We start from the raw sequence: 54,964 nt of genomic DNA on the forward strand, positions 1-54,964 counted from the left end.
GGCGGGTGGTGCGCGGGCAGACGGTCGCGCCGGCCTACCTGTCCCAGCACGTCACCGAGCTGCCCGGCCGGCTGCGCGTGCTCGAGGCGGTGCAGGAGATCGCGCGGATCGCCCGGATCGGGAACCAGGAGATCTCCGCGTCGTCCCTGGCCGAGCGGTTCGGCTTCCCGGCGTCCCGTCAGTGGACGCCGGTCGGCGACCTCTCCGGCGGCGAACGGCGCCGGCTGCAGCTGCTGCGGCTGCTGATGGCCGAGCCCAACGTGCTGCTGCTCGACGAGCCGACCAACGACCTCGACATCGACACCCTCACCGCGCTGGAGGACCTGCTCGACGGCTTCCCGGGCACCGTTCTGGTGGTCAGCCACGACCGGTACTTCGTCGACCGGGTGTGCGACTCGGTGGTCGCGCTCATGGGCGACGGGTCGCTGGCCGCCCTGCCCGGCGGCGTCGAGGAGTACCTGGCCCGCCGCGCGGCGGGAGAGGCAGCACTGCCCTCGGCCGCCGTGGCCGCCCCGGCGCCGTCGGCTCCCGCGGCCCCGGCCCGCTCGGCCGGTGAGGTGCGCACCGCCCGCAAGGAGGCCGCGCGGCTGGAGCGGCGGCTGGAGAAGCTCACCGCCGAGGAGGAGCGGCTGCACGGCGAGCTCGCCGCGGCGGCGACCGACCACGCGCGGGTGCTGGAGCTCGACGAGCGGCTGCGCGCCGTGCTCGCCGAGAAGGACCAGGTGGAGACCGACTGGCTGACCGCCGCCGAGGTCGCGGAGGGCTGAGAGAGGACCTCCTGCCCCCACCGCTCGCAGGCTCGCGGCGGGACCCCGCAGGAGGCCGCCCGTCCTCCTCGGGGGCAGGTGCTCCTGTCCGCGGGTCGGGTCCGGTCTGCGCGGGTAGAGGAGCACCGGGCCAGCCCGGCCCGTCCGCCGCCGCGGCGGCTGGATCGGCGCGCCGGTAGGCTGGGGACACCGCCGGCCGTCGTCGACCGACGTACCTGGTGTCCCCGAGCCGCCCAACGACTCCCGGAGACACGTGCTCGTCCTGCTGCTCCTCCACCTCATCGCCGGCGTGCTGGCGCCCGTCCTCGTGCGGTGGTGGGGTCGGCAGGCCTTCCTCGCCCTGGCGCTCGTGCCCGCCGCCGGCTTCGTCTGGGTGCTGTCGCGCCTGGGGCCCGTGCTCGCCGGCGACGAGCAGCGCGAGACGGTGCCGTGGATCCCCGCGCTCGACCTCGACGTCGCCCTGCGGCTGGACGCCCTGGCGCTCACCTTCGCCGCACTGGTCACCGGCGTGGGGGCGCTGGTGCTCGTCTACTGCGCCCGGTACTTCGCCCCGGACGAGGAGGGCACCGGCCGCTTCGCCGGCTGCCTCACCGCCTTCGCCGGCTCCATGCTCGGCCTCGTCCTCGCCGACGACCTCTTCCTGCTCTACGTGTTCTGGGAGCTCACCACCGTCTTCTCCTTCCTGCTCATCGGCGGGTCGGGACGCCGGCTGGCCGCGCGGCGCGCGGCGTCGCAGGCGCTGATCCTGACCACCGCCGGCGGGCTGGCCATGCTGGTCGGGCTGATCCTCGTGGGCCAGGCCAGCGGCTCATTCCTGCTCTCGGAGGTCGTCGCCGACCCGGGCAGCGGCACCGCCATGGTCGCCGGGACGGCGCTGGTGCTCGCCGGGGCGGTCACCAAGTCGGCGATGGTCCCCTTCCACTTCTGGCTCCCGGCCGCGATGGAGGCGCCGACGCCGGTCAGCGCCTACCTGCACGCCGCGGCGATGGTGAAGGCCGGCATCTACCTCGTCGCCCGGCTGGCGCCCGGCTTCGCCGACGTCCCGGGGTGGCGGCCGGTCGTGCTGGGGCTCGGCCTCGCCACGATGCTCGTCGGCGGGTACCGCGCGCTGCGCCAGAAGGACCTCAAGCTGCTGCTGGCCTTCGGCACGGTCAGCCAGCTGGGGTTCCTCCTCGTGCTGGTGGGTGGGGGCAGCCGCGAGCTGGCCGCCGCGGGGCTGGCGATGACCGTCGCGCACGCGCTGTTCAAGTCCGCGCTGTTCCTGACCGTCGGGGTCGTCGACCACTCGACCGGCACCCGAGACCTCCGGAAGCTGTCCGGGCTGGGCCGGCGGCTGCCCGTGCTCGCCGGCGTCGGGCTGCTCGCCGGGGCGTCCATGGCCGGCGTGCCGCCGATGTTCGGCTTCGTCGGCAAGGAGGCGGCCTTCACCGCGCTGTGGGAGGGCGGGCTGCCCTCGCGGGCCGCCGCCGCGTTCGAGCTGACCGGCCTGGTCCTCGGCTCGGTCCTCACCGTCGCCTACACCCTCCGCTTCCTGTGGGGCGCCTTCGCCCGCAAGCCCGGGGTCGCCGACACCGAGCTCGCACACCCGCCCGGCGCGCTGTTCCTCGCGGCACCCGCCGTCCTGGCGCTCACCGGGCTGGTCGCCGGGCCGGCCAGCCCGCTGCTCGCGCCGCTGGTCACGGCATACGCCGACACGCTGCCGCTGCTGGCCCCCGAGTACGAGAAGCTGGCGCTGTGGCACGGGCTGCAGCCGGCGCTCGCGCTCTCCGCGGTCACCCTGTCGGGCGGGGCCGCGCTGTTCGCCGCCCGCGCGCCGATCCAGCGCCTGCAGCGCCGGGTGGCGGTGGGGGCCTCGGCCGACGAGGGCTACTGGAACGTCGTCCAGGCGGTCGACCGGCTCTCGGTGCTGGTCACCGGGACCACCCAGCGCGGCTCGCTGCCGGCCTACCTCGGCACCATCCTGGTCGCCGTGCTCGCCCTGCCCGGGACGCTGCTGCTCACCCGCGCCCCGTGGCCGGGTGAGTGGCGGGCCTGGGACACCCCGGTGCAGGCGGTGGTCGGCGTCGTGGTCGTGACCGCCGCCGCGCTGACCCTGCGGATCCGCCAGCGGCTCTCGGCCGTGCTCGTCGTCGGCGTCACCGGCTACGGCATCGCCGTCCTCTTCGCCCTGCAGGGCGCCCCCGACCTGGCGCTCACCCAGTTCCTCGTCGAGACGCTCACCCTCGTCGTCTTCGTCCTGGTGCTGCGCAAGCTGCCCAAGGACATCTCCGAGCGGCACCGGCCGCGCGAGCGCGCCGTCCGAGGCGTCATCGCCGTCGCCGTGGGCGCCTTCATGGCCGCCGTGGGCGCGGTGGCGCTGTCGGCCCGCACCGCGACGCCGGTGTCGGCGGCCTGGGCGGGGCCGGCGTACGACTTCGGCGGCGGCAAGAACGTCGTCAACGTGACGCTGGTCGACATCCGCGCCTGGGACACCCTCGGCGAGATCTCGCTGCTGGTGGTCGCCGCCACCGGCGTGGCCAGCCTCGTCTTCCTCCGGGGACGCACCGGCGGCGTCGACCGGGTGACCCGGGCGGACCTGACGCAGCGCCGCGAGCGCGGCCGGCGGGCTCCCCGGGACCGCTGGCTGGCCGCCACCGCGACGCTCGACCCGGCCCGGCGCTCGGTCGTGCTCGAGGTCATCACCCGGCTGCTGTTCCACACGATCATGGTCTTCTCGCTGTACCTGCTGTTCAGCGGGCACAACGAGCCCGGTGGCGGGTTCGCCGGCGGCCTGGTCGCCGGCCTGGCGCTGGTGCTGCGCTACCTGGCCGGCGGGCGCTACGAGCTGGGCGAGGCCGCACCGGTCGCGCCGGGCCTGATGCTGGGCGGCGGGCTGCTCTTCGCCGGCGGCACAGGCGTGGCCGGCCTGCTGCTGGGCGCCGGGGTGCTGCAGACGGCGATCCTGCAGACGACGCTGCCGCTGCTCGGCGACGTCAAGCTCGTGACCTCGCTGTTCTTCGACTGCGGCGTCTACCTGATCGTCGTCGGACTGGTGCTGGACGTGCTGCGCAGCCTGGGTGCGGAGCTCGACCGCCAGGAGGACCAGGAGGACCCGATCGAGCTGTCCCCCGGGGAGGTGGTGCTGCGATGACCCCCACGATCGTGCTTCCGGTGGTGATCGGCGGGCTCTACGCGGCGGGGGTGTACCTGCTGCTGGACCGCAGCCTGACCCGCGTGCTGCTGGGTTTCCTGCTGCTGGGCAACGCCACCAACGTGCTGGTGCTGTCGACCGGCGGCCCCGCGGGGCTGGCGCCGATCCTCGGCTACTCCGACCCGGAGGCGTTCAACGACCCGCTGCCGCAGGCGCTGATCCTGACCGCGATCGTGATCACCTTCGGTGTCGCCGCGTTCCTGCTGGCGATCATCCACCGCTCCTGGCGGCTGGCCCGCAACGAGGCGGTCGGCACCGACGAGGAGGACCGCCGGGTCGCCGCCCGCAGAGCGCTCGACGCCGACGAGCTGGACCCCGACGAGCTGGCCCCCGAGGACCGCGCCGCAGGCCACGCCGACAGCCTCGCCGAGGACCTCGAGGAACTGGCGGACGACGTCGACCTGCCTGCGGGGAGCGGCACCCGGTGATCGAGGTCCTCGCCCCGCTGCCGGTGCTGCTCCCGCTGCTGGGAGCGGCCGGCGCGCTGCTGGTCTCCGGGCACCCGACCTACCAGCGCACCCTCAGCACGACCGTGCTCGCCGCGGTGCTCGCCGTCTCGGTGGTGCTGCTCCTCCTGGCCGACGCCGAGGGAGCGAGCTCGGTCTCCGTCGGGGGCTGGCCGGTGCCGCTGGGCATCGTGCTCGTCGTCGACCGGCTGTCGGCGCTCATGCTGGTGGTCGCCTCGACCGTGGCACTCGGCGTCCTCGTCTTCGCCGTCGGTCAGGGCGCGGCCGACGGGTCGGAGGAGACGCCGCTGTCGATCTTCCACCCGACGTTCCTGGTGCTCGTGGCGGGCGTGGGCAACGCCTTCCTCGCCGGCGACCTGTTCAACCTCTACGTCGGCTTCGAGATCCTGCTGATGGCCTCGTACGTGCTGCTCACCCTGGGCGGGACGGCGGCGCGCATCCGCGGCGGCATCACCTACATCGTGGTCAGCCTGACCAGCTCGCTGGTGTTCCTGGCCGCGATCGGGCTGGTCTACGCCGCGACCGGCACGGTGAACATGGCGCAGCTGGCGGTGCGGCTCGGCGAGCTGCCCGAGGGCACCCAGGTGCTGCTGCAGTCGATGCTGCTCATCGCCTTCGGCATCAAGGCCGCCGTCTTCCCGCTCTCGGCGTGGCTGCCCGACAGCTACCCGACCGCCCCCGCCCCGGTCACCGCGGTCTTCGCCGGCCTGCTGACCAAGGTCGGCGTCTACGCGATCATCCGCACCCAGACGCTGCTGTTCCCCGGCGGCGCGCTCGACGACCTGCTCCTGTGGGCGGCGCTGGCCACCATGCTGGTGGGCATCCTCGGCGCGGTCGCCCAGAGCGACCTGCGCCGGATGCTGTCGTTCACCCTCGTCAGCCACATCGGCTACATGGTGTTCGGCATCGCCCTGGGGACGGCGGCCGGGCTGGCCGGGGCGGTCTTCTACGTGGCGCACCACATCGCCATCCAGACGACGCTGTTCCTCGTCGCCGGGCTCGTCGAGCGCCAGGGCGGGACCACCTCGGTCGACAAGCTCGGCGGGCTGGCCCGGCGCTCGCCCCTGCTGGCCGTGCTGTTCTTCGTGCCGGCGATGAACCTGGCCGGGATCCCGCCGCTGTCGGGGTTCATCGGCAAGCTCGGCCTGCTGCAGGCCGGGGTCGCCGAGGGCAGCGCCGCGGCGTTGACGCTGGTCGCCGGCGGGGTGGTCACCAGCCTGCTCACCCTGCTCGCGGTCGCCCGCGTCTGGACCCGCGCCTTCTGGCGGTCCCCGAGCCAGTCGCCCGCCGAGGAGACCGCCGCGGCCGCAGCCGCTGCCGCCGTGGAGCGACACCGGCCGGCGTCGGCCGACGGTGCGGGGTCGCCGGACGGGACGGCGTCCCCCGACGGCCCCGCGCGGACCGCGCTGCAGGACGCCTGGCGCCGGCACACGGCGGTGGCGACGGCGTCCGAGGCGGACCTCCCGCCGGCCGCGGGCGCGGTCCGGGCGCTGCGCCCGCTGCCCCGCACGATGATGGGGGCCACGGCGGCCCTGGTCGCGCTCACCGTGGCCCTCACCGGGCTGGCCGGACCGCTGTACGGCCTGGCCGACCGGGCCGCGACGGACCTGATCGACCGGACGCCCTACGTCTCGTCGGTGTTCGGGGAGGGTGAGGTCCCGTGAGCGTCGAGCCCGCGGCGACCCGGCTGCGCCACCAGGTGCCGCTGATGGCGTGGCTGGTGCTGGTCTGGATGCTGCTGTGGGGCACCTGGTCCTGGGCGAACCTGCTCTCCGGTCTGCTCGTCGCGCTCACCGTGCTGACGCTGCTGCCGCTGCCACACGTGGTGGGCGGCAACCGGGTGCGCCCGGTGCCCCTGCTGGTCTTCCTCGGCCACTTCGTCGTCGACCTGTTCGTGTCCGGAGCCGAGGTCGCCTGGCAGGCCCTGCGTCCGGGCGGCCTGCGGCAGACGGCGATCGTGCAGGTGCAGCTGCACGCCGACTCCGACCTGCTCCTGACGATGGTCGCCGAGGCCACCTCGCTCGTCCCCGGCTCGCTGGTGCTCGACCTGGACCGGGAGCACCGGGTCATGACCCTGCACGTGCTGCCCGCGCGCGACCTCGAGGACCTGGAGCGGAAGAAGGCCCACGTGCTGGTGGTGGAGCGGCGCCTGGTCCAGGCGTTCGGGTCGCCCGCGGACGTCGCCGCCCTCGACGGGCACCGGAGCGAGGCGGTGTCGCCGTCGTGACGATCGTGGAGTTCGCGCTGTACGCGCTGATCGGCGGCGGGGCCCTGCTGTCCCTGGTCCGGCTCGCACGCGGCCCCTCGCTGCTGGACCGGGTGGTCGCCACCGACACGCTCCTGGTGATCATCGCGGCCGGCCTGGCCGTCCAGGCCGCGCTCGTGCAGGACCCGACGCTCGTGCCGGTGCTGGTCGTCGTGGCGCTGCTGGCCTTCGTCGGCTCGGTGTCGGTCGCCCGCTACGTCGGCGGGATGCTGCTGCGCTCGGCCACCGGGGACGGCCGGGACCTCGGCCTGCCGGTGGCCGCGGAGGAGCGGGAGGCCGGGTCGTGACCGCGTTGTCCGACGTCGTGGCGTTCGCCTGCCTGCTGGCCGGCGCCGCGCTCTGCCTGACCGCCGGGCTGGGCCTGGTGCGGTTCCCCGACGTGCTGTCCCGGATGCACGCCGGCACCAAGCCGCAGGTCCTCGGCGTGCTGCTGGTCATGGTCGGGGCGGCCATCCGGCTCGACGGCTGGGCCAACGCCTGGATGCTGCTGCTCGTGGCGGCCTTCCAGCTGCTCACCGCGCCGGTGAGCGCGCACATGATCAGCCGGGTCGCCTACCGCCGCCGGCACGTCCGCCGCGACATGCTGCTGGTCGACGAGTTCGGCAGCACCGGTCACCAGGACGTGCGCTACCGGGGCGACGAGCCCGGCGACGCCCCACCGGAGGGCCTTGCGCCGTGAAGGACCATCCTGCCGCCCAGCGGCAGGATGGCCGGGACGGGTCCTTCCTCAGCCCAGCTGAGCCAGCCAGAACGGCAGCCCCTGGTCGTCGCGGCACTCCGCCGTCCGGCCGTAGGACTGCTCCTCGACCTCGCCGGACTGCCCGCCGGCCGTCCGGACCGCGGCGACGGCGACCTCGATGTCGTCGACGGCGTACACGGGCACGGTGCCGACCTCACCGTCCCCACCGCCGATGCCGACCATCGGCACCGCGCCGTCCACCTGCCACCCGTCGGGGACCCGCCCCGGTACCGACGTCCAGCCGAGCACCGACTCGTAGAAGTCACGGGCGCGGGCCCCGTCGGGGACCCGCAGCGTCAGGTACACCGCGTCACCGGGGCGCACGGGCGGGCGCGGCTCCGCGGCGGCGGACGCCGGGGTCTGCAGCATCCAGCGGTGGCCGAAGGGGTCGACGACGACCCCGGTGCGCCCTCCCGGCCCGTCGGACGGCGGCCGCTCCACGGTGGCACCGGCCGCGGCGGCCCGGTCGACCGCGGCGTCGGCGTCGGGCACCGCGAGGTGCAGCGTCACGCTGACCCGGCCCGGGTCCGGCGCGGCCAGCCCGAGCTCGGGGTACTCGTCGGCGAGGTAGAGCGTCGCCCCGCCGACGTCGAGCTCGGCGTGGCCGATGCGGTCGTCGTCCATGACGTACGGCTCGCCGACGAGGTGGGCGCCCAGGGCCTCGGCGTACCAGGCAGTCGCCGCACGGGCGTCGCGCACGGTGAGGTAGGGCGTCAGCTGGGCCATCTCCCGATGGTGCCGTGATCGGAGGCGGGGCGGGGAGTCGTCGGACGCCCCGCCCCGCCGGTCCTCAGCGCTGGGCCCGGTTGACCGCCGACACGACGGCGCGCAGCGAAGCGGTGACGATGTTGGGGTCGATGCCCACGCCCCACAGCACGCGGTCGCCGACGGCGCACTCGACGTAGGCCGCCGCGCGGGCGTCGCCGCCGGCGGACATGGCGTGCTCGGCGTAGTCGAGGACCCGGACGTCGACGTCCACCGAGCGCAGGGCGTCGACGAACGCGGCGATCGGCCCGTTGCCACGGCCCGCGATCGTCATGGGCACGCCGTCGTCCACGAGCTCGACCACCATCTCGTCGAGCTGCTCGTCGCCGTGGGCCTGGTGCCGGTGGCCGGCCAGCGAGAAGCGGCCCCACGGGGCGTCGGGGTCGGGCAGGTACTCGTTGGTGAACGCCGCCCACATCTGCTGGGCGGTCACCTCGCCACCCTGGTCGTCGGTGTGCCGCTGGACGACCGCGCTGAACTCGATCTGCAGCCGGCGCGGCAGGTCCAGCTGGTTCTCGGTCTTCATGATGTAGGCGACGCCACCCTTGCCGGACTGGCTGTTCACCCTGATCACGGCCTCGTAGGTGCGGCCGACGTCCTTGGGGTCGATGGGCAGGTACGGCACCGCCCAGGGCATCTCCGCGACCGGCTTGCCGGCGGCCTGCGCGTCGGCCTCGAGCGCCTTGAGGCCCTTGTTGATCGCGTCCTGGTGCGAGCCGGAGAAGGCGGTGTACACCAGGTCGCCGCCGTAGGGGTGCCGCTCGTGCACGCCCAGCTGGTTGCAGTACTCGACGGTGCGGCGGATCTCGTCGATGTCGGAGAAGTCGATCTGCGGGTCGATGCCCTGGCTGAAGAGGTTCAGCCCCAGGGTCACCAGGTCGACGTTGCCGGTGCGCTCCCCGTTGCCGAACAGGCACCCCTCGATGCGGTCGGCGCCGGCGCGGTGGCCCAGCTCGGCGGCGGCGACGGCAGTGCCGCGGTCGTTGTGCGGGTGCAGCGACAGGACGACGGCGTCGCGCCGGGCCAGGTTGCGGTGCATCCACTCGATCTGGTCGGCGTAGACCGTCGGCTCGGCCATCTCGACCGTCGCCGGCAGGTTGATGATCGTCGGCCGGTCGGGCGTGGGCTCCCACACGTCCGTGACCGCGTTGCAGACCTCGGCGGCGAAGTCGAGCTCGGTGCCGGTGAAGGACTCGGGGGAGTACTCGAAGAAGACATCGGTGCCGGACAGCTGCTCGGCCAGCTTGCGCACCACCTGCGCGCCGTGGACGGCGATGTCGACGATGCCGGCGCGGTCGGAGTCGAACACGACCCGCCGCTGCAGCGTGGAGGTCGAGTTGTAGAGGTGGACGATCGCCTGCCTCGCGCCGCGCAGGGACTCGAAGGTGCGCTCGATCAGCTCGTCGCGGGCCTGGGTCAGCACCTGGATGGTGACGTCGTCGGGTACCAGGTCGTCGTCGATGAGCTGGCGGACGAAGTCGAAGTCGGTCTGGCTGGCCGCCGGGAAGCCGACCTCGATCTCCTTGTAGCCCATGCGCACGAGCAGCTCGAACATCCGCCGCTTGCGGTCGGGCGTCATCGGGTCGATCAGCGCCTGGTTGCCGTCCCGCAGGTCGACGGCGCACCAGCGCGGGGCCTCGGTGGTGACCTTCTCCGGCCACGTGCGGTCGGGCAGCACGATCGGCGTGAAGGGGGCGTAGCGGGAGATCGGCATCCGCGACGGCTGCTGGGGGTGCCGGACGTGCGGGTGGTTCTGGCTCAGGTTCCTGCTCACGGGTTCTCGCTCCTCTGGGCGCGGGCTGGACGCAGCTCCGGTGGGGCGGTCAGCGGGGCGCCGGGGACGCTCTCGGTCACGGCGAGTCTCCGCGGCGAGGGGGCCGACCTAGGAGAGGGCCTCGCCGCGGCGGGTAAGCAGGAGGCTGCCGCGCACACCGCCACGGTAGCAGCGCCTCAGCCGAGGTCGCAGCCACACGCACAGGCCCCGGCGTGCCTCGGCGGGCCGCAGCCGTCGTCGACCTCGTCGCACTCCGGCGGGCACGTGCAGGTCGGGCCCTCGTCGGCCGGCCGGCCGACGATCGCCCGTCGGCGCTCCCGTTCGTCCGCGGCACGCCGCCGCGCCGTCTCCTGCCGCCGGGCGCGCCGCTCGGCCCGCGAGTCACCCGCTACGGGGACGTCGTGGTCCTCCGGCGTCCCGACCCGCGCTCGCTGGCGGTCCCGCGCGGCTCGGTCGAGGCCGAAGGTGAACCACGGCTGCTGGCGGTCCGGGCGGTGCGCCCACCGGTCGGCGACCTCGTCGGTGTGCTGGGTGTCCAGGTGCGCGGGCAGCCGGCGGCCGGTCGCGTCCCGGGCGCCGTCGGGATCCATGCCGGCCACCTCGCGCCCGTCCGCATCGAGCAGCGCCAGGCGCAACCCGGCGAGTTCGGCCGCTCTGGCCAGGGCGCGTGACGGCAGGTCCCGGGTTCCTGCCTCGGCGTGTGCCACGGCCGACACGCTCAGCCCGGCTGCTGAGGCGAGGCCGCGCTGGGACAGGTCGGCGGTGCGCCGGATGCGGCGGAGCACGCCGCAGAGGTCGAAGCCGTCCGCCACCCGGCCATGGTGCGGTGGGAGACGCACGTGCGGGCCGGGCCGACCGCATCTGTGGACGAGTCCTGGTCGGCTCGAGCCAGGCGCGGAGGGTGTTCCCCCCGACAACCTCAGGCGTTGCTCACCCAGGGAAGCAGGAGCCGACATCTTTCGGGCCCTGCTCACAGGACGAAGCAGGGGTCGAGATCCTCGGGCCCTGCTCACACAGCGAAGCAGGGGTCGAGGTCGCGGGAGGACAGGGTCCGTGCGGGCCGGCCTGCTCCCCGCCGGTCAGAAGGCCTTGCGCAGCCGCATGCTCAACGGGCGGCCGTCGGGGTCGTCGACCAGGCGGTAGACCGGCGTGGCCCAGACCCGCGTGGGCAGGGACAGCCGCGGGGGTCGGTGCTCGCGCAGCCGGCCGCGCGGGCGCGGGCCGCGGCGGCCGCCGGCGTGCCAGGCGTCGAGCTCGGCGGCCGAGGCCTCCAGTGCCGCCACGAACGCCTCGGGGTCCAGCAGGTCGTCGTCCTCGCTGCCGTCGGCCGCCCGGTCCAGGTGCTCGCGGGCCAGTTCCAGGCGCAGGTCGCGGGCGAAGGTGCGGGCGCCGTCGCCGGTGCCGGCCGGGTCGCGGGGCTCGCGTGGATCCCGGGTCGTGTCCAGGACGGCCGAGGAGAGCTCGCTGTCGTGGGTCCAGGAACGCCGGTTGAAGTTGTCGCTGCCGACGCTGGCCCACACGTCGTCCACCACGCAGACCTTGGAGTGCACGTAGACCGGCGTCCCCTCGTGGTTCTCCACGTCGAAGACGTGCACCCGGTTGCGCCCGGCCCGCCGGCACATCTCCAGCGCCTGCCAGCGGCCCACGTACTGGGAGCGCGCCGCGACGGCGCCGTCCTGGTCGGGCACGCGCGGCACCACGACGACCAGGTGCAGCCGGGGGTTGCCGGCCAGCGCCTGGGCGAACAGCCGGGCGACGTCGGCCGACCACATGTACTGGTCCTCCAGGTACACCAGCCGGCGGGCCTCCTCGATGGCCTTCGAGTACCCGCGGGCCACCGACCGCTCGCCGCGCGGCGCGAAGTCGTACGGCGGCCGGATCGCCGGGTAGGTGCGCAGGTTCTGCACCACGTGGGGGCCGCACGGCGGCGGGGGCGGCAGCTGCGGCGGCAGCGGGTCGGGCTCCAGCCGCGCCCCCCGCAGCCGGTCGAGCACCCAGGCGATCGGGTTGCCCGAGTCGGCGTTGGTCGGGTCGTCCCAGCGCTCGCGGAACACGGTGTCGAGGACGCCGACCGTGGGCCCCCGCAGCATCAGCTGGACGTCGTGCCAGGGCGGCCGCTCCCCGTAGGCCGCCGACATCGCCAGCGGCTGCGGATCGCCGGCGTGCTCGGCGTCGTCACGGCGGCCGTGGCACAGGTCGATCCCGCCGACGAAGGCGACGTCCTGGGTCGGGTCCTGGTCGTGCCGCAGGACGACGAGCTTCTGGTGGTGGCTGCCGCCGCGGCGCACCCGCTGGTCGAGGATCACCTCTCCGCCGCCGTGCTCGACCTCGTCGTCCAGCGCCCGGTTCTCGGCCGCGCTGAACGACAGCCAGTCCACGTGCGAGCGCCACACCAGCCCCCGCACGCAGACGCCGCGGCGCACCGCGTCGGTGAACAGCTGGGCGACGGTGGGGCCGCCCGGGCGCAGCTGCTCGTCGGGGTCGCCCCGCCAGTCGGTGAAGAACAGGTGGTCGCCGGCGTCCAGGCGCTCGACGCACTCGACCAGCCGGTCGAAGTAGGCGGCGCCGTGCACGAGCGGCTCGGCGAGGTTGCCCTCGGTGTACGCGGGCAGCGACGTCGCCGGGTTGCCGCGCTCCTCGGCGGTCAGCAACCAGCGCTCCACGTCGTCCACGGAGTGATCACAGCGTCCTGCCCAGGGGGACGCAACCACGGTCGTCGCCGGGTACCTCGGTAGCCTGTCGACCCGTGGCCCTCGTCGTCCAGAAGTACGGCGGCTCGTCCGTCGCCTCCGCAGCGCACATCAAGCGCGTCGCCGAGCGGATCGTGGCGGCCAAGGAGGCGGGCGACGACGTCGTCGTCGTGGTCTCCGCGATGGGCGACACGACCGACGAGCTGCTCGACCAGGCCGCGCAGATCACCGACGACCCGGCCGGTCGCGAGCTGGACATGCTGCTCACCGCGGGCGAGCGCATCTCCATGGCCCTGCTGGCCATCGCGATCAACACCCACGGCTACGAGGCCCGGTCGTTCACCGGTTCGCAGGCCGGGGTGATCACGACCTCGAGCCACGGCAAGGCGCGGATCATCGACGTCACGCCCGGCCGGCTGCGGGACGCCCTCGACGAGGGCTCGATCGTCATCGTCGCCGGCTTCCAGGGCGTCAGCCAGGACACCAAGGACGTCACCACGCTCGGCCGCGGCGGCTCCGACACGACCGCCGTGGCCGTGGCCGCGGCGCTCGAGGCCGACGTCTGCGAGATCTACACCGACGTGGACGGCGTCTTCACCGCCGACCCGCGGATCGTGCCCAACGCCCGGCGGCTAGACACGGTGACGTACGAGGAGATGCTCGAGCTCGCCGCCTCCGGGGCGAAGGTGCTCATGCTCCGCTGCGTCGAGTACGCCCGCCGCTACGGCATCCCGGTGCACGTCCGCAGCTCCTACTCCCAGCTCCCCGGCACCACGGTGACCGGCTCGATGGAGGACCTCACGGTGGAACAGGCCATCATCACCGGCGTCGCGCACGACCGCTCCGAGGGCAAGATCACCGTCTTCGGGGTGCCCGACCGGCCGGGCGAGGCCGCGCAGCTGTTCCGCGTGCTCGCCGAGGCCGAGGTCAACGTCGACATGATCGTGCAGAACGTGTCGACGGCGGCCAGCAAGCTCGCCGACATCTCCTTCACGCTGCCCAAGAGCGACGGGCCGGCGGCCCTCGCCGCGCTGGAGAAGGTCAAGCACACCATCGGCTACACCGACGTCACCTTCGACCAGCACGTCGGCAAGGTGTCGCTGGTCGGAGCGGGCATGCGCTCCCACCCGGGCGTGTCCGCGCGCTTCTTCGGTGCGCTGGCCGACGCCGGTGTCAACCTGGAGCTGATCAGCACCTCGGAGATCCGCATCTCCGTGGTGTGCCGGGACACCGACGTGGACGTCGCCGTCCGCGCGGTGCACGACGCCTTCGACCTCGGCACCGACGAGGCGCAGGCGGTCGTCTACGGAGGGACGGGACGATGAGCACGCTGTCGAGCGGGCATGGCTCCAGCGACGGGTTGCGCGTCGGCGTCGTCGGCGCCACGGGCCAGGTCGGCGGCGTGGTCCGGCAGATCCTCGCCGAGCGCCGCTTCCCGCTCAGCGAGCTGCGCTTCTTCGCCTCCGCGCGCTCCGCGGGCAGCACCCTGCCCTGGGGGGACGGCGAGATCACCGTCGAGGACGCCGCGACCGCCGACCCCACCGGGCTCGACATCGCGATCTTCTCGGCCGGCGCGTCGACCTCGCGGGTGCAGGCGCCGCGGTTCGCCGAGGCCGGCGTGACCGTCATCGACAACAGCTCGGCCTGGCGCCGCGACCCCGACGTCCCGCTGGTCGTCGCCGAGGTCAACCCGCACGCCCTCGCCGAGGTGCGCACCGGGATCATCGCCAACCCGAACTGCACCACGATGGCCGCGATGCCGGTGCTCAAGCCCCTGCACGACGAGGCGCAGCTGGTCCGCATCGTGGCCAGCACCTACCAGGCGGTCTCCGGCAGCGGCCTGGCCGGTGTGGAGGAGCTCGACACGCAGGTCAAGGCGGTCGTCGACAAGGCCGCGGAGCTCACCCACGACGGGTCGGCGGTCGCCTTCCCGGAGCCGGCCAAGTACGTGAGGCCGATCGCGTTCAACGTGCTGCCGATGGCAGGGTCGCTGGTCGACGACGGGACGTTCGAGACCGACGAGGAGCAGAAGCTCCGCAACGAGAGCCGCAAGATCCTCGGCATCCCGGACCTGCGGGTCTCGGGCACCTGCGTGCGCGTGCCCGTTTTCACCGGGCACTCGCTGTCGCTCAACGTCGAGTTCGCCCGCCCGCTGACGGTCGAGCGCGCCACCGAGCTGCTGTCGACCGCGCCCGGCGTGGAGCTGACTGCCGTCCCCACGCCGCTGCAGGCGGCCGGCCGGGACCCCAGTTACGTCGGCCGCGTCCGTCAGGACCCCGGTGTCGACGGCGACCGCGGTCTGGCGCTGTTCGTCAGCAACGACAACCTGCGCAAGGGCGCCGCGCTCAACACCGTCCAGATCGCCGAGTTGATCCTGGCCAACCGGACGGCCTGAGAGCCGACCACCCACGGGTACGGACCAGCAGAGCCGGGTCCGGCCGGGCGGGGCGTCACAGCGGTGGTCCGCTCAGGGCTGCACGTGGCGCAGCGCGAAGTCGAGGGCGACCTCGACCTGGCGGATGGTCTCCTCGATGACCAGCGAGCCGTGGCCGGCGTCGAAGCGGTACACCTCGTGCGGCTTGCCCAGTTCCTCCAGGCGCGCCAGGTAGTTGTCGATCTGCCGGATCGGGCAGCGCGGGTCGTTGGCGCCGGCGACGACGAGCACCGGCGCGGCCACCGCCTCGGCGTAGGTGATCGGCGAGGAGCGCACGTAGACGTCGCGCACCTCGTCCGGTGACCCGCCGAACAGCGCCCGGTCGTAGGCCCGCAGGCCCTCCATCTCGTCCTCGTACGCGGCCAGGTAGTCGGCCACCGGCACCTCGGCGATCCCGGCGGCCCAGCGCTCGGGCTGGGTGCCCAGACCCAGCAGGGTGAGGAACCCGCCCCAGGAGCCGCCCGAGATGAGCGCCCGCGACGGGTCGAGGAAGTCCTCCTCGACCAGCGCGTCGTAGACGGCGGCGACGTCCTCGAGCTCGGTGAGCCCGGGGCGGCCGGTGAGCGCATCCCGCCAGGCGCTGCCGTAGCCGGTGGACCCGCGGTAGTTCACGTGCACCACGGCGTACCCGGCGTCGACGTAGGCCGCGCGGCGGGCGCGGTAGGAGTCGTCGTCGGCCGCCTCCGGGCCGCCGTGCACCAGGAACGCCGTCGCGTACGGTGCCGGTCCGGCCGGGCGCACCACCAGGGCGTGGACGTCCCCGCCCGGGCCGGGCACCCAGCGGTCCTCGACCGGGTAGGCCGCCGGCGGCTCCTCACCGGGTGCGGCCAGCACGACCGGGCCGTCGGCTCGCCGGATGACCGGCGGCCGCTCGGAGTTCGACCAGGCCAGCTCCACCGCGCCGTCCGGACGGGCGGTGGCCCCGCGGACGACGCCGCGCGGGGTGTCCAGCCGCTCCAGCGCGCCGCTGGCCAGGTCGTAGCGGTACAGCTCGCTGCGCGCGGCGTGGTCGTGGCCGACCAGCAGCGCCGAGCCGTCGGGGTACCAGCCGGCGGTCACGTCGCCGGGCAGGTCGAGCACGATCTCGGTCTCGGTGTCGCTGCCGACGTCCCAGACGAGCAGCTCCTCGCGGCCGCGCCGCTCGTGGCCGACCAGCAGCCGGCGGTCGCCGTCCAGCGGGGCGAACTCCAGGGCGTGCAGGCCGCGCCCCTCGCCGTCCCACTTCTCGGCGACGACCGAGGGCGCGTCCTCGGTGGAGGTGTCGGTGCGCAGCACGCGCAGCGCCGGGTAGCGCGGGTCGCCGTGCTCGGAGTGCGAGATGACCAGCAGGTCCTCGTCGTGGGTGAGCGCGTCGACCGACGCCGGGTCCTCGTGCCGGTAGACGACCCGCGGCGTGCCGCCGGAGGGCGCCAGCCACAACTCCGAACCGTCGTCGGTGGAGCGGCCGATGGCGACCACGGAGCGGCCGACCTCCAGGCCCGCCGGGTAGGCCGGCCCGACCTCGGGGACGGCGACGCGGTCGTCCCCGCCGGCGAAGGGCTGGGTCATCCAGACGCCGAACTCGTCACCGTCGGTGTCGGCGAACCACCAGATCGTCCCGCCGTCCGGGCTCAGGGTGCCGATCAGCGTGCCGTTGGCCCGGTCGGTCGCCTGCCGGTGGGCGTCGGTGGTGCGGTCCCACGCGTACTGCTCGACGACGCCGCTGACGTCGGAGGCGTACAGGCTGCGGTGCGGGGCCTCCAGCGCCCAGTCGGGCAGGCTCACCCGGGGCGCGCGGAAGCGGGCCTGCCAGCGGGCGGTGACCTCGGGGGGGAGGGGGGAGGAGGTCGGCTCGTCGATCACCGGCTCATCTTCCCCCGGCGCCGGCACCGGCCTCCGCGCCGCCCCGGGCCGGCTCCTCGAGCCGGCGGTAGGTCTCCGCGGCCGCGTCGCGGATGTCGCCGATGAGCCGCTCGAGCACGTCCTCCAGCGCGACCACGCCGACGGTGCGCTCGCCGTCGAGCACCCGGCCCAGGTGCGCACCGGCGTCCCGCATCGCCGTCAGCACGTCGGGCAGGGCCGCGCCGGGCTGCAGCGGGATGAGGCCGATGACGTGCTCGTCGGCGATCGGCCGGTCGCGGGCCGCGGCGTCCACCCCGAGCACGTCCTTGACGTGCACGTAGCCGAGCAGCGCGCCGTCGTCGTCCCGCACCGGGTAGCGGCTGAAGCCGTGCTCGGCGACGACCGCCTCCAGCTGCCGGGGCGTCGTCGAGCGCGGCACGGTCACCAGCCGGTCGAGGGGGAGGAGCACCGAGTCCAGCTCGTCCCGGTCGAAGGTCAGCGCTCCCGCGGCCAGCTCACCGACCTCGCTGCCCAGGCGCCCCTCCCGGCGCGACTGGTTGATCATCGAGCGGATCTCGGCCTCGTCGAAGCTGGCGGCCACCTCGTCGGTGGGCTGCACGCCGGCCAGCCGGACCAGCCCGTTCGCCGCGGCGTTGAACAGCCGGATCACCGGCCCCAGCACCCGGACGAACGCCGCCAGCGGCGGGCCGAGCACCAGCGCGGCGCGGTCGGGCCCGGCGATGGTGATGTTCTTGGGCACCATCTCGCCGAGCACCATGTGCAGCACGGTCACGATGGACAGCGCGATGACCAGCGCGATCGGGTGCAGCAGCCCCTCGGGGACGCCGAGGGCGGCCATCGGCGCCTCGATGAGGTGCGCCACGGCGGGCTCGCCGACCGCACCGAGGCCCAGCGAGCACAGCGTGATGCCCAGCTGGGCGCCGGCCATCATGGCCGACACGTTGCGCATCGCGCGGATGGTCGTGCGGGCCCGCGCCGAGCCGGCCGCCGCCCGCGGCTCCAGCTGGTCGGGCCGAGCGGTGACCAGCGCGAACTCCGCGGCCACGAAGAAGGCGTTGCCGAGCAGCAGCGCCACCAGCACGAGCAGGCTGAGGACGTCGCTCACGCGGCGGGCTCCTTCTCGGTCTCGGTCTCGACGAGCCGGACGGCGGTCGCCCCCGACGCGTAGCCCTCGCGCATCCGGGCCCGTATGCGGGCCACCCGCCGTCCCTCGATCGTCTCCACGGTCAGCTCCCCGCCCTCGAGGGGCACCGTGTCCCCGATGTCGGGCAGCCGCTGCAGCTGCTCGGCGAGGTAGCCGCCGAGCGTCTCGTAGCGGCCCTCGGGCACCGGGACGCCGGTGCGCTCGCGGACCTCGTCGGGGCGCAGCAGGCCCGACAGCAGCCAGGTCTGCTCGTCGACGCGGCGCAGCAGCCGCAGCGGTCGGTCGGTCTCGTCGGCGATCTCGCCGACGACCTCCTCCACGATGTCCTCCAGCGTCACGACGCCGTGCGTGGCGCCCCACTCGTCGACGACCAGGGCCATCTGCAGGCCCTCCTCGCGCAGCAGGTCCAGCAGCCGCTCGACCCGCAGCAGCGAGGGGACGGTGAGGATCGGCACGGCCAGCTCCTCGGCCATGACGGCGTCCCGCCGGTCCTCGGGGACGGCGACGGCGTGCTTGACGTGCACCAGCCCGGTGACCTCGTCGAGCCCGGCGCCGTAGAGCGGGAAGCGGGAGCTGCCCGAGGCGACCGCGGCGGTGATCACGTCGGCCGCGGTGGCATCGGCGTGCAGCGCCCACATCTGCGTGCGCGGGGTCATCACGTCGGCGGCGACCTTGTCCCGCAGCGCCAGCGAGCGCTCCAGCAGCCGGGCCGCACGCGGCGAGAGATCACCCTCCTCGGCCGACCGGCGGGCCACCGCGGCCAGCTCGTCGGCGCCGCGCGCGGAGTCCAGCTCCTCGCGGGGCTCGAAGCCCAGCCGCCGGACGATCGCGTTGGCCAGGGCCTGCAGCGCGTGCACGACGACACCGGCGACCCGGGTGAACGCGCGCATGCCGGGCGCCACCGCGGCGGCGACCGGCAGCGGGCGGGCGATCGCCAGGTTCTTGGGGCCCAGCTCGCCCAGCAGCATCTGCAGCGTGGTGGCCAGCGCCAGCGCCAGGCCGTAGGAGACGCCGGTGACCCACCCGGCGGGCAGGCCGGCCGCCTCCAGCGGGCCGCGGAGCAGCTGGCCCAGCGCGGGCTCGGCGAGGTAGCCGACGACCAGCGTGGTGATCGTGATGCCCAGCTGGGCGGCCGAGAGCTGGGTGGACAGCGTGCGCAGCGCCGCGACCACGCCACGGGCCCCGCGGTCCCCGGACGCCGCGGCCTGCTCGGCCCGCCCGCGGTCGACGGTCGTCAGCGAGAACTCGGCGGCCACGAAGAAGCCGGTCAGTGCCGTGAGCACGACGGCGGCGAGGAGGAGCAACCACTCGGTCATCGGGGGGCCCGGTGCCCGGAAGTCGGGCGCGCCAACCCACAGCGCGAGCCGGACGACCCCGGGAACGACTCAGGGGCCGCCTTCCGGCGGCCCCTGAGCAGGGTCGGGGTGACAGGATTTGAACCTGCGACCTCGTCGTCCCGAACGACGCGCGCTACCAAGCTGCGCCACACCCCGAGGTGCCGGACGAGTCTAACTCCCCGGTCCGGGCGGGTCGGCGGCGGGGCACGGGAGGGACGAGCAGGAGGGGGGTACTCCTTCAGCCCTGGCGGGCGGTGAGGGTGAGCAGGGTCGCCTCGGGCGGGCAGGCGAACCGGGCGGGCGCGTAGGGGCTGGTGCCCAGGCCGGCGGAGACGTGCAGCCAGGTGCCGTTCGGATGGGCCGCCGACGGCTCCGCCCAGCGGTGCAGCCAGCGGACCCGGGCCCGGTCGATGCCGCAGTTGGTCACCAGCGCGCCGTAGAAGGGCACCCGCAGCTGCCCACCGTGGGTGTGGCCGCACAGCAGCAGGTCGTGGCCGTCGGCGGCGAAGCGGTCGAGCACCCGCGGCTCGGGTGAGTGCGCCAACCCGACGCGCAGGTCCGCGGTGGGGTCGGCGGGCCCGGCAACCAGGTCGTAGCGGTCGCGGCGGAGGTGGGAGTCGTCCACGCCGGCGAAGGCGATCCGCCGTCCGCCGACCACGAGCTCGCCGCGGGCGTTGGTGAGGTCGATCCAGCCCCGGGCGGTGAGCCCGTCGCGCAGGTCCCGCCAGGGCAACTCGTCGCCGTGCACGCGTTTGTGATCGCGCTTGAAGTACTTGAGCGGGTTCTTCGGCCGGGGCGCGTAGTAGTCGTTGCTGGCCATCACGAAGGCGCCGGGCAGGTCCAGCAGCGGCTCGAGCGCCCGCAGCGTCCCGGGGACCGCGTCGTGCCCCGCCAGGTTGTCCCCGGTGTCGACCACCAGGTCCGGCTGCAGTTCCGCCAGCGAGGCCACCCACTCCTGCTTGGACCGCTGCCCGGCGGTCATGTGCAGGTCGGACAGGTGCAGCAGCCGCAGGGGCGCCGAGCCGGGCGCGAGCACCGGCACGTCGAAGCGGCGCAGCGTCCAGCGGTTGCGCTCGTAGAGGGAGGCGTAGGCGATCCCCGCGGTCGCGGACCCGAGGACGGCGGCCGGGAGGGCTGTGGTCGCGCGCACGACAGCCCAGATTACGGGCGCGTCGCGCGAGTGCGCCGTGCGAGGCTGCCACCCGTGTCCGACCTCAAGGAACAGCTGCGCTCCGACCTGACCACGGCGATGAAGTCCCGCGACGAGCTGCGCACCGCCACGCTGCGGATGGTGCTGGCCGCGGTCAGCGCGGAGGAGGTGGCCGGCAAGGAGGCCCGCGAGCTCAGCGACGACGAGGTGCAGGCGGTGCTGCGCCGCGAGGCCAAGAAGCGCCGGGAGGCCGCCGACGCCTTCGCCGGCGCCGGCCGCACCGAGCAGGCCGACCGGGAGCGGGCCGAGGGCGACGTGGTCGCCGCCTACCTGCCCGCGCAGCTGGAGGACGCCGACCTCGCCGCGCTGGTCGCCGACGTCGTGACCCGCACCGGCGCCAGCGGGATGAAGGACATGGGCCGGGTCATGGGTGCGGTGCAGAAGGAGGTCGCGGGCCGGGCCGAGGGCGGCCGGGTGGCCGCCGAGGTCCGCCGCCAGCTGGCCTGAAGACGGACCCCGTCCTCCTCACCCCTCGCGAGCTCGGGGGGAGCCTCTGGACAGGGCCGGGGGAGCAGGGGCCGAACCGGCCGGCGGAACCGGGTCACGGGCCCGCCGGCCGGGGTCCTCGGGAGTCGCCCCTGCTCGGCGTGCGGTCCCGGCGCCTCTCGCGGGGACCGCTTCGGGTGGTGCACCGGTGAAGACGTCGCCATCCGGTGCGGCTGACGAGGACCGCTGGACCGCTCCTCCTGCGTCCGGCGCGGTGTCACCCCTGGTGGGACCGCGGGCCGCTGCCCCGGCGCGCCGGCAGGACCGGCCGACGCGACCCCGCTGTCGTCGTCATGCAGGGACGCCGAGAGCGTCCGGGCAGCGGGGCGGTCCGCCGGGGCGCCGGAGGAGACTGCCGGGCGTACCGTCTCGCGGATGGCGGCCGTCGAGCCGGTGGGGAGCCCGGGAGGCGACTGCGGGTCTGCGGACGTCGCAGCGCTGATCCCGCTGGTGCGCCGGATCGTGGCGTCCCGCGTCCCCGACCGGGCGACCGCCGACGACCTGGTCCAGGAGACCCTGACCCGGGTCCTCGCCGCCGCCGGCCGGGTGGAGCCGGGGATGCTGGAGCCCTACGCGATCGTGACGGCGCGCAACGTCGTCGCCTCGATGTGGCGGGACCAGGACCGGCAGCGACGGCACCAGCACCGCGTCGTCGACCTGCGGCCCCCCGAGGCGCCCGACGAGGACGTCCTCGCGCGCGAGGACCGCGCCGCCGTCGCCGAGGCCCTGACCCGGCTGTCCGACCGCGAGCGGGCGACGCTGCTGGCCCACGAGGTCTCCGGCCAGGACACCCGGTCGCTGGCGGTCGAGCTCGGGTCCACCGCCGGTGCGGTGGCCGCCCAGCTCAACCGCACCCGCGCCCGGTTGCGGGTCGAGTACCTGCTGGTGTCCGAGCGGGTGGAGCCGCCGACGGAGCGCTGCCGCCCGGTTCTGCTGGCCATCTCGGGCGGTGATCGCCGTCGCCAGCGCGAGGTCGACGCCGCCCGCCACCTGCTGGAGTGCGACCTGTGCGCGCGGCTCTCCGAGCCCCTGGTGGGACGCGGGCGGTCCCGGGACGACGCCGTGCGGGTCGCCGTGCGTGCCGACGCCGACGTCGTCGCTGCCCGGCAGGCCGCCCGGGAGGTGGCCACCCGGCTCGGGTTCCCCTCCACCGAGGTCACGCTCATCGCCACGGCGGTCTCGGAGATCGCCCGCAACATCGTGCGCTTCGCGGACTCCGGCGAGGTCGTCGTGGCGGAGGTGCAGGAGCCGAGGGCGGGGATCTCCATCGTCGCCCGCGACGCCGGCCCGGGGATCCCCGACGTCGACCAGGCGCTGCAGGACGGCTACAGCACCTACCAGGGGCTCGGGCTGGGGCTGCCGGGCGCACGGCGGCTGATGGACGAGTTCGCGGTGGTCTCCGAGACCGGCCGCGGCACGACGGTGACGATGACGAAGTGGCGGGGAGAGGCATGACCAGGTACGAGGACCCGAGCGTGACCGTGGCCCCGACGGACGCCACGGGCGACCTCGACGGGGAGACCCTCCTGCCGCAGCTGGTGGCGCACCTGCGCGAGCACCGCACCCGGCTCCGTCAGGAGTGGGTCGGCCGCATCCAGGAGGCCCACCTCCTGCAGGCGATGACCGGCCAGGAGATGTCCGCCGAGACCACGCTGGTCTACGACAACTACGTCGAGGTCCTGGAGACCGGCAGCGTGGAGGCCCTGCAGCACTACGCTCGCGACCTGTCCGAGCGGATCATCCCGCGCGGCGTGGAGACCCACGAGGTCGTCGGCATCGTGCTCCTGCTCCGCGACGTCCTGGCCAGGTCGCTGTTCGAGAAGTACCAGCGGGACTTCGGGTTGCTCAACCGGGTGCTCGACGCCTACGAGCCGGCGGCCAACCGGATCGCCAACACCGTGGCCGTCAGCTTCGTCGAGGAGCGCGAGCGGGTCATCCGGCAGCAGCAGGACGCCATCCGCGAGCTCTCGACGCCGGTCCTGCCGGTCCGCGAGCGGCTGCTGATCCTGCCGATCATCGGCGTGCTGGACCGGGAACGGGCGCGGCAGCTGACCGTGCAGCTGCTCGGTGGCATCCGCACGCACCGGGCCAAGGTGGTCGTCGTCGACATCACCGGCGTCGCGGACGTCGACGAGTCCGTCGCCAACCACCTGGTGCGGACGGTCGACGCCTCGCGGCTGATGGGTGCCAGCGTGATCATCACGGGGCTGTCCCCGGAGATCGCCCAGACGCTGGTCACCATAGGCGTCGACCTGTCGAAGATGAACACCATCGGGGACCTGCAGGGTGGCCTCGAGGAGGCCGAGCGGCTCCTGGGGTACGCGGTGTCCCGCGAGGACGGGAACGGTGGTCCGTGAACGGCGGCCCCCGGCTCTTCTCGATCCTGCGGCAGGGCCCGTACCTGATCGCCTCGATCCACACCGCGCTGGACGACTCGCAGCTGGTGCGGTTCCAGCAGGACCTGGTGGAACGGATCGGCGCCGACCGTGCGCGGGGGGTCGTCATCGACGTGGCCGCACTCGACGTCCTGGACTCCTTCGCGTCCCGGACGCTGCGCGACATCGCCGAGATGGCCCGGCTGCGCGGGGCGGCGACCGTGGTCGTCGGGATCCAGCCGGACGTCGCGTTCGCCATGGTGCAGCTCGGCATGGACACCGGCCGGGTGGTCACCGCACTCGACCTGGAGGAGGGCCTGGCCGAGCTGGACCGGTACGTCGGGGTGCCGCCGGCGCCGCGGACATGACGGTCCGCGAGCCCCTGCTGCGCGACTACCGGGCCGCCTTCCTGCGGTACCTGTCGCGGCACGAGGAGTCCGCGCTCGACACCGGCTACCAGCTGGGGCGCGGTGCCCTGGCCGGCGGCCGGAGCCTGCTCGAGGTCGTCCAGGTCCATCACGACGTGCTGACCGAGGTGCTCCGGGACAGCCCGGTCGACGAGGTCGCCCTCATCGCCCGGTCGGCGTCGGACTTCCTCGTCGAGGTGCTGGCCAGCTACGACATGGCGCGGCGCGGCCCGGACTCCTGAGCCACCCAGCCCGCGTCATCCCCGCACCCCGGGCGCGTCCTCCTCTGCGACAGGTCACCGTCGATCACGAGGAGGTGGCGACCGTGACCGTGCGCGGCGCCGTCGACAGAACTGCAGCCGGGGCCTCCGGACCCCCCGATGGGGGCTCGGCGCCGCCCCGGCCGTCGTTCGAGAACCGCCGGGAGATGCTCGACCTGCTGCGCCGGTTCGCCATCCACGTGGAGACCGCCAACGTGCTGGACGACCGGGCCGGCCGGTGCACCAACCCCCACCTCGCCGCGGTGCTGCGGGAACGCGCCTACGCCCGCAGGCGGATGGCGGAGCGTGTGTGGGCCGAGCTGGTCCGGCAGGGCGTCCCCCTGGTCCGGCGCCGTCCTCCGGGCACGGGGGGAGAGGGTGGCGGGGACCGCCCCGTCGACCGAGGCCTGCGCCGCTGATCCTCGGCGACCGCCGCGGCGGCTCAGCCGTTCGGGTCGCCGTCGCGGTCGCGGTCGCCCACGTCGCCGCGGTCGCCGTTGCCGACCGGGCCGGTGGGCGCCGCGGCCCGCGGAGCCGCCGCCGGGTCGCCCGGAGCGCGCACGGCCGGCGACTGGGCGGCCGGGGCGGCCGGCTCCGGCTGGTCGGCGGCTGCCGGGGCCCGCGTCGAGGCGGCCGGCTCCTGCTGGGAGGCCGCCGGAGCCGCGGTGACGGGTGCCGGCGCGGTGAAGGGCACCGCCGGCTGCCCGGCGAGGACCGGCGCCATCGCGTTGCGCCAGATCGTCGCCGGCATGCCGCCACCGAAGCCCCGGACCTGCTCGCGCTCCTTGGGGTTGTAGATCATGACGCTGGCCGTGTACTGCGGGGTGTAGCCCACGAACGCCACGGAGAGGTTGTCCTGGCTGGTGCCCGTCTTGCCGGCGATCCGGTGGCCGCGGACGGCGGCGTTGCGGCCGGTGCCGAAGGGCGACTCGGTGTCCCCGACCAGCACCTGGTTGAGGGTCGTGGCCACCTCGGTCGGGACCGCGTCGGGCGTGCACCCGTCGTCGCGGACGACCGGCCGGCCCTCGTCGTCGGTGAGCGGCTCGCCGTTGCGGTCGAGGACGGCGGTCACGGGCGTCGGGTCGCACTGGGTGCCGTTGGCCGCCAGCGTCGAGTAGGCGCTGGCCAGGGCCAGCGGGCTGGTCGACTCGGGACCGAAGGTGAACGACCCCCGGTTCTCGTCGATGATCTGCTGCGGCAGGCCCGGGTCGTTGAACTGGAACAGCCCCATCCGCTCCGCCATGCGCACCGGACCCTCCACGCTGCCCAGCTGGTCCTCCAGGGCCAGGAAGTACGTGTTGGACGAGCGCACCAGGGCCTCGGACATCGACAACGTCCGCGGGTAGCTGTTCCCGACGTTCTCGACGTCGTAGCGCCCGGCGCCGTCCCGGTACACGCGGGAGACGTACGGTTCGCTCGCGGTGATCACGTGCGAGACGGGGAAGCCCTCCGCGAGCGCGGCGGCCGCGGTGAAGACCTTGTAGGTGGACCCGGAGCCCTGGCCGGGGACGACGTTGAGGTTCACCGACTCGCACTCGGGGCCGTCGCAGCCGAAGCGGCGGTTGGCGCTCATCGCCAGGATGTGGCCGGTGCCCGGCTCCACGGCGGTGAACGTCCCGGCCAGCGAGTCGCCCATCGCCAGCGAGCCCAGGACCGCCTGGTCACCGGAGCGCTGCAGGTCCGGCCGCAGGGGCGTCTGGATGGTCAGGCCGCCGTTGTCGATGAGCTCCTGGCTCAGCCCGAGCGTGCCGGTGAGGTAGTCGGCCAGGTAGGCGCAGAAGAAGCCGCCGATCGTGGCGTCGATGCAGCCGTTGGGTGGGGCGGCGCCCTGCGCGACCTGCACCGGCTGCGCCGACACCTCGTCGAACTGCGCCCGGTCGATCTGGCCGAGGTCCAGCATCCGCTGCAGCACCTGGTTGCGGCGGTTGACCGCGTTCTCCGGGTTGGTGACCGGGTCGTCGTTCGACGGGCTCTGCACCAGGCCGGCCAGCATGGCCGCCTGCGGCAGGGTCAGGTCGGCGGCGTCGACGCTGAAGTAGCGCTGCGCCGCGGCCTGCACCCCGTAGGCGCCCTGCCCAAAGTACACGAGGTTGAGGTAGCGGGTGAGGATCTCGTCCTTGGAGTACTCCTCCTCCAGGGCGAGGGCGATCCGCGCCTCACGCAGTTTGCGGCCCACGCTCTCCTCGGTGGCCGCCTGCCGCTCCTCGGGGGTGTCGGCGGTCTGCGCGAGGGTCTGCTTGACCAGCTGCTGGGTCAGCGTCGAGCCACCCTCCCGGACCGAGCCGGCCGCCACGTTGGTCGCCAGTGCCCGCAGCGTGCCCTGCACGTCCAGGCCGTTGTGCACCTCGAAGCGGGAGTCCTCGATCGCCACCAGCGCCTGCTTCATGACGGGGGCGATCCGGTCGGAGGCCACCGGCGTCCGGTTGTCCCGGTAGAACATGGTGATCAGCGAGCCGTCGGCCGCCAGCACGCGGGTGTTGCCCGCCGGCGTCTCGTCGGTGAGCTCGACCGGCAGGGCGTCGAGCAGCGAGGCGGAGTTGCGCGCGGCGAGGCCGGTGCCGCCCACGAAGGGCAACAGCATGCCGGCGACCAGGGCACCGGCGAGGACGATCGTCGCGGCGAGCTTCGCGAGGACCCGGGCGCGATCGGGGGCGACGGGAGACATCGGGCGCCAATGTACGTGGCGGTCGGCTCCGGGGCGTCCGCGCTCAGCGACGGCGCGCGGGGAGGATCCGTCGCCGCGGCACACCCGTCGGCGTGTCGCCGTCCGGACCGGTCAGCGCGTCGGCCATACCGCGCAGCCCGTCGAGGTCGTGCACGTCGCCGGCGGCGGCCGGCACGGTCCGGACGGCGACCTCCGGGTGGGCGCTGGTGAACCGGTCGGCCAGGTGCTGCTCGCGGGAGGCCAGCGTCATCCGCTCGGCGTGCACCCGCAGCGCCCCGGCGGCGAGCTCGGCGCCCTCCCCGCCGGCCTCGAGGACCTCCTCGGCGGCCCCGTCGGCGCGCGTCGCCGACAGCGCCGTCGTCGTCGGCGGGTGGGTGCGGTTGAGCACCAGACCGGCCAGCGGCATCTGCTCGGCCGACAGCCGGTCGACGAAGTAGGAGGCCTCCCGCAGCGCGTCGGGCTCCGGCGTCGCGACGACGAGGAACCAGGTGCCCGGCCGGCGCAGCAGCTCGTAGGTCGCGGTCGCGCGCTCCCGGAAGCCGCCGAACATGGTGTCCAGCGCGGCGACGAAGGAGGAGATGTCGCGGAGCAGCTGCCCGCCGAGGATCTTGGAGATGATCCGGCTGAAGAACATGAAGCTCGCGCTCGCGATCCTGAAGCCGGTCCGGCTCGGCGCGGTGAGCAGCCGGATCATCGTGCCGTCGAGGAAGCGGCTCATCCGGTTCGGGGCGTCGAGGAAGTCCAGCGCCGACCGCGAGGGCGGGGTGTCGACGACGATGAGGTCCCACCGGTCGCCGGCACGCAGCTGGCCCAGCTTCTCCATCGCCATGTACTCCTGCGTCCCGGCGAAGGACGAGGACAGCGTCTGGTAGAAGGGGTTCTCGAGGATCTGCTGCGCCCGCTCGGGCGTCGAGTGCGCCACGACGATGTCGTCGAAGGTGCGCTTCATGTCCAGCATCATCGCGTGCAGCTCGCCCTTGACCCCGGGGACGTCGACCCGCCGCGGCTCGTTGTCCAGCTCCACCAGGCCGAGGGACTGGGCCAGCCGTCGAGCCGGGTCGATGGTGAGGACGACGACCGTGCGGCCGGCCTCGGCGGCGGCCAGTGCCAGGGCCGCCGACGTCGTCGTCTTGCCCACGCCGCCGGCGCCGCAGCAGACCACGATCCGGGTGTCGGGGTCGGTGACCAGCTCGGCGAGCTCGAGCGGGAGGGCCTCCGGCGCGGGCGGTGCGGGCGGGCGCGGGTGCCGGCGGGTGCGCTCGGTCGTCTGGGTCATGCCGCCACCTCGGTCCGCAGGTGCTCCTCGAGCCGGCCGGCGAGCTGGAACAGCGCGCCGAGGTCCATCGGGCCGGGCAGCAGCGGCAGCTCGACGGTCGGGCGGCCGAGCGCCTCGACCTCGTCGCGCAATTCGTCCTGGGCCGCCCAGCGCCGGGCGTGCTCGGTGGCCTCGGCAGCCAGCGCGTCGGCCAGCCCCGGGACGTCCCGCAGCCCCGCCGCGGCCAGGGCCGGCGCCAGGTCGGCTCCGCTCAGCCCCGACCCGGCGGCGCGGGCGAGCGCCGGCTCGGGCAGCGCCGGCTCGGCGGCCATGTTGACCACGACCGAGCCGACGGGCAGCCCGACCGCGGTGAGCTCGGCGATGGCGTCGGCGGTCTCCTGGACCGGCATGTCCTCGAGCAGCGTCACCAGGTGCACCGCCGTCTGCGGTGACTTGAGCACGGCCATGACGCCGTCGCTCTGCGTCTTGATCGGGCCGGAGCGGGTCAGCCCGGCCATCTCGCCGGTGACGTTGAGGAAGCGGGTGATGCGGCCGGTCGGCGGGGCGTCCACCACGACGGCGTCGTAGACCGGACGGCCGTCGTGGCGGCGGGTCACCGCTTCCTTGACCTTGCCGGTGAGCAGCACGTCGCGCAGGCCCGGGGCGATCGTCGTGGCGAAGTCGACGGCGCCGACCCGGCGCAGCGCCCGCCCGGCCCGGCGCAGGTTGTAGAACATCTCCAGGTACTCGAGGAGGGCCTCCTCGACGTCGATCGCCAGGGCCTTGACCTCGCCGCCGCCGCGGGCGACGGCCACCCGCCGCTCCTCGTAGGGCAGCGGTGGGGTGTCGAACAGCTGGGCGATGCCCTGGCGGCCCTCGGTCTCGACGAGCAGCACCTGGCGGCCGTCGGCGGCCAGGGCCAGGGCGAGGGCGGCGGCGACCGTGGTCTTCCCGGTCCCGCCCTTCCCGGTGACGACGTGGCAGCGCACGGAAGAGGGGGCCGGACTCACGGACACGAGCCTAAGAGCCGAAGGACCCTCCTGCTCCCCACCGTTCGTCGAAGGACCCCGTCCCTCCCACCCCTCGCAGGCTCGGGCGAGCCTCCGGACGGGGCCGGGACGAGGCCGGAGGGCTGCGCTAGCGTCGCGCCCATGAGCGAACCGGCCCGCGTGAGGTGGGAGTACGCCACCATCCCGCTGCTGATCCACAACACCAAGGCGATCCTCGACTCGTGGGGCGTCGACGGGTGGGAGCTGGTCACCGTGCTGCCCGGCCCGGGCGGGGCCGACCAGCCCGTCGCCTACCTCAAGCGCCCCGCCGGCTGACCGGGTCATGACCAGCCCGCAGACCTCCAGCTGGCACGCCCGGCTGGCCGAGCTCGGCATCCGGCTGCCCGCGGTCGCCGCACCGGTCGCCGCCTACGTCCCGGCGGTGCGCAGCGGCCAGCTGGTCCACACCTCCGGTCAGCTGCCCTTCGTCGACGGCGGCCTGCGCCGCACCGGCAAGGTCGGCGGCTCGGTCGACCCCGAGGACGCCGCGCACGACGCCAAGCTGTGCGCCCTCAACGCCCTGGCCGCGGTCGACGACCTGGTGGGGCTCGACGAGGTGGCCCGCGTCATCCGGGTCGTCGGCTACGTGGCCAGCGCGGAGGGCTTCACCGGCCAGCCGCGGGTGGTGAACGGCGCCAGCGAGCTGCTCGGCCGGATCTTCGGGGAGGCCGGCCGGCACGCGCGCAGCGCCATCGGTGTGGCCGAGCTGCCGCTGGGCGCCCCCGTCGAGGTGGAACTCACGGTCGAGCTGAGGTGAGCGCGGAGCCGAAGCAGGCGGCCACCGTGCTGCTGCTGCGGGACGGCACCCCCGGCCTGGAGGTCTACCTGCTCCGGCGCACCCGCGGGATGCCCTTCGCGGGCGGGATGACCGCCTATCCGGGCGGGGGCGTCGACCCGCGGGACGGCGACGTCGAGACCGCGTGGGCCGGACCGTCGCCCGCCGAGTGGGCGCACGCCTTCGGTTGCGACGAGCGGACCGCACGGGAGCTGGTCTGCGCGGCGGTCCGCGAGACGTTCGAGGAGGCCGGCGTCCTGCTCGCCGGCGCGGCCGACGGCGGCGACGTGGTACCTGACGTGTCAGGGGAGGACTGGGAGACGCAGCGCCAGGCCCTGCTGGCCCGGGAGCTGTCGCTCGCGGAGCTGCTCGCCGACCGTGGGCTGGCGCTGCGGTCGGACCTGCTGCGGCCCTTCGCGCACTGGATCACCCCGCCGGCCGAGCCGCGGCGCTACGACACCAAGTTCTTCGCGGCGGCGCTGCCGGTCGGGCAGGAGGCCCGGCACGTCACCGGTGAGGCCGACGAGGTGACCTGGCTGACCCCGTCCGCGGCGCTGGCCGAGATGAGCGCCGGCACGCGGCCCATGCTGCCGCCGACGATCCACACCCTCGGACAGCTGGAGACCTTCGCCGGCGTGGCCGCGGCCCTCGCCGGGTCGCCGCCGGAGCCGCTGCACCCGATCTGCCCGTCCTTCGCCGACGAGCCCGACGGTCGCTGGGCCGTGCTCCCCGACGGCACCCGCATCCGGATGGTCGTGCCGCTCCCTTCGTGACCCTCCGGGGTCACACCGCGGGCAGTCGAAGGGCCCCGTCCCCTCACCCCTCGCAGGCTCGGGACGGGGCCCACTCGGCACGACGGCCCTGGCCGGATGCGGTGTCAGCGCGCGCGTCGGCGCAGGCGCTCCTCGTCGAGGACGACGACCGACTTCCCCTGCAGCTGGATCCAGCCGCGGTGCACGAAGTCGGCCAGCGCCTTGTTCACGGTCTCGCGCGAGGCGCCGACCAGCTGGGCCAGCTCCTCCTGCGTCAGGTCGTGCTTGACGCGCAGGCCCTCGCCCTCGCGGCTGCCGAACCGGTCGGCCATCTGCAGTAGCGCCTTGGCGACCCGGCCCGGGACGTCGGTGAAGATCAGGTCCGCCACCGAGTCGTTGGTGCGGCGCAGCCGGCGGGCCAGTACGTGCAGCAGCCGCTCACCGACCTCGGGGTGCGCCTCGATCCACGGGCGCAGCACCGACTGCGGCATGCGGGCCAGCTTGACGTCGGTGACCGCGGTGGCGGTCGCGGTGCGCGGGCCGGGGTCGAAGACCGACAGCTCCCCGAACTGGTCGGAGGGCCCCATCACGGCCAGCACGTTCTCGCGGCCGTCGGGCGACCGGCGGGAGAGCTTGATCTTGCCGGAGATGACGATGTAGAGGCTGTCCCCCGGCTCGCCCTCGTTGAAGATCACGCGGCCGCGGGGGAGCGTCACGGTCTCCAGGCGGCTCGCGACCGGGTCCACCGCCTGTTCCGGCAGCCCCTGGAAGAGCCCCGACTGGGCCAGCACCTCGTCCACTACGCGTCCTCTCGCACACACACCTGGGCACACCGGCACGCAGCCGGCCCGGTCTGCGAGCCGCTCCGTCGCGGCGCCGCCGGAGTGAGTCTAGGGGTCTGTGCGGATCGTCACCCGATCGGTGCGTCCTGCCGCCACCCCGAGGGGTGAGGAAGAGCAGGTCAGACGCCCTCCCGGCTCGATCCCGCGGTCGGTACCCGATCGGCGGGGCTGGGAGTCCTCTCTCACACGACGGGCGGCTCGGCCCCGCGACGCACCCGTGACGCGCGACGGCGGCGCCACCGGGACATGGCCCGGCGGATCCCGGAGTTGGCCAGCGTGTCGACCTCGCCGGCGCTCGCGGTGGAGAGGAACTCGGCCACCTCACGGGGGCCGGCCGGCCGGCGCAGCGGCTCCTCGACGCGCTCCATCACCAGCAGGAAGGCGATGACCAGGGGCGGGAACAGGATGACGCTGAGGGCGACCACCGGCTCCTCCTCTCTCCTCGTCGGGGACGCGGACCGGACCTGCCGGTTCGCGCGTGCACTCCTGTGTACCCCGGGGCGCCGCGCGGGACGCCCCGACCACGGCGGTCGCGATGATGACACGGGCCGTGTCAGCCGATCCGCCTACTCTCGATCGCGTGTCCTCGCCCGCCTACGCCCGGCCCGTCCCGCCGCGTGCCCGCCGCGCCGCTGCACGGGGCGGCTCCCCGTTCGACCCGCAGGAGACGCCGCTGGCGCGCACCCGCCGGGCCCGGCGGATGGCCCGCGAGCTGGCGCTGATCCACCCCGACGCGCACTGCGAGCTCGACTTCACCAACGCCTTCGAGCTGCTGGTGGCCACCGTGCTGTCGGCGCAGACGACCGACAGGACGGTCAACCGGGTCACCCCGGCGCTGTTCGCGAAGTACCCCGACGCCCAGGCCCTGGCCGGCGCCGACCGCGCGGAGCTCGAGGAGATCCTCAAGCCCACCGGCTTCTTCCGCGCCAAGGCCAACTCGGTGCTCGGCCTCGCGCAGGCGCTGCTCGAGCGGTTCGACGGCGAGGTCCCGGGCCGGATGGCGGACCTGGTCACCCTGCCCGGTGTGGGCCGCAAGACCGCCAACGTCGTCCTGGGCAACGCCTTCGACGTCCCGGGGCTGACCGTGGACACGCACTTCGGCCGGCTGGTCCGGCGGTTCGGCTGGACGGCGGAGGAGGACCCGGTCAAGGTCGAGTCGGTCGTCGCGGAGCTGCTGCCCAAGCGCGAGTGGACCATGTTCAGCCACCGCGTGATCTTCCACGGCCGGCGGGTCTGCCACGCCAAGAAGGCCGCGTGCGGCGCGTGCGGCCTCGCCCAGTGGTGCCCCTCGTACGGCATCGGCCCGACGGACCCGGAGGTCGCCACGAAGCTGGTCAGGACCCCGGCCGCCTCGGACACCGAATGAGCGCACGCACCACCACGGCGGCCGGCGTGCTGGCGCTCGGGCTCGCGCTCGCCGGGTGCACCCCGGGTGCCGCGGAGGAGCCCGGCGGGACGGCGGCGTCCCCGGCGCCCGATCCGCTGGCGGCGCTGGCGCCGTGCCCGGAGCCGCCCGACCGCGCGGCGGAGGGGGCGCAGACGCTGCCGGCCCTCGACCTCACCTGCCCGGGTGGCGGCTCGCTCGACCTCGGCCGCGCCCCGGGCGTCCCCACCGTGGTGAACCTCTGGGCCAGCTGGTGCGGTCCCTGCCGCGAGGAGCTGCCGCTGGTGCAGCAGCTGGCCGACGCCGGCGGCGACCGGCTGTCCGTGGTCGGCGTCATCAGCAGGGACGGCGCTCCGCAGGCGGGGTCCTTCGCCGCGGACGCCGGCGCCACCTTCCCCAGCGCCTTCGACGGCGAGGGCGAGCTCATGGCCGAGCTGGGCCTGGGCGCGCTGCCCTACACCTACCTCCTCGACGCCGACGGCGGGATCGCCCACGTCCAGGTCGGGCCGGTCGCCGACCTCGCCGAGCTCGAGGGCCTGGTCGCCGAGCACCTCGGGGTGACGCTGTGACCGACGCGCACACCACCGACGCGTCGCTGCCGGAGTACCTGCGCCGGCTGCTCGCCGCGGGCGACCTGCCGCTGCGCCACCGGATGCCCCGGCCGACCTCGACCGCCCGGCGCTCGGCGGTGCTCATCCTCTTCGGCGAGGGCCCGCGCGGCGCCGACGTGCTGCTGATCGAGAAGTCCGCGCACCTGCGCACCCACGCCGGGCAGCCCGCCTTCCCCGGCGGCGGCGCCGACCCCGGCGACGACTACCCGGTGGGCACCGCGCTGCGGGAGGCCGAGGAGGAGGCCGGCATCGACCCCGACGGCGTGCGCGTGCTGGCCACGCTGCCGGAGCTGTTCCTCGGCCCCTCGGACAACCTCGTGGTGCCGGTCGTCGGCTGGTGGGACGACCCGCGCGAGGTCACCGTCGGCGACCCGCGGGAGGTGGCCCGGGTGGCGCGGGTGCCGTTGGCGGAGCTCGCCGACCCGGCCAACCGCTTCCGCATCCGGCACCCGTCGGGCTACGTCGGCCCGGCGTTCGGCGTCGCCGGCATGGTCGTCTGGGGCTTCACCGGCGGCCTGCTCGACGCCATCCTCGAGGCCGCCGGGCTGGCCCGGCCGTGGGACGCGACCGACGTGCGGTCGCTGCCGGCGCTCGGCGCCCGGCGCCCGCAGCTGCCCGGCACCCTCGACCCCGTGGACGACGAGGACGCCGCCGCGCCGACGGTCGCCGACCCCGCGCCCGACGGCCCTCCGGCAAGTACCGTTCCCCCGCGATGAAGGGTAGAAGGGGAAGGACCCCGTCCTCCTCACCGGTGAAGGACCCTCCTGCCCCCCACCGTTCGCAGGCTCACGGCGGGGCCCTGCAGGAGGGCCGGCGGCGAGCCCCTGGACGGGGTGGGGGTCCCTGCAGGCAGGTCGCTGTGGTCGCCGCCGCAGTGGTCCTGCTCGTCGGGTGCGGCGACGGGGGGACGTCGGGTGGGCAGGCGGCGCCGTCGTCCGGTCCGGCGCCGGGCGCGGTGACGACTGCGCCCGACGGCGTCCAGGAGGTCACGCTGCAGACGCAGGACGACTACGTCTTCACCCCGAGCACGTTCACCGTCGCGCCGGGCGAGGTGCGGCTGACCGTGGTCAACGTCGCCGAGCAGCTGACCCACAACTTCCGCTTCACCCCGGACGACGGCCCCGCGCCGATCGAGCCGGAGATCCCGCTGCTGACGCCGGGGGAGACCCGCACCATCGAGTTCACCGTGACCACGCCTGGTGAGTACGGCTTCGAGTGCAGCTTCCACACCCAGTTGCAGCAGGTCGGCACCATGACGGTCAGCGGCTGAGCACCGGCATGTCGATCGTCGACCTGGTCCTCATCGGCCTGGCCCTGGTCTTCGCCTTCTCGGGCTTCCGGCAGGGCGTGATCGTCTCGGCCGCCTCCTTCTTCGGTTTCTTCGGCGGCGCGGTCCTCGGCGCGCAGCTGTCCCGGCCGGTGGCCGACCGGCTCGACGGGACGGCGACCACGCGGGTGTTCGCGGCGCTGGTCGTCGTCCTCGCCGCCGCGCTGCTCGGGCAGGTGCTCGCCGGCGCGGTCGGCCGGGCGGTGCGCCGTCGCGTGACGTGGCAGCCGGCCGAGCTCGTCGACTCGGTGGCCGGGGCGGTGCTGTCGGCGGTCGCGGTGCTGCTGGTCGCCTGGATGGTGGCCACCCCGCTGGCCAACGCGCCGTTCCCCCAGGTCTCCCTCCAGGTGAAGCAGTCGGCGCTGGTGCAGGCGGTCGACCGCACCGTCCCGGCCGGGATCCGCGGGGTCTACGACTCGCTGCGGGAGGCGATCGACCGCAACGGGCTGCCCGACGTGCTCGACCCGCTGACCCCCACCCAGGTCCCGGACGTCGCGGCGCCGGACGAGACGCTGCGGACCAGCCCGGTCGTGCAGTCCGTGGCGGGGTCGGTGGTGCAGATCAGCGGGGTCGCGTCGTCGTGCTCCCGGCAGATCGACGGCTCCGGCTTCGTCTACGCGCGGGAGCGCGTGATGACCAACGCGCACGTGCTCGCCGGTGTCAGCGACCCGGTCGTGACCGCGGAGGGCGCGGAGTACGACGCCGTCCCTGTGTACGTCGACGAGGAGACCGACGTCGCGGTGCTCGCCGTCCCCGGACTCCCGCAGGTCCCGCTGGGGTTCTCGGCAGGGCCGGCCGACTCGGGCGACAGCGCGATCATCATGGGCTACCCCGGCGGCGGCGGGCTGTTCGTCGGGCCGGCGCGGGTGCGCGACCGCACCGACATCAGCGGCCCGGACTTCCGCAACGAGCAGACCGTGGTCCGCGACGTCTACGCCCTCTACGGCGAGGTGCGCGCCGGCAACTCCGGCGGCCCGCTGTTCGACCCGGAGGGCCAGGTGCTCGGCGTCGTCTTCGCCTCGGCCATCGACGACCCGCTCACCGGCTACGCGCTCACCTACGAGCAGGTCGAGGACGCCGCCGTGACCGGCCAGGCCTCCTCCGCCCCGGTGCCGACGGGCGCCTGCGAGTAGGAGGAGGACCCCCTGCCCCCCACCGCTCGCAGGCTCACGGCGGGATCCCGCGGGGGGCCGGACGCCCGGCTTCAGCCGGCGGCCCAGGCGGCCAGCGCCGCGTTGACCTCCTCGGGCACCTCCTCGTGCGGGAAGTGTCCGACGCCGGGCAGCTCCCGCCACTCGTAGGCCCCGGCGACGTAGCGGCCCGACCCGCGGGCGGAGGACGGCAGCACGCAGGGGTCGAGGACGCCGTGCAGCTGCAGGGTCGGCGCGGTGACCGGCGCGGCCATCCGGCGGGCGTAGCGCAGCCCGTCGGGGCGCAGCTGGGAGCGGCCGGCCCAGCGGAAGTACTCCATCGAGCCGTAGGCCGCCTGCGGGATGCGGGCGGCCGAGCGGTAGCGCGACACCGCCTCGGCGAACCCGGGGGTGGCGGTCCAGCCCGGTCCGGCCCAGCGGCGCATGAGCTCGGCCACCGGGTCGTCGTCGGCCCGGGTCAGCCGGCGCTCGGGCAGCCGGGGCAGCTGGAAGCCCAGGATGTGGCGCAGCGCGCGCCGCTGGGCCCGGTCGGTCAGCGCCGCCCGCAGCTGTCGCGGGTGCGCCATGGAGACCACGGCCAGCCGGCGGACGCTGCGCGGGTGCAGCGCGGCCATCGTCCAGGCCACCAGCCCGCCCCAGTCGTGCCCGACGACGGCGGCGTCCTGCTCGCCCAGCGCGCGGACCAGCGCGGCGACGTCGGCGGCGGCGGTCGGCAGGTCGTAGCCGCGCGGCGGCTTGTCGCTGCCGCCGTAGCCGCGCAGGTCGGGCGCGACGGCGCGGAAGCCGGCCGCGGCCAGTGCCGGCAGCTGCGACCGCCAGGCCCACCAGAACTCGGGGAAGCCGTGCAGCAGCAGCACCAGGGGGCCCTCGCCGGCCTCGGCGACGTGCAGCCGGACGCCGTTCGCCGACAGGTCGCGGTGCGCCCACGGGCCCGGCAGCAGGACGCTGGTGGCGTCCGGCCGCTGCTCGTCGGGGCTGCTCACCGGTGCGGGCGCGGGGCGCGCCCGCTCAGACGGTGTAGTTCTCGCTGCCGCGCAGCTGCACGCGGCCGTCGGTCACGGTCGGCACCTCGCGCCGACGCTGGCCGGGGGCCTCGCGGTGCATGACCTCGGGCAGGTCGCGCAGCGTCTCGATGGTGCGCTCGGGCTTCTCGATCTTCTTCAGGGCCCGGCGGCCGATGAGGGCGGCGATGCCGGCCAGCAGCACCAGCAGCACCCAGACGATCAGGTAGGAGACCCAGCGCGGCAGGCCCAGCCAGGTGAGCAGCTCGGCGATCGTGACGAACAGGAAGATGCCGGAGAAGGCGAGCAGCACGCCGGCCGCCGCGAGCGCTCCGGCGCCGATGCCGGCCTTCTTCGCCGACCTGCCGACCTCGGCCTTGGCCAGCTCGATCTCGCTGCGGATCAGGGTCGAGACGTCGGCCATGGCGCTCTGCACCAGGGCGCCGACGGAGGGCTCCTCCGTGCGGGTGGTGGTCCGTGCCCCGGACGGGCTCGACGGTGCGCTGTGGGCCACGAGGGGCACCTCCTGGGGACGACGGGCGGCTACCGGGCCGCCCGACGCGAGCGGACCCACCTGGGGGAATGGTGCCCCATGACCACCGGTCGCGCGCCCCGGCCTCCCGCGGTCGTGCGCGCCAGGCTCGCGGCGGCCCCCCGCAGGGCCCCGCCGCGAGCCTGGCGACGTACTGGGACGGCCGCCCTCCAGCGTCCCGCCGGCCCCGACCGGGTCCCGCCCCGAGCCTGCGAGGGGTGGGCAGGACCAGGTCCTCCAACGGGGCGCGGGGGGAGGTCGGTCCTCCCTCAGTCCTCAGACGAGCTGGCCGGCAGCTTGTCCTTGATCAGGTTCATCACCGACGAGTCGGTGAGCGTCGTGACGTCACCGAGCTCGCGGTTCTCGGCGATGTCCCGCAGCAGCCGGCGCATGATCTTGCCCGAGCGGGTCTTGGGTAGCTCCTGCACGACCATGATCTGGCGCGGCTTGGCGATCGGGCCGATGTCCTTGGCCACGTGGGAGCGCAGCTGCTGGACCAGCTCGTCGCCCGAGTCCTCGGCGTCCCCGCGGAGGATGACGAAGGCGACGATGCCCTGCCCGGTGGTGGGGTCGCTGGCGCCGACGACCGCGGCCTCGGCCACCGTCGGGTGCGCGACCAGGGAGGACTCCACCTCGGTGGTCGAGATCCGGTGGCCGGACACGTTCATGACGTCGTCCACCCGGCCGAGCAGCCAGATGTCGCCGTCGGCGTCCTTCTTCGCACCGTCCCCGGCGAAGTAGACGTTCTTGCCGAACCGCGACCAGTAGGTGTCGACGTAGCGGTCGTCGTCCCCCCAGATGGTGCGCAGCATCGACGGCCAGGGTTCGGTGAGCACCAGCAGGCCGGTGGTGTCGTCGCCGAGCTCGTTGCCCTCGTCGTCGACGACCTTGGCCGAGATCCCGGGGAACGGGGTCTGCGCCGAGCCGGGCTTGAGGGACGTCACCCCGGGCAGCGGGTTGATCATGTGCGCACCGGTCTCCGTCTGCCACCAGGTGTCCACGATCGGGCAGCGGCCGCCGCCGATGTTCCGGTGGTACCAGAGCCAGGCCTCGGGGTTGATCGGTTCACCGACCGAGCCGAGGACGCGCAGGCTGGACAGGTCGAACTTCGCCGGGATGTCCTCCCCCCACTTCATGAAGGTGCGGATCACCGTGGGGGCCGTGTACAGGATCGTGACCTTGTACTTCTCGATGATCTCGAACCAGCGGCCGCGGTGCGGCGTCTCGGGGGTGCCCTCGTACATGATCGAGGTGGCCCGGTTGGCCAGCGGCCCGTAGACGATGTAGCTGTGCCCGGTGACCCAGCCGATGTCGGCCGAGGTCCAGAAGACGTCGGTGTCGGCCTTGAGGTCGAAGGACGCCCAGTGCGAGTAGGCGACCTGGGTCAGGTAGCCGCCGGAGGTGTGCAGGATGCCCTTCGGCGACGCCGTCGTCCCCGAGGTGTACATGATGTAGAGCGGGTGCTCGGCGTCGAACGCCTCGGGCGTGTGCTCGGTCGACTGCCGGTCGACGACGTCGTGCCACCACAGGTCACGGCCCTCGGTCCACTCGACGTCCTGCTCGGTCCGCCGCACGACCAGCACGTTGCGGACGCTGTCGGTGCGCCCGACCGCCTCGTCCACCGCCGGCTTGAGCGCGCTGGGCGCGCCGCGGCGGTAGCCGCCGTCGGAGGTGACGACGAGGACGGCGCCCGAGTCGGTGATCCGGCTGGCCAGCGCGTCGCTGGAGAAGCCGCCGAAGACCACCATGTGGACGGCGCCGATGCGGGCGCAGGCCAGCATCGCGACGACCGCCTCCGGGATCATCGGCATGTAGATGGCGACCCGGTCACCGGCCTGGATGCCGAGCTCGAGCAGGGCGTTGGCCGCCTTGCTGACCTCGTCCTTGAGCTGGGCGTAGGTGATCGAGCGGGTGTCGCCGGGCTCACCCTCCCAGTGGTAGGCGACCTGCTCGCCGTGGCCGGCCTCGACGTGCCGGTCGACGCAGTTGTAGGCGACGTTGAGCTTGCCGCCGACGAACCACTTGGCGAACGGCGGATTGCTCCAGTCCAGGACCTCGTCCCACTTCTGCGCCCAGCTCAGCCGCTCGGCCTGCTCGGCCCAGAAGCCCAGCCGGTCCTGTGCTGCCCGCTCGTAGACGTCGGGACCCACGTTGGCCTGTGCCGCCAGCTGCTCCGGCGCCGGGAACCGGCGGCCCTCCAGCTCGGTCGACTCGCTCATGCGACTCCTCCTGCTCCCCGGCGTCGTCGTCGACGCCCGTCCCTGTCCGGTGGTCGCGGCCGGCACCCGGCGTCCCGGCTCCGGTGCGACGCAGCGTGCTCCATGTCACACCGTATGACCCCGAGGGCTCCACGTCTGCCCGGCGCAACGTCGGCGCAGTGGCTACCGGGTGCGGTCTGCCGGCGGACGGCGAGACTGGGCCGGTGACGGCGGGACTCCAGGCGGCGGTGGCCGCGCAGGTGCCGGGCGCGGCCGCGCTCGGCCTGCTCGCGCCCCCGTCCGCGGCGACCGTCCCGGCTGCGCTGTTCGCCGACGCCGACTGGACGGCCGACCGGCTGACCGCCCTCGGGGCGCGGTACGCCTCCGGCGACCGGCGGGTGCTCGCGACCGTGTGGTGGTACTCGGCGTCCTCGGCGCTGCTCACCCCGGCGCTGGCCGGGCTGGCCACCGGGCAGCCGCTGTCCGCCCGGCTGGCCGACACCTCCGTGGCCCTGCTGGGGGGTGCTACGCCGGTCGCCGCGACGTCGTCCGCCCCCGGCCGGGACACCGCCGCCGAGCTGCGGGAGAGCCTCTCCGCGGTGGTCGACGCCGTGGCCGCGGCGGGCCGGATGCGTCCGCGGCCGCTGTGGGCGGTCGCCACGGACTCGCTGGCCAACCGGTTGCTCGCCCTGGGCCGGGCGCTGGGGGACGAGCGGCGGGTGACCGCGCTGGCCGGGCCCCTGGCGGCCGCCGTCGGGCCGCCGCTGCTGACGCCCCGCTACGTCGACGTCGCCGGCGTGCGCTTCACGCGGCGGGTGTCGTGCTGCCTGCTCTACCGGCTGCCGCCCGAACCGCTGTGCACCTCCTGCCCGCGCAGGCCGGCCGCCGAGCGGCAGGTCCTGCTGGAGGACACCGCAGCGCGGATGCACTAAGCGTCCAGCCGCTGCGCGACCGCCCGGCGCAGCTCCTCGACCCCCTCGCCGGTCAGCGCGGACACCGGGACGGCGTCGGGGTAGGCGGTACGCAGCGCGGCCACCCAGCCCGCGTCGGCGATGTCGATCTTGTTGAGGGCCAGCAGCTCGGGGTGGTCGCGGGCGCCGATCTCGTAGAGCACCCCGCGCACGGCGGTCACCTGGCCCATCGCGTCGGGCGCCGAGGCATCGACGACGTGCAGCACGAGGTCGGCGTCGACGACCTCCTCGAGGGTGGAGCGGAACGCGTCGACCAGCTGGTGCGGCAGGTGGCGGACGAACCCGACGGTGTCGGTGAGCGTGTACGGCCGGCCGTCGGGGGTCTGCGTGCGGCGGACCGTCGGATCGAGCGTGGCGAACAGCGCGTCCAGCACCAGCACGTCGGCGCCGGCCAGCCGGTTCATGAGCGCCGACTTCCCCGCGTTGGTGTAGCCGGTGAGCGCCACCGACGGCACCTGGTTGCGCCGCCGCCGCGCGCGGGTGCGCTCGCGCCGCCGCGCGGTCTCCTGCACCTGCCGGCGCAGCAGCGTCATCCGCCGGCGCAGGTGCCGGCGCCGGGTCTCCAGCTGCTGCTCGCCGGGGCCGCGGACGCCGATGCCCGCGCCGCCCGCGGTGCGCCCACCGCCGACCCGGGACATCTCCACGCCGTGCCCGGTCAGCCGCGGCAGCTGGTAGGCCAGCTGGGCGAGCTCGACCTGCGCCTTGCCCTCGGAGCTGCGGGCGTGCTGGGCGAAGATGTCGAGGATCAGCGCCGTCCGGTCGACCACCCGCGCGCCGAGCCGCTCCTCGAGGTTGCGCACCTGCGCGGGGGAGAGCTCGCCGTCGGCGATGACCAGGCCGGCGTCCCGGTCGCGCACCAGGTCCGCGAGCTCGGCCACCTTGCCCGACCCGAGGTAGGTCGCCGGGTCCGGCCGCTCCCGTGCCTGCACCAGCCGGCCGACGACGGCGACCCCGTCGGTCTCGGCCAGCCGCTCCAGCTCGTCGAGCGGGTCGGCCCCGGAGCCGCCGTCCCGCAGGCCCAGCAGCACCGCGCGGGCGCCGTCCGTGCCGCCGTCGCCGTCCTGTGCGACCTCGCTGCCGAGCAGCCACGTCCCTGGCATGTCCGCCTCCCGGACCCCCGCGGAACGCAGTCTGTTCCGGCGTCCCCAGCCTCCTCACCCGGGCGGCGGACCGCCACCGGAGCGCAGGACCGGACCGGGACCTGCGAGAGGGCCGCGCAGCCGCACGTCGACCTCGCCCGACGCCGGCGGCTAGGGCAGGAACAGCATGGTGTCGCCGAACTCGTGCCACAGGTAGCCACCCGCGGCGGCCCGCGCGTAGGCTCGGTCGACCAGCTCGCGGCCCGCCACCGCCTCGAGCAGCAGCAGGTGGCTGGCGTCGGGCGCGTGCAGCCCGGTGAGCAGGCCGGTGACGACCCGGGCGGGGCGGTCGGGGCCGAGCACCAGGTCGGTCCAGCCGGCCACCGGGCGGAGAACGCCGTCCTCGCCCGTCGCCGTCTCCAGCGCGCGGGTGACGGTCGTCCCGACGGCGACGACGCGGCCGCCGGTCGCCTTCGTCGCGTTGACCAGCCGGGCGGCCACCTCGGGCACCCGGTAGCGCTCCGGCGCCGGCGGCTCGTGCAGCTCGGGACTGGAGACGCCGGCGTGCAGCACCACCGGGACGACGGGGATGCCGCGGGCCATCAGCCGCACCAGCACCCGGTCGGTGAACGGCCGCCCGGCGCTGGCGTTCTCCGCGCTGCCCGGCTCGGTGGCGTAGACGTTCTGCGCGTCGGCCAGCGGGACGGCGGCGCCGAGGTAGCCGTAGCGGATCGGCACGCCGTACCGCTGGAGGAGCCCGGCGGCGGGGACGGCCGGATCGGGGCGGGCCCGCCACAGCCGCGACGTCCGCGCCGCGGTCGGGAAGCCCTCGACCAGCCGCAGCCGGACGCCGCCGGGCAGGTCGAGGACGGTCCCGGGCTCGACGCCGCGATCGGGGCCGCCGTTGTCCGGCCGGCGCAGCTCCACGACCCAGTCGCCGTCGTCCAGCGTCGTGGCGACGTGCAGCGGTGCGCGGACGCCGTCGGCCCGCCGGACGTCCAGGCGGGCCGGCAGCGTCGCCGAGGTGTTGACGACGACGAGGTCGCCGGGTTCGAGCAGCTCGGGCAGGTCGCGGAACGTCGTCTCGGTGAGCCCGTCCGGCCGGACCGCCATCAGCCGGACGCCGTCGCGGGCCAGACCCCGGTGCTCCGGTGGAGCGGCGGCCTCGGCTCCCATCGCGCGGGGGGTCACCGGCCGGCCTCCAGCGGGGCGGCCAGTTCCGCCACGCGGTAGCGGCCGCTGGGCAGGTCGCCGTCCACCAACCGCAGCAGCGCCGGGACGACCGCGGCCGGCTCCGGCAGCCCGGTGGCGTCGGGGTCGGCCGCGCGGTGCATGTCGGTGGCCATGTCGCCCGGGTCGACGGCGTGGACGCGCAGGGCCGGGTGCTCGACGGCGAGGACGGCGGTCAGCCGGTCGAGCGCGGCCTTGCTGGCGCCGTACCCGCCCCACCCCTCGTAGGCCTCGACCGCGGCGTCGCTGCTGACGTCGAGGACCACCCCGCCGGCCCGCTCCAGCGCCGGCAGCAACGCCTGGACCAGGGCGAGCGGGGCGACGGTGTTCACGGCCAGCACCCGCTCGAGGGCTGCGAGCGGCAGGTCGGCCAGCCGGGGGAGCGGGGTCGGGCCGAGCTCGCTGGCGTTGTTGACCAGCAGGTCGAGCCGGTCGCCGACGGCGGCGGCGAGGGCGGCGCGGTGGCCGGGGTCGGCGACGTCCCCGGGGACGGCGGTGACCAGGTCCGGACGGGGCAGCGCGGCGACGGTGGCCGCCAGCCGGTCGGGGTCGCGGCCGTCGACGACGAGCCGCCAGCCGCGGCGGTCCAGGGCCTCGGCGAGGGCGGCGCCGAGCCCGCGGGAGGCGCCGGTGACGAGTGCGGTTCGAGGTGTCATGGGGCTACTGTCGGACCTCAAGTGAACTCGAGGTCAAGGGGAGGCGCCGTGGACGGGCTGCTGACCATCGGGCAGGTGGCCGAGCGATCGGGGATGGCCGTCTCCGCCCTGCGCTACTACGAGGCGCAGGGGTTGGTCACCGCCACCCGGACGGCCGGCGGGGCGCGCCGCTTCCCGCGCAGCGTGCTGCGCCGGCTGGCGTTCGTCCGCGCCGCGCAGAACGTCGGGCTGACGCTGCCGGAGATCCGCGACGCGCTGGCCACGCTGCCCGACGGGCGGACCCCGTCGGCCCGCGACTGGGCCCGGCTCGCGGAGTCCTGGCGGGACCGGCTCGACGAGCGGATCCGGGCGATGGAGCAGCTGCGCGACGGGCTGTCGTCCTGCATCGGCTGCGGCTGCCTGTCGCTGACCCGGTGCGCGCTCTACAACCCCGGCGACGTGCGGGGCGGCGAGGGGCCGGGGGCGCGGCTGCTGTCGCCGGCGCTGCGGCGGGTGCCGCCGACGTCGAACGCGGGGTGACCACCGGGACCGACGCGGGGTGACGGCTCCCGTGTCGCACGTCGGCCGCGTACGGGAGAAGATCGCCGCGTGGGGTTGATGCCGGCTGCGTTCGTCGGCCACGGCAACCCGATGAACGCGCTCGAGGACAACCGCTACACCCGGGCCTGGCGCGCGTTCGGGCAGGCGGTGCCGCGGCCGCGGGCCATCCTGGTCGTCTCGGCGCACTGGTACGTGCACGCGACCGCCGTGACCGCGATGCCGCGGCCGCGCACCATCCACGACTTCTTCGGCTTCCCGCGCGCGCTCTACGACGTCCGCTACGACGCCCCGGGGCTGCCCTCGCTCCACGAGGAGGTCGCCGACCTCGTGCACCCGACGTGGGTCGGCGCCGACCTCGACAGCTGGGGTATCGACCACGGCGCCTGGGCGGTGCTGCGGCACGCCTTCCCCGACGCGGACGTGCCGGTGGTGCAGCTGTCGGTCAACGCGCTGGAGCCGGCCGAGCACCACCTCCGGCTCGGGGCCGCGCTCGCTCCGCTGCGGGAGGACGGCGTGCTGGTGATCGGCAGCGGCAACGTGGTCCACAACCTGCGCGCGGTCACCCGCACGATGCCCGACGCCGGGTTCGACTGGGCGCAGCGTTTCGACGAGGCGGTCCGCGAGGTGGTGCTCGAGCGGCCCGCCGAGGTCGCGACCCTCGACGGGCACCCGGACGCCGGCCTCGCCGTCCCCTCGCCCGACCACTTCGTGCCGCTGCTCTACGTCGCCGGCATGGCGGGGGCGACCGGCACGACGGCCGAGCTGCTGGTCGACGGGTTCACCGACGGCTCGCTGTCGATGGCCTCCTACACCGTCGGCATGACGCCGCCCCCCGACGCCCAGGTGTCCCGGCCGTAGCGGGCCCGCTCGACCGTCGTCGGCCGGGTCCGACGTCCCGGACCGGCCACCGCTCGCGGATCAGCCTGCGGCGGCAGGCGGTTCGGCGGTCCCGGCGTCGCTGATGCGCGGGAACGGCTTCGTCGAGAAGACCACCTCCACCGGCAGGCCGAAGAACTCGGCGATGCGCAGCGCCAGGTGCAGGCTGGGGTTGTACTCGCCGCGCTCCAGGTAGCCGATCGTCTGGTAGTGGACGCCGAGCGCGTCGGCCAGTTCCCGCCGGGTGACGCCCTGCTCGGCACGCAGCAGCGCGATCCGGTTGTAGACGGCGTCCCCGGGCCGGTCGGCGCTCACCGCACCCACTGGACGGCGGCGTCGCGGGCCGCGGCGACCTGCGAGCCGGACTGCCGCCGCGCCATCCGCCGGAGCACGACCGGCGTCACGAGCAGGCCGGCGACCGCCCAGGCGGTCAGCACGAGGGCGGTCTCCCCGGTCCGCCAGGAGCCGCCGAGCTCGAGGGAGGCGGCGGCGTCGGGCAGGAAGGCCGAGCGCATGCCCAGGCCGATCCAGTAGGTCGGGAAGACCTGCGCCACGGCCTGCACCCAGCCCCACAGCGCCTGGACCGGGACGAAAATCCCCGAGATCCCGGTGATCACGAGGACGGGGAGCATCCCCCAGGTGCCGACCTTCTGGGTGTTCGGCACCACCGAGCCCAGGACCATCCCGATCGGGAGCGTGGCCAGCATGCCGAGGGCCAGCACCCACGCGACGGTGAGCCAGCCGCCTCCTCCGGAGGGCATCACGTGCTCGAAGAGCAGCGCGCTCGGCACCAGGATCACGAGGAACTGGGGGAGGGCGCTCAGCGAGTGGAAGACGAGCTGCCCGGTGACGTAGCCCTCCATGCCGTGCGGCAGGGCCTTGTGCCGCAGCAGCGTGCCGTCCTCGCGCTCCATGGCGAGGGCGAACGCCGGCCCGATGACGACGCCGAAGGCCACCAGGGCGCCGAGGATGCTCGGCAGTGCGACGGTCGGGTACAGCAGCGTCGTCCCCTCGACCGCGTCGCCCCGGTTGAACCACAGGTAGGCCAGGGTGGCGAGCCCCGTGAACAGGAAGAAGCCCTGGTCCTGGGGGCTGCGCACGCTGTTGAGGAACTCCGTCCAGCCGCGGCGGACCCCGAGGCGGACGGCGTGCAGGGTGAGGGTCACCGGGTCACCTCCTCGAGCGGGGTCCGGACGCCGGCCTCGTGCCGGGCGACCATGGCGATGTAGGTGTCCTCGAGGCTGGCCCGCCGGACCTCGAGGTCGACGACCGCGTCCCCGTGCTGCTCGAACAGCCGCCGGACGAACGGCGTCGCGTCGTCGGTCGCGTGCACGAACCGCTCGCCGTGCAGCGTCCAGCGCACCTCGCTCGTGCCGGCCACCTGGCGGGTCAGGGCCTCGGCGCTGCCGTCGGCCACGATCCGGCCGCCGGTGAGGACGAGGATCCGGTCGGCCAGCCGCTCGGCCTCGGCCAGGTCGTGCGTCGTGAGCAGGATGCTGGTGCCCTCGAGGTCGGCGAGCCGGTGCACCAGGTCGTGGAAGTCCCGGCGGGCCTGCGGGTCGAAGCCGGCCGTCGGCTCGTCGAGGAAGAGCAGCTCCGGCCGGCCGACGATGCCGACCGCGACGTCGAGGCGCCGGCGCCGTCCGCCCGACAGGGTGGCGATCTTGCTGTCGGCGTCATCGGTCAGGCCCACGGTGTCGAGCAGCCAGTCGACGTCGTACGGGCGCGGGTGGGTGGGCGTGGAGTAGGGGCGGTAGAAGGCGCCGAGCTGGGTGAGCAGCCGGCGCGGTGTCCAGCGGCCGTGGTCCCGCCAGGACTGCAGCACCACGCCCACCCGCGCCCGCCAGGCGTCGTCGGCCCGGGCCGGGTCGGCGCCGAGGACCGCGACCTCGCCGGCCGACGGGAGCCGGAAGCCCTCCAGGACCTCGATCGTCGTGGTCTTGCCGGCGCCGTTGGGGCCGAGCAGGCAGACCACCTCGCCGGGGTGGACGTCGAGGTCGACGCCGGTGAGGACCTCGTGCGCGCCGTAGCTCATCCGCAGGCCGCGCACCCGGACGACCGGTTGCTCCGACACGTTCCGGGTCATCGCGCCTCCTCGACGTCTTGCCGGTGCGGTGATAGTAGGTGTACTACATCGACAGTACAACTACTCATGGTTCGGACGACAGGAGCTCGGGATGGCCTCGCGGACGGTGCTCCTCCCGACGGTCCGCTGGCTGGCGCTGGTCGTCCCGCTGGCCGACGTCGCCCTGGTGCTCACCGGGGTGCTGTCGCTGCGGACCGGCATCGTCGTGGCGCTGGTGCTGGAGGCGCTGTTCGCCGTCGTCCTGGTCGTCGAGGCGGCCGCCTTCCGCCGGGCGTACCGCGCCGTGCGGCGGGACGGTGGCAGCCGCCGGACGGGAGCGGTGGCGGGCGCCGAGGCCGTGTGGCCGCCGGTGGTGGTCCGGCTGGCGCGCGCGGAGGCCGGTGTGCTCCGCGCGCTGTGGTGGGCCGTCCGGCGTCGCTCGGCCGTGGGGCCGGGCGACGTCCCGCTGCCCTACGCCGGCCGCTTCCGCCTGGTGCTCGGCGCGCTGACCGTCCTCGGTGCGCTCGAGACCGCCGTCGTCCACGTGCTGCTGCCGTGGGAGACCGCGCGGTGGGTGCTGCTCGCGGTGTCGGTGTACGCGCTGGTGTGGGTCCTCGGCTCGGGTCTCTCGCTGTTCCAGCACCCGCACCTGCTCCGCGACGACGAGCTGGTGCTGCGGTTCGGGCACCTGCGCACGGTCGCCGTCCCGCTGGCCGGCCTGGTCGCGGTCCGGCGCAGCGTGGAATCCGAGCACGGGAAGACCCTGCTCCGCGACGGCGACCGGCTGGTGCTGTCGGTCATGGGCGACACGGACGTCGAGCTGCGCTTCGACCCGCCGGTGCACGTCGACGGCCAGGACGAGCCGGTGGCCCGCGTCGCCTTCTGGGCCGACGACCCGCGGGACGTCGTCCGACTGCTGCGCGAGCGGGCCGCCCGCACGCCCGGCGACCGGGAGAGCCCGCCCCGGCTGCCCGCCCGCTAGGTTCCGGGACGTGGCCGCGGAGCCGCCCGCACGGGATCGGGATGCCCAGGGGGTCGAGATCTCGCTGCCGTTCGCGGGGAGGTGGCTGGCCCGGAACAGCCCGGCGCGGCGGGTCCCGAGCCACGGGACCGACCTGTTCGGCGAGCGGTACGCCATCGACTTCGTCGGCGTGGACGACCGCCACCGGCCGGCCGGTACCCGCGACTGGCGGACCCTCGTCGCCACCGAGCCACCGGAGCGCTTCGTCGCCTTCGGCCGGCCGGTCCGGGCCCCGGGCGACGGCACGGTCGTCCACGTGCACGACGCCGAGCCCGACCACGAGGCGCGGCGTTCGCAGCTGTCGCTGGTCCCGTACGCGCTGGGCCAGGCCGGCCGGCTCCGCCGGGGTGCGGGGGCCGCCGCGGGGAACCACGTGGTCGTCCACCTGCTCGGGAGCGGCGCCTTCGTCCTCCTGGCGCACCTGCAGCTGGGCTCGGTGCGCGTCTCGCCCGGCCAGGAGGTGGTCGACGGCCAGGAGATCGCGCGGTGCGGCAACTCCGGCAACTCGACCCAGCCGCACGTGCACCTGCAGGTCATGGACGGCGCGGACCCGTTCGTCGCCCACGGCCTGCCCATGACCTTCCGGCACTTCCGCGAGTGGCCGGCCGGCGGCCGGCAGCCCCGGGTCAGGGAACGGGGGATGCCCGGTGAGGGAGCAGTGGTGGAGCCGGTGCCGGCCGCCGGACCCTGACGACGCGGCCCGCACCCTCAGCGGGGCTGGCCGAGCTCCGCGCCGAGCCGCACGACCTCGCCGACCACCCAGACGGCGGGCGGGCGGACGTCCTCGTCGGTGATCGCCTGCGCCAGCCCGGCCAGCGTCGTGCGCACCGTGCGCTGGGTCGGCGTCGACCCGTCGGCGACGACGGCCACCGGCGTCTCCGGGGCCCGGCCGTGCTCGACCAGCGCCCCCGCGATCGCCGGGGCGGTGTCCACGCCCATGAGGACGACGACCGTGCCCCGCAGCCGACCGAGCGCCGCCCAGTCGACCAGCGACTGCGGATGGCCCGGCGGCACGTGCCCGGAGACGACGACGAACTCGTGGGTCAGCCCGCGGTGGGTGACCGGGATGCCGGCCAGCCCTGGGACGCCGATCGCCGACGTCACGCCGGGCACCACCTCCACCGGCACGCCCGCGGTGACGCACGCCTCGAGCTCCTCCATGCCACGGCCGAAGACGAACGGGTCGCCGCCCTTGAGCCGCACCACCCGCTTCCCGGCCCGGGCGTGCTCGACCAGGAGCGCGTTGATCTGCTCCTGCGCCATGTACCGGCCGCGCGGCAGCTTCGAGGCGTCGATGACCTCGACCTGCGCGGGCAGCGACGCCAGCAGCGACTGCGGCGCGAGGTGGTCGGCGACGACGACGTCGGCCTGCGACACCGCCTGCTGGCCGCGCACGGTGATCAGCCCGGGGTCGCCCGGCCCGCCGCCGACGAGCACGACCGAGCCGGGCCGCCCGCCGGGGACCTCCCGCGCCGCCCGGTCGCGGATGGAGCCGTCGGTCAGACCGGCCAGGACGGCGTCGCGCACCCCGACCGCGCGCTGCGGGTCGCCGCCGCCGTGCACCCCGACGACGAGGTCGCCCTGCCGGCCGACCGCCGGTGTCCACACGCTCGACGCCGACCGGTCGTCGGCGCGGGCGCAGAACACCCTCGACCGCTCGGCCTCCTCGGCGACCGCCGCGTTGACCGCCGGGTCGTCGGTCGCGGCCACCGCGTACCAGGCGCCGTCCAGGTCGCCGGCCTCGTAACGGCGGCGGACCCAGGTGACCGCACCCGGGCCGACCAGTGCCTCCAGCGCAGGGGTCACCTCGGGGCTGACCACCGTGACCCGGGCACGGGCCTCCAGCAGCCCCGCGACGCGGCGGTGCGCGACCTGCCCGCCGCCCACGACCACCACCTTCCGGTCCAGCAGCCGCAGCCCGACCGGGTAGACGACCCCGCTCGCGGGATCGACCGGGGTGGCGCTCACGCCTTCTCCGTCACACCGGCCGTGTCGAACGTCGCGACCTCGCGCAGCGCCCGCGCCGCGCTGGCCACCAGCGGCAGCGCCAGCAGAGCGCCGGTGCCCTCGCCGAGGCGCAGGTCCAGGCCGAGCAGCGGGCGCAGGCCGAGGGCGCGCAGCGCGATGCCGTGCCCCGGCTCGGCGGAGGTGTGGCCGGCGAGCGCGTGCTCCAGCGCCGCCGGGCACAGCGCTGCCGCGACCAGCGCCGCGGACCCGGCGATCACGCCGTCCAGCAGCACCGGCACCCGCGCCGCCGCGGCGCCCAGCACGAAGCCGGCGAGCGCCGCGTGCTCCAGGCCGCCGACCTCCGCCAGCGCGGCCAGCGCGGCCCCCGGCGTCGACGGCCGCCCGGGCACGCGGGCCACCGCACGGCCGACCACCTCGACCTTGCGGGCCAGCGTCGGGTCGTCGACCCCGGTGCCGCGGCCGGTCGCGGCGGCCGGTGGCGCGCCGGTGAACGCGCAGACCAGCGCCGCCGACGCCGTCGTGTTGGTGATGCCCATGTCGCCGGTGATCAGGCAGCCGTGCTCCGCGGCCAGCTCACCGGCCACCTCGATGCCGACCTCGACCGCCCGCCGCGCCTCCTCGAGCGTCATGGCCGCGCCGACGGCGAGGTCGGCGGTGCCGGACCGCACCTTGCGGGCGAGCAGCGCGGGGCTGACCTCGACGGCGTAGGGCGTCGCGACCCCGACGTCCACGACGACGACGTCGGCCCCCAACTGCGCGGCGAACGCGTTGACCACCGCACCGCCGCGGGCGAAGTTGGCGACCATCTGCGCGGTGACCTCCTGCGGCCAGGGCGTGACGCCCTGCGCGTGCACCCCGTGGTCGCCGGCGAAGACCGCGACCGCGGCAGGGGTGGGCACCGGCGGCGGACAGCTGCCCGCGATGCCGGCCAGCTGCGCGGCGACGTCCTCGAGCACGCCGAGCGAGCCCGGCGGCTTGGTCATCCGGTCCAGGCGGTCGCGGGCGGCGCGCTCGGCGGCGGCGTCCCGCGGCGCGACCGCGGCGATCGTCTCGCCCAGGAGGGTGCCGGCGAAGGGGGCGTCGGACGGGGCGGTGGGGCGGCTCAGCGGATCTCCTCGGGGATGCGGGGCAGGTCCCGGAACGCCGGTGTCACGGGGAGCGCGGGGTCCAGGATGGCAGCGAGGTCGGCGGCGAGGGCCACCGAGGTCGCGGGGTCGCGGACGGCGACCCGCAGGTGGTCGGGGGAGAGGCCGGGGAAGGTGTCGCCGCGGCGCACCGCCCAGCCCCGGTCCCGCAGCGCCGCCCGCACCCGCGCGCCGTCGGGTACCCGGAGGAGCACGAACGACGACCGGGGCGTCCCGACGACCGCCACGCCAGGCGGCAGCGCCGCCAGCAGCGCCTCCCGCTCGGCGACCAGCTCGCGCGCGGCGGCCTCCGCCTCCGCCCGCGCCGCCGGGGTGGTGCAGGCGACCAGCGCAGCCAGCGCCGGCGTGGACACCGGCCAGTGCGGCTGCTGGGCGGCCAGCGCCGCGACCAGGTCCGCCGGGCCGAGCGCGTAGCCGACCCGGAGTCCGGCCAGCCCCCACGTCTTGGTCAGGCTGCGCACCACCAGCAGCCCCGGCAGGTCCCGGCGCCCGGCCAGGGACTCCGGCTCGCCGGGCACCGTGTCGGCGAAGGCCTCGTCCACCAGCAGCACCCGCCCCGGTCGCGCCAGCGCGGCGACGTCGTCCGCCGGGTGCAGCACCGACGTCGGGTTGGTCGGGTTGCCCAGCACCACCAGGTCGGCGTCCTCCGGCACCTCCCGGAGGAGGTACCCGGGCGGCTCGAGCAGCAGCCGCTCGACCGGCCGGCCGGCGGCGCGCAGCGCCGCCTCCGGCTCGGTGAACGACGGGTGGACGACGACCGCCCGGCGGGGCCGCACGGCGCGCGCCACCAGGGTGAACGCCTCGGCGGCACCCGCGGTGAGCAGCACCTCGTCGGCCGGGCGGCCGTGGGCGGCGGCGACCGCGGCGCGTGCCGGAGCCGCGTCGGGGTAGGCGGCGGCGTCGTCGAGCGCCTCGTGCAGGACGGCGCGCAGCCACGGCGGCGGCGTCCCCGCGCGGACGTTCACGGCGAGGTCGACCAGGCCGGGCCCGAGGTCGGCGTCGCCGTGGTGGTCGAGGTCCACCCCGCTCACCGCGCCACCGCCACCGTGACCCGGCCGACGACCGTGCGCCCCACCAGCAGCGTCCCGCCGTCCAGCAGCGCCGCCGCCTCGGCGACCGACGCCGTCCCCACCGCCGAGGCCACCCGCGCCGACGGCGACGGCACCGGGACGGCGGCCAGCGCGGCGGCGGAGTGCCCGACGAGGGGCCAGCCCCGGGCGACCGCGGCGTCCACCAGCCCCGGCTCGGCGGCGCGGGCGTCGAGGGTGGCCAGTCGCACGCCGTCCGCGCCGGCCGGCAGGACGGCGTCCACCGCGGCCAGCACCTCCGCGGCGCTCACGCCGGGCCGCGCGCCGATCCCCACCACCGTCACGGGGTGACCCCCTCGGGCAGCGCGGCCAGCAGCGACGCGGCGTCGCGGGGGAGAGCGCCGTCGGGCAGCAGGCCGAGCGCCCGCAGCCGGGCGCCGACGGTCAGCGCCCACGGCCGGTCGAGCCGGGCGCGGGCGAGCAGTGCGTCGTCGGCCAGGACGTCGGCCGGGGCGCCCTGCACCACCGTCCGGTCGACGACGACGGCGACGTCGTCCGCCCACCTCAGCGCCAGGTCGACGTCGTGGGTGCTCATGACGACGGTCGACCCCGACGCCCGCAGCCGCTCCAGCGCCGCGAGCGCCTCGGTCACTGCGGACGGGTCCAGCCCGGCGGTGGGCTCGTCGAGCAGCAGCACGCACGGGCGCATCGCGACCGCACCGGCGATGGCGACGCGCTTGCGCTCGCCGTAGGAGAGCTGGTGGGTGGGCCGGCCGGCCAGGTGGGCCACGCCGAGCAGGGCGAGGGCCTCGGCGACCCGCTCGCGGACGGCGTCCTCGGGCAGGCCCAGGTTGAGCGGGCCGAAGGAGACGTCCTGCGCGACCGAGGCGCTGAACAGCTGGTCGTCGGGGTCCTGCAGCACCAGCTGGACCTCCTGCCGGTGGGCGCGCAGGCCGCGGCGGGTGTGCTGCAGCCGCTGCCCGTCGACGGCGACCGTGCCCGCCGCCGGCTCCAGCGCCCCGGACAGGCAGCGCAGCAGGGTCGTCTTGCCCGAGCCGTTGGCGCCCAGCAGCGCCAGCCGGCGCCCGGCCGGGACGGTGAGCGAGGCGCCGTCGAGCACCCGGCGGCCGCGCTCGTAGCCGGCGACCAGCCCCTCGGCGGTGAGCGTCCGGTGGCTCATGCGACCAGGCCGACCGTGACCAGCGCCGCCAGACCGGCGACCGTGGCGGCGACGAACGCGCGGGACGACGGCAGCACCTCCGGCAGCACCCGGAGACCGGTCTCCATGCCGCGGCCGGCCAGCCCCTCCTGCATCCGGCGGGCGCGGTCCCAGGAGCGGGTGAGCACCGCGGCGGCCAGCGCGCCGGACGAGCGCCAGCCGCGGGCAGCAGTCGAGTAGCCCATCCGCGCCGTCTGCGCCTCGCGGACGGTGTGCAGGCTGGCGAGCAGCACGAAGAGCAGCCGGTAGGTCACCGCGGCGACCTCGATCACCGCTGCCGGCACCCGCAGGCCGCGCAGCGCCGGCAGCAGGTCCGACATCGGCGTGGTGGTGGCCAGCAGCAGCACCGCGGCGCTGCCGGCGAGCGCGTGTCCGGCCAGGGAGCCGGCGCGGGTGGCGGCGTCCGGGGCCCAGCCGAGGCCGCCGGTGCCGAGGGTGACCACCGAGGTCAGCGCACCGACGACGATGAACGCCAGCGGCCAGCGCACCGCCCGGCCGAAGGTGCGGGCGGGCACCCGCGCCGGGCCGAGGGCGAGGACGACGGCGGTGAGACCGACCAGAACGCTGCCCGGCCAGGCCGGCAGGGCGAGCGCGCACACCACCAGGCCGCCGCAGAGCAGCAGCTTGTCGGCGGGGGAGCGGCGGCGCCAGGCGCTGGCCCAGGCGGCGTCGTCCACGGCGAGGCCCGTCACTGGCCCTCCTGGCCGGCGCTCATCGGACCCGTGCCGGCCGCTGCTGTGTCCCTGCGTGACCTCGCGAGCTCGGTCACGTCCCTCCGTCCTCCCGTGACCGCTCGGCCTGCCGGCGGCCGCGCAGCCGGCCGAGCACGTAGCCGAGCACGCCGCCGCCGAGCGCGGCCTGCAGCGCGAACAGCCCCGACTCCACCTCGGACGACGACGGCGAGAAGACCGACTCGAACCACGGCTGCACGCCCTGCTGCTCGGCGAGCTCGGCGGCCGCGGCGTCCGTGCCGGCGAAGTCCGACGTCCCACCGTCGAGCACGAGCGGCAACGCGACCAGCGCGACGACGCCCAGGACCAGCAGCGCGGTGACCAGCCGGGCGCGGGTCACCGCGCCGGCTCCGGGCTCAGCAGGCCGAGGCGCTCCAGCTCGGGGCGGGCGTTGACGGTGAGCACCCGGAACAGCAGCACGCCGAGCAGCCCCTCGCCGACCGCCAGCGGCACCTGGGTGAGGGCGAAGACGGAGAGGAACTTGACCAGCGCGCCGGCCACCCCGGTCTCGGCGTCGGGCAGCGCGAGGGCGAGCTGTCCGGCCGTCGTGACGTAGGTGGCGAGGTCGGCGACGGCCATCGCGGCGAACACCCCCGGCAGCAACCCGCCGCCCAGCCGCCGGGTGAGCCGGTAGGCGCCGTAGCCGGCCCACGGCCCGACGACCGCCATCGCGAACGCGTTCGCGCCCAGCGTGGTCAGCCCCCCGTGCGCCAGCAGCAGCGCCTGGAACAGCAGCACGA

Annotated in this window: 58 protein-coding genes and 1 tRNA gene (2 of these 59 cut by a window edge); 28 read left to right on the plus strand and 31 right to left on the minus strand. The window is 75.2% G+C overall.

Annotation, left to right across the window (positions count from 1 at the left end):
* The 7 genes from ACWIX3_RS06540 to mnhG all read left to right on the plus strand — a co-directional run.
* Positions 1-767, plus strand: the 3' portion of a protein-coding gene (locus ACWIX3_RS06540; RefSeq protein ID WP_448611266.1) for an ABC-F family ATP-binding cassette domain-containing protein. 1,054 nt of this gene lie to the left of the window's left edge; only the last 767 of its 1,821 coding nucleotides appear in the window; its start codon lies off the left edge, out of view; it ends in the stop codon at positions 765-767.
* A 253-nt stretch (positions 768-1,020) separates the two neighbouring features.
* Positions 1,021-3,897, plus strand: coding sequence for a Na+/H+ antiporter subunit A (locus ACWIX3_RS06545; RefSeq protein ID WP_448611267.1), 2,877 nt, complete (start codon positions 1,021-1,023; stop codon positions 3,895-3,897).
* Positions 3,894-4,385, plus strand: a complete 492-nt coding sequence (locus ACWIX3_RS06550) for a Na(+)/H(+) antiporter subunit C (RefSeq protein WP_448611268.1) — start codon at positions 3,894-3,896, stop codon at positions 4,383-4,385. Before ACWIX3_RS06545 ends, ACWIX3_RS06550 begins: the two co-directional genes overlap by 4 nt.
* Positions 4,382-6,088, plus strand: coding sequence for a Na+/H+ antiporter subunit D (locus tag ACWIX3_RS06555; protein ID WP_448611269.1), 1,707 nt, complete (start codon positions 4,382-4,384; stop codon positions 6,086-6,088). The genes ACWIX3_RS06550 and ACWIX3_RS06555 overlap by 4 nt, the downstream gene beginning before the upstream one ends.
* Positions 6,085-6,651: a Na+/H+ antiporter subunit E gene (locus ACWIX3_RS06560; RefSeq protein WP_448611270.1), complete on the plus strand. Its 567-nt coding sequence runs from the start codon at positions 6,085-6,087 to the stop codon at positions 6,649-6,651. The genes ACWIX3_RS06555 and ACWIX3_RS06560 overlap by 4 nt, the downstream gene beginning before the upstream one ends.
* Positions 6,648-6,977 carry a monovalent cation/H+ antiporter complex subunit F gene (locus tag ACWIX3_RS06565; RefSeq protein ID WP_448611271.1) on the plus strand — a complete coding sequence of 110 codons (330 nt, stop codon included), beginning with the start codon at positions 6,648-6,650 and terminating at the stop codon, positions 6,975-6,977. Before ACWIX3_RS06560 ends, ACWIX3_RS06565 begins: the two co-directional genes overlap by 4 nt.
* The gene (gene mnhG / locus ACWIX3_RS06570; protein ID WP_448611272.1) at positions 6,974-7,369 is read left to right on the plus strand and encodes a monovalent cation/H(+) antiporter subunit G; all 396 of its coding nucleotides are present in this window, start codon (positions 6,974-6,976) and stop codon (positions 7,367-7,369) included. The genes ACWIX3_RS06565 and mnhG overlap by 4 nt, the downstream gene beginning before the upstream one ends.
* Positions 7,370-7,417: 48 nt before the next feature.
* On the opposite strand, the gene ACWIX3_RS06575 is transcribed toward mnhG, so the two are convergent.
* The 4 genes from ACWIX3_RS06575 to ACWIX3_RS06590 all read right to left on the minus strand — a co-directional run bounded on the left by ACWIX3_RS06575 (position 7,418) and on the right by ACWIX3_RS06590 (position 12,640).
* A complete protein-coding gene (locus ACWIX3_RS06575; protein ID WP_448611273.1) occupies positions 7,418-8,155 on the minus strand; it encodes a VOC family protein in 738 nt (245 codons plus the stop codon).
* 64 nt (positions 8,156-8,219) lie between these two features.
* Positions 8,220-9,968, minus strand: a complete 1,749-nt coding sequence (gene leuA / locus ACWIX3_RS06580) for a 2-isopropylmalate synthase (protein WP_448611274.1) — start codon at positions 9,966-9,968, stop codon at positions 8,220-8,222.
* A 176-nt stretch (positions 9,969-10,144) separates the two neighbouring features.
* Complete coding sequence (locus tag ACWIX3_RS06585; protein WP_448611275.1) at positions 10,145-10,780, minus strand: helix-turn-helix domain-containing protein; 636 nt, start codon at positions 10,778-10,780, stop codon at positions 10,145-10,147.
* Positions 10,781-11,047: 267 nt separating this feature from the next.
* Positions 11,048-12,640 carry a phospholipase D family protein gene (locus ACWIX3_RS06590; RefSeq protein WP_448611276.1) on the minus strand — a complete coding sequence of 531 codons (1,593 nt, stop codon included), beginning with the start codon at positions 12,638-12,640 and terminating at the stop codon, positions 11,048-11,050.
* Positions 12,641-12,714: 74 nt separating this feature from the next.
* On the opposite strand from ACWIX3_RS06590, the gene ACWIX3_RS06595 reads away from it, so the two are divergent.
* Both ACWIX3_RS06595 and ACWIX3_RS06600 read left to right on the plus strand, forming a co-directional pair.
* Positions 12,715-13,983, plus strand: a complete 1,269-nt coding sequence (locus ACWIX3_RS06595; protein ID WP_448611277.1) for an aspartate kinase — start codon at positions 12,715-12,717, stop codon at positions 13,981-13,983.
* A complete protein-coding gene (locus tag ACWIX3_RS06600; protein WP_448611278.1) occupies positions 13,980-15,053 on the plus strand; it encodes an aspartate-semialdehyde dehydrogenase in 1,074 nt (357 codons plus the stop codon). The genes ACWIX3_RS06595 and ACWIX3_RS06600 overlap by 4 nt, the downstream gene beginning before the upstream one ends.
* A 72-nt stretch (positions 15,054-15,125) precedes the next feature.
* Here ACWIX3_RS06600 and ACWIX3_RS06605 read toward each other — a convergent pair whose 3' ends face one another.
* The 5 genes from ACWIX3_RS06605 to ACWIX3_RS06625 all read right to left on the minus strand — a co-directional run bounded on the left by ACWIX3_RS06605 (position 15,126) and on the right by ACWIX3_RS06625 (position 20,565).
* Positions 15,126-16,934 carry a prolyl oligopeptidase family serine peptidase gene (locus ACWIX3_RS06605; protein WP_448611279.1) on the minus strand — a complete coding sequence of 603 codons (1,809 nt, stop codon included), beginning with the start codon at positions 16,932-16,934 and terminating at the stop codon, positions 15,126-15,128.
* Positions 16,935-16,938: 4 nt separating this feature from the next.
* A complete protein-coding gene (locus ACWIX3_RS06610; protein WP_448611280.1) occupies positions 16,939-18,039 on the minus strand; it encodes a hemolysin family protein in 1,101 nt (366 codons plus the stop codon).
* A complete protein-coding gene (locus tag ACWIX3_RS06615; protein ID WP_448611281.1) occupies positions 18,036-19,394 on the minus strand; it encodes a hemolysin family protein in 1,359 nt (452 codons plus the stop codon). Before ACWIX3_RS06615 ends, ACWIX3_RS06610 begins: the two co-directional genes overlap by 4 nt.
* A 103-nt stretch (positions 19,395-19,497) precedes the next feature.
* A tRNA-Pro gene (locus ACWIX3_RS06620) sits at positions 19,498-19,571 on the minus strand.
* 82 nt (positions 19,572-19,653) lie between these two features.
* Entirely contained in the window at positions 19,654-20,565 is a 912-nt protein-coding gene (locus ACWIX3_RS06625) for a metallophosphoesterase (protein WP_448611282.1), read from the minus strand.
* A gap of 54 nt (positions 20,566-20,619) precedes the next feature.
* Here ACWIX3_RS06625 and ACWIX3_RS06630 point away from each other — a divergent pair, with 54 nt between their 5' ends.
* The 6 genes from ACWIX3_RS06630 to ACWIX3_RS06655 all read left to right on the plus strand — a co-directional run bounded on the left by ACWIX3_RS06630 (position 20,620) and on the right by ACWIX3_RS06655 (position 24,572).
* Positions 20,620-21,072 (plus strand): GatB/YqeY domain-containing protein, encoded by a 453-nt coding sequence (locus tag ACWIX3_RS06630; protein ID WP_448611283.1) that lies wholly within the window; start codon positions 20,620-20,622, stop codon positions 21,070-21,072.
* Positions 21,073-21,486: 414 nt separating this feature from the next.
* Complete coding sequence (locus ACWIX3_RS06635; RefSeq protein ID WP_448611284.1) at positions 21,487-22,566, plus strand: sigma-70 family RNA polymerase sigma factor; 1,080 nt, start codon at positions 21,487-21,489, stop codon at positions 22,564-22,566.
* A complete protein-coding gene (locus ACWIX3_RS06640; protein WP_448611285.1) occupies positions 22,563-23,468 on the plus strand; it encodes an STAS domain-containing protein in 906 nt (301 codons plus the stop codon). The genes ACWIX3_RS06635 and ACWIX3_RS06640 overlap by 4 nt, the downstream gene beginning before the upstream one ends.
* The gene (locus ACWIX3_RS06645) at positions 23,465-23,854 is read left to right on the plus strand and encodes an STAS domain-containing protein (protein ID WP_448611286.1); all 390 of its coding nucleotides are present in this window, start codon (positions 23,465-23,467) and stop codon (positions 23,852-23,854) included. Before ACWIX3_RS06640 ends, ACWIX3_RS06645 begins: the two co-directional genes overlap by 4 nt.
* A complete protein-coding gene (locus tag ACWIX3_RS06650; RefSeq protein ID WP_448611287.1) occupies positions 23,851-24,135 on the plus strand; it encodes a phosphatase RsbU N-terminal domain-containing protein in 285 nt (94 codons plus the stop codon). The genes ACWIX3_RS06645 and ACWIX3_RS06650 overlap by 4 nt, the downstream gene beginning before the upstream one ends.
* An 83-nt stretch (positions 24,136-24,218) precedes the next feature.
* Positions 24,219-24,572 carry a hypothetical protein gene (locus tag ACWIX3_RS06655; protein ID WP_448611288.1) on the plus strand — a complete coding sequence of 118 codons (354 nt, stop codon included), beginning with the start codon at positions 24,219-24,221 and terminating at the stop codon, positions 24,570-24,572.
* A gap of 23 nt (positions 24,573-24,595) precedes the next feature.
* On the opposite strand, the gene ACWIX3_RS06660 is transcribed toward ACWIX3_RS06655, so the two are convergent.
* Genes ACWIX3_RS06660 through ACWIX3_RS06670 form a run of 3 tightly spaced genes read right to left on the minus strand, consistent with a single transcriptional unit; the run spans position 24,596 to position 29,083 of the window.
* Positions 24,596-26,818 (minus strand): transglycosylase domain-containing protein, encoded by a 2,223-nt coding sequence (locus tag ACWIX3_RS06660; protein ID WP_448611289.1) that lies wholly within the window; start codon positions 26,816-26,818, stop codon positions 24,596-24,598.
* 43 nt (positions 26,819-26,861) lie between these two features.
* Positions 26,862-28,094 carry an ArsA family ATPase gene (locus ACWIX3_RS06665; protein WP_448611290.1) on the minus strand — a complete coding sequence of 411 codons (1,233 nt, stop codon included), beginning with the start codon at positions 28,092-28,094 and terminating at the stop codon, positions 26,862-26,864.
* Positions 28,091-29,083, minus strand: coding sequence for an ArsA-related P-loop ATPase (locus ACWIX3_RS06670; RefSeq protein ID WP_448611291.1), 993 nt, complete (start codon positions 29,081-29,083; stop codon positions 28,091-28,093). The genes ACWIX3_RS06665 and ACWIX3_RS06670 overlap by 4 nt, the downstream gene beginning before the upstream one ends.
* A 141-nt stretch (positions 29,084-29,224) precedes the next feature.
* Here ACWIX3_RS06670 and ACWIX3_RS06675 point away from each other — a divergent pair, with 141 nt between their 5' ends.
* From ACWIX3_RS06675 to ACWIX3_RS06685, 3 genes are read left to right on the plus strand one after another with little or no spacing between them, the layout of a single operon-like run.
* Complete coding sequence (locus tag ACWIX3_RS06675; RefSeq protein WP_089306094.1) at positions 29,225-29,398, plus strand: hypothetical protein; 174 nt, start codon at positions 29,225-29,227, stop codon at positions 29,396-29,398.
* Positions 29,399-29,405: 7 nt separating this feature from the next.
* Positions 29,406-29,879, plus strand: a complete 474-nt coding sequence (locus ACWIX3_RS06680) for a RidA family protein (protein WP_448611292.1) — start codon at positions 29,406-29,408, stop codon at positions 29,877-29,879.
* Positions 29,876-30,670 carry an NUDIX hydrolase gene (locus ACWIX3_RS06685; RefSeq protein ID WP_448611293.1) on the plus strand — a complete coding sequence of 265 codons (795 nt, stop codon included), beginning with the start codon at positions 29,876-29,878 and terminating at the stop codon, positions 30,668-30,670. The genes ACWIX3_RS06680 and ACWIX3_RS06685 overlap by 4 nt, the downstream gene beginning before the upstream one ends.
* 104 nt (positions 30,671-30,774) lie before the next feature.
* Here ACWIX3_RS06685 and ACWIX3_RS06690 read toward each other — a convergent pair whose 3' ends face one another.
* Together ACWIX3_RS06690 and ACWIX3_RS06695 are read right to left on the minus strand one after the other, a co-directional pair.
* Positions 30,775-31,449 (minus strand): Crp/Fnr family transcriptional regulator, encoded by a 675-nt coding sequence (locus ACWIX3_RS06690; RefSeq protein ID WP_448611294.1) that lies wholly within the window; start codon positions 31,447-31,449, stop codon positions 30,775-30,777.
* A gap of 224 nt (positions 31,450-31,673) precedes the next feature.
* The gene (locus ACWIX3_RS06695; protein ID WP_448611295.1) at positions 31,674-31,916 is read right to left on the minus strand and encodes a hypothetical protein; all 243 of its coding nucleotides are present in this window, start codon (positions 31,914-31,916) and stop codon (positions 31,674-31,676) included.
* A gap of 155 nt (positions 31,917-32,071) precedes the next feature.
* On the opposite strand from ACWIX3_RS06695, the gene nth reads away from it, so the two are divergent.
* The 5 genes from nth (at position 32,072) to ACWIX3_RS06720 (ending at position 35,946) form a co-directional block, all read left to right on the plus strand.
* Complete coding sequence (gene nth / locus ACWIX3_RS06700) at positions 32,072-32,857, plus strand: endonuclease III (RefSeq protein WP_448611296.1); 786 nt, start codon at positions 32,072-32,074, stop codon at positions 32,855-32,857.
* Positions 32,854-33,444 (plus strand): redoxin family protein, encoded by a 591-nt coding sequence (locus ACWIX3_RS06705; protein WP_448611297.1) that lies wholly within the window; start codon positions 32,854-32,856, stop codon positions 33,442-33,444. The genes nth and ACWIX3_RS06705 overlap by 4 nt, the downstream gene beginning before the upstream one ends.
* Positions 33,441-34,202 carry an NUDIX hydrolase gene (locus ACWIX3_RS06710; protein WP_448611298.1) on the plus strand — a complete coding sequence of 254 codons (762 nt, stop codon included), beginning with the start codon at positions 33,441-33,443 and terminating at the stop codon, positions 34,200-34,202. The genes ACWIX3_RS06705 and ACWIX3_RS06710 overlap by 4 nt, the downstream gene beginning before the upstream one ends.
* Positions 34,203-34,345: 143 nt before the next feature.
* On the plus strand, positions 34,346-34,756 hold the full coding sequence (locus ACWIX3_RS06715; protein WP_448611299.1) for a cupredoxin domain-containing protein: 411 nt from the start codon (positions 34,346-34,348) through the stop codon (positions 34,754-34,756).
* 8 nt (positions 34,757-34,764) lie between these two features.
* Positions 34,765-35,946, plus strand: a complete 1,182-nt coding sequence (locus ACWIX3_RS06720) for a MarP family serine protease (RefSeq protein ID WP_448611300.1) — start codon at positions 34,765-34,767, stop codon at positions 35,944-35,946.
* A 71-nt stretch (positions 35,947-36,017) separates the two neighbouring features.
* Here the strand turns inward: ACWIX3_RS06720 and ACWIX3_RS06725 are convergent, their stop codons facing one another.
* The 3 genes from ACWIX3_RS06725 to acs form a co-directional block, all read right to left on the minus strand.
* Positions 36,018-36,947 carry an alpha/beta fold hydrolase gene (locus tag ACWIX3_RS06725; RefSeq protein WP_448611301.1) on the minus strand — a complete coding sequence of 310 codons (930 nt, stop codon included), beginning with the start codon at positions 36,945-36,947 and terminating at the stop codon, positions 36,018-36,020.
* A 25-nt stretch (positions 36,948-36,972) separates the two neighbouring features.
* The gene (locus ACWIX3_RS06730; protein ID WP_448611302.1) at positions 36,973-37,479 is read right to left on the minus strand and encodes a phage holin family protein; all 507 of its coding nucleotides are present in this window, start codon (positions 37,477-37,479) and stop codon (positions 36,973-36,975) included.
* A gap of 287 nt (positions 37,480-37,766) precedes the next feature.
* The gene (gene acs, locus ACWIX3_RS06735; RefSeq protein WP_448611303.1) at positions 37,767-39,716 is read right to left on the minus strand and encodes an acetate--CoA ligase; all 1,950 of its coding nucleotides are present in this window, start codon (positions 39,714-39,716) and stop codon (positions 37,767-37,769) included.
* A 203-nt stretch (positions 39,717-39,919) separates the two neighbouring features.
* Here acs and ACWIX3_RS06740 point away from each other — a divergent pair, with 203 nt between their 5' ends.
* Positions 39,920-40,627, plus strand: coding sequence for a (2Fe-2S)-binding protein (locus tag ACWIX3_RS06740; protein ID WP_448611304.1), 708 nt, complete (start codon positions 39,920-39,922; stop codon positions 40,625-40,627).
* Here the strand turns inward: ACWIX3_RS06740 and hflX are convergent.
* The 3 genes from hflX to ACWIX3_RS06755 all read right to left on the minus strand — a co-directional run bounded on the left by hflX (position 40,624) and on the right by ACWIX3_RS06755 (position 43,631).
* Positions 40,624-41,766 (minus strand): GTPase HflX, encoded by a 1,143-nt coding sequence (hflX, locus tag ACWIX3_RS06745; RefSeq protein ID WP_448611305.1) that lies wholly within the window; start codon positions 41,764-41,766, stop codon positions 40,624-40,626. The two genes, ACWIX3_RS06740 and hflX, sit on opposite strands and share 4 nt — an antisense overlap.
* Positions 41,767-41,916: 150 nt before the next feature.
* Entirely contained in the window at positions 41,917-42,936 is a 1,020-nt protein-coding gene (locus ACWIX3_RS06750; protein ID WP_448611306.1) for an S-adenosylmethionine:tRNA ribosyltransferase-isomerase, read from the minus strand.
* Positions 42,933-43,631, minus strand: a complete 699-nt coding sequence (locus ACWIX3_RS06755) for an SDR family NAD(P)-dependent oxidoreductase (RefSeq protein ID WP_448611307.1) — start codon at positions 43,629-43,631, stop codon at positions 42,933-42,935. The genes ACWIX3_RS06750 and ACWIX3_RS06755 overlap by 4 nt, the downstream gene beginning before the upstream one ends.
* Before the next feature lie 48 nt (positions 43,632-43,679).
* Here ACWIX3_RS06755 and soxR point away from each other — a divergent pair, with 48 nt between their 5' ends.
* The gene (soxR, locus tag ACWIX3_RS06760) at positions 43,680-44,150 is read left to right on the plus strand and encodes a redox-sensitive transcriptional activator SoxR (RefSeq protein ID WP_448611308.1); all 471 of its coding nucleotides are present in this window, start codon (positions 43,680-43,682) and stop codon (positions 44,148-44,150) included.
* A gap of 78 nt (positions 44,151-44,228) precedes the next feature.
* Complete coding sequence (gene ygiD / locus ACWIX3_RS06765) at positions 44,229-45,029, plus strand: 4,5-DOPA-extradiol-dioxygenase (protein ID WP_448611309.1); 801 nt, start codon at positions 44,229-44,231, stop codon at positions 45,027-45,029.
* Between the two features lie 60 nt (positions 45,030-45,089).
* On the opposite strand, the gene ACWIX3_RS06770 is transcribed toward ygiD, so the two are convergent.
* Genes ACWIX3_RS06770 through ACWIX3_RS06780 form a run of 3 tightly spaced genes read right to left on the minus strand, consistent with a single transcriptional unit; the run spans position 45,090 to position 47,133 of the window.
* Positions 45,090-45,362 (minus strand): helix-turn-helix transcriptional regulator, encoded by a 273-nt coding sequence (locus ACWIX3_RS06770; RefSeq protein WP_448611310.1) that lies wholly within the window; start codon positions 45,360-45,362, stop codon positions 45,090-45,092.
* Positions 45,359-46,213 carry an ABC transporter permease gene (locus ACWIX3_RS06775; protein ID WP_448611311.1) on the minus strand — a complete coding sequence of 285 codons (855 nt, stop codon included), beginning with the start codon at positions 46,211-46,213 and terminating at the stop codon, positions 45,359-45,361. The genes ACWIX3_RS06770 and ACWIX3_RS06775 overlap by 4 nt, the downstream gene beginning before the upstream one ends.
* Entirely contained in the window at positions 46,210-47,133 is a 924-nt protein-coding gene (locus tag ACWIX3_RS06780) for an ABC transporter ATP-binding protein (RefSeq protein WP_448611312.1), read from the minus strand. The genes ACWIX3_RS06775 and ACWIX3_RS06780 overlap by 4 nt, the downstream gene beginning before the upstream one ends.
* A 91-nt stretch (positions 47,134-47,224) precedes the next feature.
* Here ACWIX3_RS06780 and ACWIX3_RS06785 point away from each other — a divergent pair, with 91 nt between their 5' ends.
* Both ACWIX3_RS06785 and ACWIX3_RS06790 read left to right on the plus strand, forming a co-directional pair.
* Positions 47,225-48,094 carry a hypothetical protein gene (locus tag ACWIX3_RS06785; protein WP_448611313.1) on the plus strand — a complete coding sequence of 290 codons (870 nt, stop codon included), beginning with the start codon at positions 47,225-47,227 and terminating at the stop codon, positions 48,092-48,094.
* A gap of 10 nt (positions 48,095-48,104) precedes the next feature.
* Entirely contained in the window at positions 48,105-48,824 is a 720-nt protein-coding gene (locus tag ACWIX3_RS06790; RefSeq protein WP_448611314.1) for a M23 family metallopeptidase, read from the plus strand.
* A 17-nt stretch (positions 48,825-48,841) separates the two neighbouring features.
* On the opposite strand, the gene cobA is transcribed toward ACWIX3_RS06790, so the two are convergent.
* From cobA to ACWIX3_RS06830, 8 genes are all read right to left on the minus strand, one after another.
* Positions 48,842-50,101, minus strand: a complete 1,260-nt coding sequence (gene cobA, locus ACWIX3_RS06795; RefSeq protein WP_448611315.1) for a uroporphyrinogen-III C-methyltransferase — start codon at positions 50,099-50,101, stop codon at positions 48,842-48,844.
* Complete coding sequence (gene cobT, locus ACWIX3_RS06800; RefSeq protein WP_448612445.1) at positions 50,098-51,207, minus strand: nicotinate-nucleotide--dimethylbenzimidazole phosphoribosyltransferase; 1,110 nt, start codon at positions 51,205-51,207, stop codon at positions 50,098-50,100. The genes cobA and cobT overlap by 4 nt, the downstream gene beginning before the upstream one ends.
* Complete coding sequence (gene cobC / locus ACWIX3_RS06805; protein WP_448611316.1) at positions 51,204-52,277, minus strand: Rv2231c family pyridoxal phosphate-dependent protein CobC; 1,074 nt, start codon at positions 52,275-52,277, stop codon at positions 51,204-51,206. Before cobC ends, cobT begins: the two co-directional genes overlap by 4 nt.
* Entirely contained in the window at positions 52,274-52,618 is a 345-nt protein-coding gene (locus ACWIX3_RS06810; RefSeq protein WP_448611317.1) for a cobalamin biosynthesis protein, read from the minus strand. The genes cobC and ACWIX3_RS06810 overlap by 4 nt, the downstream gene beginning before the upstream one ends.
* Positions 52,615-53,454, minus strand: coding sequence for an energy-coupling factor ABC transporter ATP-binding protein (locus ACWIX3_RS06815; protein WP_448611318.1), 840 nt, complete (start codon positions 53,452-53,454; stop codon positions 52,615-52,617). The genes ACWIX3_RS06810 and ACWIX3_RS06815 overlap by 4 nt, the downstream gene beginning before the upstream one ends.
* Positions 53,451-54,185: a cobalt ECF transporter T component CbiQ gene (gene cbiQ / locus ACWIX3_RS06820; RefSeq protein ID WP_448611319.1), complete on the minus strand. Its 735-nt coding sequence runs from the start codon at positions 54,183-54,185 to the stop codon at positions 53,451-53,453. Before cbiQ ends, ACWIX3_RS06815 begins: the two co-directional genes overlap by 4 nt.
* A 73-nt stretch (positions 54,186-54,258) precedes the next feature.
* Positions 54,259-54,564, minus strand: a complete 306-nt coding sequence (locus ACWIX3_RS06825) for an energy-coupling factor ABC transporter substrate-binding protein (RefSeq protein WP_448611320.1) — start codon at positions 54,562-54,564, stop codon at positions 54,259-54,261.
* Positions 54,561-54,964, minus strand: partial view of an energy-coupling factor ABC transporter permease gene (locus ACWIX3_RS06830; RefSeq protein ID WP_448611321.1) — the 3' portion only. 271 nt of this gene lie beyond the right edge of the window; only the last 404 of its 675 coding nucleotides appear in the window; its start codon lies beyond the right edge, outside the window; its stop codon occupies positions 54,561-54,563. The genes ACWIX3_RS06825 and ACWIX3_RS06830 overlap by 4 nt, the downstream gene beginning before the upstream one ends.

The sequence above is a fragment of the Geodermatophilus sp. URMC 60 genome (assembly GCF_053502585.1).

Coding starts and splice junctions, on each gene's coding strand:
- ACWIX3_RS06635 (WP_448611284.1), top strand. CDS start 21,487: ATGGCGGCCGTCGAGCCGGTGGGGAGCCCGGGAGGCGACTGCGGGTCT.
- ygiD (WP_448611309.1), top strand. CDS start 44,229: ATGCCGGCTGCGTTCGTCGGCCACGGCAACCCGATGAACGCGCTCGAG.
- ACWIX3_RS06755 (WP_448611307.1), bottom strand. CDS start 43,631: ATGACACCTCGAACCGCACTCGTCACCGGCGCCTCCCGCGGGCTCGGC.
- ACWIX3_RS06600 (WP_448611278.1), top strand. CDS start 13,980: ATGAGCACGCTGTCGAGCGGGCATGGCTCCAGCGACGGGTTGCGCGTC.
- ACWIX3_RS06550 (WP_448611268.1), top strand. CDS start 3,894: ATGACCCCCACGATCGTGCTTCCGGTGGTGATCGGCGGGCTCTACGCG.
- ACWIX3_RS06705 (WP_448611297.1), top strand. CDS start 32,854: ATGAGCGCACGCACCACCACGGCGGCCGGCGTGCTGGCGCTCGGGCTC.
- ACWIX3_RS06640 (WP_448611285.1), top strand. CDS start 22,563: ATGACCAGGTACGAGGACCCGAGCGTGACCGTGGCCCCGACGGACGCC.
- ACWIX3_RS06720 (WP_448611300.1), top strand. CDS start 34,765: ATGTCGATCGTCGACCTGGTCCTCATCGGCCTGGCCCTGGTCTTCGCC.
- ACWIX3_RS06675 (WP_089306094.1), top strand. CDS start 29,225: ATGAGCGAACCGGCCCGCGTGAGGTGGGAGTACGCCACCATCCCGCTG.
- ACWIX3_RS06615 (WP_448611281.1), bottom strand. CDS start 19,394: ATGACCGAGTGGTTGCTCCTCCTCGCCGCCGTCGTGCTCACGGCACTG.
- ACWIX3_RS06665 (WP_448611290.1), bottom strand. CDS start 28,094: ATGACCCAGACGACCGAGCGCACCCGCCGGCACCCGCGCCCGCCCGCA.
- acs (WP_448611303.1), bottom strand. CDS start 39,716: ATGAGCGAGTCGACCGAGCTGGAGGGCCGCCGGTTCCCGGCGCCGGAG.
- hflX (WP_448611305.1), bottom strand. CDS start 41,766: ATGCCAGGGACGTGGCTGCTCGGCAGCGAGGTCGCACAGGACGGCGAC.
- ACWIX3_RS06650 (WP_448611287.1), top strand. CDS start 23,851: ATGACGGTCCGCGAGCCCCTGCTGCGCGACTACCGGGCCGCCTTCCTG.
- ACWIX3_RS06780 (WP_448611312.1), bottom strand. CDS start 47,133: ATGACCCGGAACGTGTCGGAGCAACCGGTCGTCCGGGTGCGCGGCCTG.
- ACWIX3_RS06680 (WP_448611292.1), top strand. CDS start 29,406: ATGACCAGCCCGCAGACCTCCAGCTGGCACGCCCGGCTGGCCGAGCTC.
- ACWIX3_RS06575 (WP_448611273.1), bottom strand. CDS start 8,155: ATGGCCCAGCTGACGCCCTACCTCACCGTGCGCGACGCCCGTGCGGCG.
- ACWIX3_RS06815 (WP_448611318.1), bottom strand. CDS start 53,454: ATGAGCCACCGGACGCTCACCGCCGAGGGGCTGGTCGCCGGCTACGAG.
- ACWIX3_RS06660 (WP_448611289.1), bottom strand. CDS start 26,818: ATGTCTCCCGTCGCCCCCGATCGCGCCCGGGTCCTCGCGAAGCTCGCC.
- ACWIX3_RS06785 (WP_448611313.1), top strand. CDS start 47,225: ATGGCCTCGCGGACGGTGCTCCTCCCGACGGTCCGCTGGCTGGCGCTG.